This window comes from Tatumella sp. JGM94 (assembly GCF_018257595.1).
Classification (GTDB): Bacteria; Pseudomonadota; Gammaproteobacteria; order Enterobacterales; family Enterobacteriaceae; genus Tatumella; species Tatumella punctata.
Genome location: NZ_JAERJN010000020.1, coordinates 1 through 57,671, shown reverse-complemented (window position 1 = coordinate 57,671; position 57,671 = coordinate 1). Strand labels below are relative to the sequence as shown.

51 protein-coding genes, 1 tRNA gene, 2 rRNA genes and 1 pseudogene (1 of these 55 running past the window's edge) are annotated in these 57,671 nt (G+C 50.8%); 27 read left to right on the top strand and 28 right to left on the bottom strand.

The features are described from left to right. The 6 genes from tyrA to proB form a co-directional block, all read right to left on the bottom strand. A protein-coding gene (tyrA, locus tag JK216_RS13960) for a bifunctional chorismate mutase/prephenate dehydrogenase (RefSeq protein WP_212708770.1) crosses the window boundary here: on the bottom strand, positions 1 to 20 show its start. Its footprint begins 1,102 nt before the window's first position; 20 of the gene's 1,122 nt are visible here — the first part of the coding sequence; its start codon is at positions 18 to 20; its stop codon lies off the left edge, out of view. A gap of 3 nt (positions 21 to 23) precedes the next feature. Next, complete coding sequence (locus tag JK216_RS13955; protein WP_212711998.1) at positions 24 to 1,100, bottom strand: 3-deoxy-7-phosphoheptulonate synthase; 1,077 nt, start codon at positions 1,098 to 1,100, stop codon at positions 24 to 26. Positions 1,101 to 1,773: 673 nt separating this feature from the next. Beyond that, positions 1,774 to 2,205, bottom strand: a complete 432-nt coding sequence (locus tag JK216_RS13950; RefSeq protein ID WP_212708772.1) for an RcnB family protein — start codon at positions 2,203 to 2,205, stop codon at positions 1,774 to 1,776. A 38-nt stretch (positions 2,206 to 2,243) separates the two neighbouring features. Next, positions 2,244 to 2,738 carry an RcnB family protein gene (locus JK216_RS13945; RefSeq protein ID WP_212708773.1) on the bottom strand — a complete coding sequence of 165 codons (495 nt, stop codon included), beginning with the start codon at positions 2,736 to 2,738 and terminating at the stop codon, positions 2,244 to 2,246. Between the two features lie 288 nt (positions 2,739 to 3,026). After that, entirely contained in the window at positions 3,027 to 4,280 is a 1,254-nt protein-coding gene (gene proA, locus JK216_RS13940) for a glutamate-5-semialdehyde dehydrogenase (RefSeq protein ID WP_212708774.1), read from the bottom strand. Between the two features lie 9 nt (positions 4,281 to 4,289). Further along, entirely contained in the window at positions 4,290 to 5,393 is a 1,104-nt protein-coding gene (gene proB / locus JK216_RS13935; protein WP_212708775.1) for a glutamate 5-kinase, read from the bottom strand. 240 nt (positions 5,394 to 5,633) lie between these two features. On the opposite strand from proB, the gene JK216_RS13930 reads away from it, so the two are divergent. Further along, positions 5,634 to 6,740, top strand: a complete 1,107-nt coding sequence (locus JK216_RS13930) for a porin (RefSeq protein ID WP_212708776.1) — start codon at positions 5,634 to 5,636, stop codon at positions 6,738 to 6,740. A 49-nt stretch (positions 6,741 to 6,789) separates the two neighbouring features. Here the strand turns inward: JK216_RS13930 and crl are convergent, their stop codons facing one another. The 3 genes from crl to gpt all read right to left on the bottom strand — a co-directional run bounded on the left by crl (position 6,790) and on the right by gpt (position 9,081). Next, entirely contained in the window at positions 6,790 to 7,188 is a 399-nt protein-coding gene (crl, locus tag JK216_RS13925) for a sigma factor-binding protein Crl (protein WP_212708818.1), read from the bottom strand. A 66-nt stretch (positions 7,189 to 7,254) separates the two neighbouring features. Then, on the bottom strand, positions 7,255 to 8,505 hold the full coding sequence (frsA, locus tag JK216_RS13920) for an esterase FrsA (protein ID WP_212708777.1): 1,251 nt from the start codon (positions 8,503 to 8,505) through the stop codon (positions 7,255 to 7,257). Positions 8,506 to 8,622: 117 nt separating this feature from the next. Next, the gene (gene gpt, locus JK216_RS13915) at positions 8,623 to 9,081 is read right to left on the bottom strand and encodes a xanthine phosphoribosyltransferase (protein WP_212708778.1); all 459 of its coding nucleotides are present in this window, start codon (positions 9,079 to 9,081) and stop codon (positions 8,623 to 8,625) included. 253 nt (positions 9,082 to 9,334) lie between these two features. Between gpt and pepD the strand changes: the two genes are divergently transcribed. From pepD to JK216_RS13900, 3 genes are all read left to right on the top strand, one after another. Further along, entirely contained in the window at positions 9,335 to 10,792 is a 1,458-nt protein-coding gene (gene pepD / locus JK216_RS13910) for a beta-Ala-His dipeptidase (RefSeq protein WP_212708779.1), read from the top strand. Positions 10,793 to 11,174: 382 nt separating this feature from the next. Continuing rightward, a complete protein-coding gene (locus JK216_RS13905; protein WP_212711999.1) occupies positions 11,175 to 12,680 on the top strand; it encodes a sugar ABC transporter ATP-binding protein in 1,506 nt (501 codons plus the stop codon). Then, positions 12,677 to 13,681 (top strand): ABC transporter permease, encoded by a 1,005-nt coding sequence (locus JK216_RS13900; protein WP_343876860.1) that lies wholly within the window; start codon positions 12,677 to 12,679, stop codon positions 13,679 to 13,681. Before JK216_RS13905 ends, JK216_RS13900 begins: the two co-directional genes overlap by 4 nt. Before the next feature lie 42 nt (positions 13,682 to 13,723). On the opposite strand, the gene dinB is transcribed toward JK216_RS13900, so the two are convergent. Next, a complete protein-coding gene (gene dinB, locus JK216_RS13895; RefSeq protein ID WP_212710738.1) occupies positions 13,724 to 14,779 on the bottom strand; it encodes a DNA polymerase IV in 1,056 nt (351 codons plus the stop codon). 273 nt (positions 14,780 to 15,052) lie between these two features. On the opposite strand from dinB, the gene dpaA reads away from it, so the two are divergent. Next, entirely contained in the window at positions 15,053 to 15,793 is a 741-nt protein-coding gene (dpaA, locus tag JK216_RS13890) for a peptidoglycan meso-diaminopimelic acid protein amidase (protein ID WP_212708782.1), read from the top strand. Here the strand turns inward: dpaA and JK216_RS13885 are convergent. From JK216_RS13885 to mtnK, 3 genes are all read right to left on the bottom strand, one after another. Beyond that, positions 15,758 to 16,531: a class II glutamine amidotransferase gene (locus JK216_RS13885; protein WP_212708783.1), complete on the bottom strand. Its 774-nt coding sequence runs from the start codon at positions 16,529 to 16,531 to the stop codon at positions 15,758 to 15,760. The two genes, dpaA and JK216_RS13885, sit on opposite strands and share 36 nt — an antisense overlap. A 136-nt stretch (positions 16,532 to 16,667) precedes the next feature. Continuing rightward, on the bottom strand, positions 16,668 to 17,246 hold the full coding sequence (gene lpcA / locus JK216_RS13880; RefSeq protein ID WP_212708784.1) for a D-sedoheptulose 7-phosphate isomerase: 579 nt from the start codon (positions 17,244 to 17,246) through the stop codon (positions 16,668 to 16,670). A 157-nt stretch (positions 17,247 to 17,403) separates the two neighbouring features. Continuing rightward, positions 17,404 to 18,603 (bottom strand): S-methyl-5-thioribose kinase, encoded by a 1,200-nt coding sequence (gene mtnK / locus JK216_RS13875; RefSeq protein ID WP_212708785.1) that lies wholly within the window; start codon positions 18,601 to 18,603, stop codon positions 17,404 to 17,406. A gap of 113 nt (positions 18,604 to 18,716) precedes the next feature. On the opposite strand from mtnK, the gene mtnA reads away from it, so the two are divergent. Continuing rightward, positions 18,717 to 19,748 (top strand): S-methyl-5-thioribose-1-phosphate isomerase, encoded by a 1,032-nt coding sequence (mtnA, locus tag JK216_RS13870; protein ID WP_212708786.1) that lies wholly within the window; start codon positions 18,717 to 18,719, stop codon positions 19,746 to 19,748. Between the two features lie 21 nt (positions 19,749 to 19,769). Here the strand turns inward: mtnA and JK216_RS13865 are convergent, their stop codons facing one another. Together JK216_RS13865 and mtnC are read right to left on the bottom strand one after the other, a co-directional pair. Continuing rightward, positions 19,770 to 20,312 (bottom strand): acireductone dioxygenase, encoded by a 543-nt coding sequence (locus JK216_RS13865; protein WP_212712000.1) that lies wholly within the window; start codon positions 20,310 to 20,312, stop codon positions 19,770 to 19,772. 1 nt (position 20,313) lies between these two features. After that, a complete protein-coding gene (gene mtnC, locus JK216_RS13860) occupies positions 20,314 to 20,997 on the bottom strand; it encodes an acireductone synthase (RefSeq protein WP_212712001.1) in 684 nt (227 codons plus the stop codon). A gap of 200 nt (positions 20,998 to 21,197) precedes the next feature. Here mtnC and JK216_RS13855 point away from each other — a divergent pair, with 200 nt between their 5' ends. Next, positions 21,198 to 22,358, top strand: a complete 1,161-nt coding sequence (locus JK216_RS13855) for a pyridoxal phosphate-dependent aminotransferase (RefSeq protein ID WP_212712002.1) — start codon at positions 21,198 to 21,200, stop codon at positions 22,356 to 22,358. Further along, positions 22,346 to 23,122, top strand: a complete 777-nt coding sequence (locus JK216_RS13850; RefSeq protein WP_212708790.1) for an amidohydrolase — start codon at positions 22,346 to 22,348, stop codon at positions 23,120 to 23,122. The genes JK216_RS13855 and JK216_RS13850 overlap by 13 nt, the downstream gene beginning before the upstream one ends. Before the next feature lie 11 nt (positions 23,123 to 23,133). Here JK216_RS13850 and uraH read toward each other — a convergent pair whose 3' ends face one another. From uraH to JK216_RS13820, 6 genes and pseudogenes are all read right to left on the bottom strand, one after another. Then, positions 23,134 to 23,469: a hydroxyisourate hydrolase gene (uraH, locus tag JK216_RS13845; protein WP_212708791.1), complete on the bottom strand. Its 336-nt coding sequence runs from the start codon at positions 23,467 to 23,469 to the stop codon at positions 23,134 to 23,136. Continuing rightward, on the bottom strand, positions 23,466 to 23,960 hold the full coding sequence (uraD, locus tag JK216_RS13840; protein WP_212708792.1) for a 2-oxo-4-hydroxy-4-carboxy-5-ureidoimidazoline decarboxylase: 495 nt from the start codon (positions 23,958 to 23,960) through the stop codon (positions 23,466 to 23,468). The genes uraH and uraD overlap by 4 nt, the downstream gene beginning before the upstream one ends. 29 nt (positions 23,961 to 23,989) lie before the next feature. Next, positions 23,990 to 25,258: an allantoate amidohydrolase gene (hpxK, locus tag JK216_RS13835; protein WP_212710741.1), complete on the bottom strand. Its 1,269-nt coding sequence runs from the start codon at positions 25,256 to 25,258 to the stop codon at positions 23,990 to 23,992. Continuing rightward, the gene (locus tag JK216_RS13830; RefSeq protein WP_212712003.1) at positions 25,251 to 26,495 is read right to left on the bottom strand and encodes an alanine--glyoxylate aminotransferase family protein; all 1,245 of its coding nucleotides are present in this window, start codon (positions 26,493 to 26,495) and stop codon (positions 25,251 to 25,253) included. The genes hpxK and JK216_RS13830 overlap by 8 nt, the downstream gene beginning before the upstream one ends. A gap of 23 nt (positions 26,496 to 26,518) precedes the next feature. Further along, a pseudogene (locus JK216_RS13825) lies at positions 26,519 to 26,728 on the bottom strand (amino acid ABC transporter ATP-binding protein); the annotation flags it as partial. A 193-nt stretch (positions 26,729 to 26,921) separates the two neighbouring features. Then, complete coding sequence (locus tag JK216_RS13820; protein ID WP_212708820.1) at positions 26,922 to 27,761, bottom strand: MurR/RpiR family transcriptional regulator; 840 nt, start codon at positions 27,759 to 27,761, stop codon at positions 26,922 to 26,924. Between the two features lie 138 nt (positions 27,762 to 27,899). On the opposite strand from JK216_RS13820, the gene JK216_RS13815 reads away from it, so the two are divergent. Genes JK216_RS13815 through hpxZ form a run of 4 tightly spaced genes read left to right on the top strand, consistent with a single transcriptional unit; the run spans position 27,900 to position 31,465 of the window. Further along, a complete protein-coding gene (locus tag JK216_RS13815; protein ID WP_212710742.1) occupies positions 27,900 to 29,486 on the top strand; it encodes a gamma-glutamyltransferase family protein in 1,587 nt (528 codons plus the stop codon). 13 nt (positions 29,487 to 29,499) lie between these two features. Then, positions 29,500 to 29,685, top strand: coding sequence for an oxalurate catabolism protein HpxX (gene hpxX / locus JK216_RS13810; RefSeq protein WP_212708796.1), 186 nt, complete (start codon positions 29,500 to 29,502; stop codon positions 29,683 to 29,685). Continuing rightward, the gene (locus JK216_RS13805; RefSeq protein WP_212712004.1) at positions 29,682 to 31,085 is read left to right on the top strand and encodes an AtzE family amidohydrolase; all 1,404 of its coding nucleotides are present in this window, start codon (positions 29,682 to 29,684) and stop codon (positions 31,083 to 31,085) included. Before hpxX ends, JK216_RS13805 begins: the two co-directional genes overlap by 4 nt. After that, positions 31,082 to 31,465, top strand: a complete 384-nt coding sequence (gene hpxZ, locus JK216_RS13800; protein ID WP_212712005.1) for an oxalurate catabolism protein HpxZ — start codon at positions 31,082 to 31,084, stop codon at positions 31,463 to 31,465. The genes JK216_RS13805 and hpxZ overlap by 4 nt, the downstream gene beginning before the upstream one ends. Before the next feature lie 34 nt (positions 31,466 to 31,499). Here the strand turns inward: hpxZ and puuE are convergent, their stop codons facing one another. Beyond that, positions 31,500 to 32,450 (bottom strand): allantoinase PuuE, encoded by a 951-nt coding sequence (gene puuE / locus JK216_RS13795; protein ID WP_212708799.1) that lies wholly within the window; start codon positions 32,448 to 32,450, stop codon positions 31,500 to 31,502. A 175-nt stretch (positions 32,451 to 32,625) separates the two neighbouring features. Here puuE and speG point away from each other — a divergent pair, with 175 nt between their 5' ends. Continuing rightward, on the top strand, positions 32,626 to 33,174 hold the full coding sequence (gene speG / locus JK216_RS13790) for a spermidine N1-acetyltransferase (RefSeq protein ID WP_212708800.1): 549 nt from the start codon (positions 32,626 to 32,628) through the stop codon (positions 33,172 to 33,174). Between the two features lie 50 nt (positions 33,175 to 33,224). On the opposite strand, the gene JK216_RS13785 is transcribed toward speG, so the two are convergent. After that, positions 33,225 to 33,560 carry a DUF2002 family protein gene (locus JK216_RS13785; protein ID WP_212708801.1) on the bottom strand — a complete coding sequence of 112 codons (336 nt, stop codon included), beginning with the start codon at positions 33,558 to 33,560 and terminating at the stop codon, positions 33,225 to 33,227. Between the two features lie 150 nt (positions 33,561 to 33,710). On the opposite strand from JK216_RS13785, the gene JK216_RS13780 reads away from it, so the two are divergent. The 10 genes from JK216_RS13780 (at position 33,711) to emrB (ending at position 45,552) form a co-directional block, all read left to right on the top strand. After that, complete coding sequence (locus JK216_RS13780) at positions 33,711 to 34,025, top strand: DUF883 family protein (protein ID WP_212708802.1); 315 nt, start codon at positions 33,711 to 33,713, stop codon at positions 34,023 to 34,025. 484 nt (positions 34,026 to 34,509) lie between these two features. Next, on the top strand, positions 34,510 to 34,917 hold the full coding sequence (nrdI, locus tag JK216_RS13775; protein ID WP_212708803.1) for a class Ib ribonucleoside-diphosphate reductase assembly flavoprotein NrdI: 408 nt from the start codon (positions 34,510 to 34,512) through the stop codon (positions 34,915 to 34,917). Next, positions 34,893 to 37,031: a class 1b ribonucleoside-diphosphate reductase subunit alpha gene (gene nrdE, locus JK216_RS13770; RefSeq protein WP_212708804.1), complete on the top strand. Its 2,139-nt coding sequence runs from the start codon at positions 34,893 to 34,895 to the stop codon at positions 37,029 to 37,031. The genes nrdI and nrdE overlap by 25 nt, the downstream gene beginning before the upstream one ends. Positions 37,032 to 37,050: 19 nt before the next feature. Beyond that, positions 37,051 to 38,013 carry a class 1b ribonucleoside-diphosphate reductase subunit beta gene (gene nrdF / locus JK216_RS13765; RefSeq protein WP_212710745.1) on the top strand — a complete coding sequence of 321 codons (963 nt, stop codon included), beginning with the start codon at positions 37,051 to 37,053 and terminating at the stop codon, positions 38,011 to 38,013. Between the two features lie 381 nt (positions 38,014 to 38,394). Beyond that, positions 38,395 to 39,588: a glycine betaine/L-proline ABC transporter ATP-binding protein ProV gene (gene proV, locus JK216_RS13760; protein ID WP_212712006.1), complete on the top strand. Its 1,194-nt coding sequence runs from the start codon at positions 38,395 to 38,397 to the stop codon at positions 39,586 to 39,588. Continuing rightward, entirely contained in the window at positions 39,588 to 40,751 is a 1,164-nt protein-coding gene (gene proW / locus JK216_RS13755) for a glycine betaine/L-proline ABC transporter permease ProW (protein WP_212708807.1), read from the top strand. Before proV ends, proW begins: the two co-directional genes overlap by 1 nt. Before the next feature lie 51 nt (positions 40,752 to 40,802). Further along, positions 40,803 to 41,801, top strand: coding sequence for a glycine betaine/L-proline ABC transporter substrate-binding protein ProX (gene proX, locus JK216_RS13750; RefSeq protein WP_212708808.1), 999 nt, complete (start codon positions 40,803 to 40,805; stop codon positions 41,799 to 41,801). A 351-nt stretch (positions 41,802 to 42,152) separates the two neighbouring features. Further along, positions 42,153 to 42,662 carry a transcriptional repressor MprA gene (mprA, locus tag JK216_RS13745; protein ID WP_212708809.1) on the top strand — a complete coding sequence of 170 codons (510 nt, stop codon included), beginning with the start codon at positions 42,153 to 42,155 and terminating at the stop codon, positions 42,660 to 42,662. 146 nt (positions 42,663 to 42,808) lie between these two features. Then, positions 42,809 to 43,987 (top strand): multidrug efflux MFS transporter periplasmic adaptor subunit EmrA, encoded by a 1,179-nt coding sequence (gene emrA, locus JK216_RS13740; protein WP_212708810.1) that lies wholly within the window; start codon positions 42,809 to 42,811, stop codon positions 43,985 to 43,987. After that, positions 43,987 to 45,552: a multidrug efflux MFS transporter permease subunit EmrB gene (emrB, locus tag JK216_RS13735; protein ID WP_249213154.1), complete on the top strand. Its 1,566-nt coding sequence runs from the start codon at positions 43,987 to 43,989 to the stop codon at positions 45,550 to 45,552. Before emrA ends, emrB begins: the two co-directional genes overlap by 1 nt. Positions 45,553 to 45,656: 104 nt before the next feature. On the opposite strand, the gene JK216_RS13730 is transcribed toward emrB, so the two are convergent. Beyond that, positions 45,657 to 46,649 (bottom strand): tRNA/rRNA methyltransferase, encoded by a 993-nt coding sequence (locus tag JK216_RS13730; protein WP_212710747.1) that lies wholly within the window; start codon positions 46,647 to 46,649, stop codon positions 45,657 to 45,659. Between the two features lie 175 nt (positions 46,650 to 46,824). Here JK216_RS13730 and trxC point away from each other — a divergent pair, with 175 nt between their 5' ends. The 4 genes from trxC to pssA all read left to right on the top strand — a co-directional run bounded on the left by trxC (position 46,825) and on the right by pssA (position 52,186). Continuing rightward, on the top strand, positions 46,825 to 47,244 hold the full coding sequence (trxC, locus tag JK216_RS13725; protein ID WP_212708821.1) for a thioredoxin TrxC: 420 nt from the start codon (positions 46,825 to 46,827) through the stop codon (positions 47,242 to 47,244). An 82-nt stretch (positions 47,245 to 47,326) separates the two neighbouring features. Beyond that, positions 47,327 to 48,028 (top strand): tRNA-uridine aminocarboxypropyltransferase, encoded by a 702-nt coding sequence (locus JK216_RS13720; RefSeq protein WP_212708813.1) that lies wholly within the window; start codon positions 47,327 to 47,329, stop codon positions 48,026 to 48,028. A 30-nt stretch (positions 48,029 to 48,058) separates the two neighbouring features. Continuing rightward, positions 48,059 to 50,716 carry a bifunctional acetate--CoA ligase family protein/GNAT family N-acetyltransferase gene (locus tag JK216_RS13715; protein ID WP_212712007.1) on the top strand — a complete coding sequence of 886 codons (2,658 nt, stop codon included), beginning with the start codon at positions 48,059 to 48,061 and terminating at the stop codon, positions 50,714 to 50,716. A 114-nt stretch (positions 50,717 to 50,830) separates the two neighbouring features. After that, positions 50,831 to 52,186 (top strand): CDP-diacylglycerol--serine O-phosphatidyltransferase, encoded by a 1,356-nt coding sequence (gene pssA / locus JK216_RS13710; RefSeq protein ID WP_212708822.1) that lies wholly within the window; start codon positions 50,831 to 50,833, stop codon positions 52,184 to 52,186. Positions 52,187 to 52,332: 146 nt separating this feature from the next. Here pssA and JK216_RS13705 read toward each other — a convergent pair whose 3' ends face one another. The 4 genes from JK216_RS13705 to JK216_RS13690 form a co-directional block, all read right to left on the bottom strand. Then, a complete protein-coding gene (locus JK216_RS13705) occupies positions 52,333 to 53,646 on the bottom strand; it encodes an MFS family transporter (RefSeq protein WP_212712008.1) in 1,314 nt (437 codons plus the stop codon). A gap of 428 nt (positions 53,647 to 54,074) precedes the next feature. Beyond that, positions 54,075 to 54,175: ribosomal RNA gene (rrf, locus tag JK216_RS13700) — 5S ribosomal RNA — on the bottom strand. A 212-nt stretch (positions 54,176 to 54,387) separates the two neighbouring features. Then, a 23S ribosomal RNA gene (locus tag JK216_RS13695) occupies positions 54,388 to 57,290 on the bottom strand. 192 nt (positions 57,291 to 57,482) lie between these two features. Further along, positions 57,483 to 57,558 (bottom strand) — tRNA-Glu (locus JK216_RS13690). Positions 57,559 to 57,671 lie beyond the last annotated feature (113 nt).

Genomic DNA, 57,671 nt, shown 5'->3' with positions numbered 1-57,671 from the left:
GCGGTCAGCTCTGCCACCATGACTTATAACACCTCTGTTGAGGTCTGCCGCGCAAAGCACATATCCTGATGGATATCGCGTAGCAGATTCTCTGTCGTTTCCCAGCTAATACAGGCATCGGTCACCGAGACGCCGTAACGCATTTCAGAACGTGGCTGTTCGGATGACTGATTCCCTTCATAAATATTACTTTCCAGCATTAATCCAATAACAGAACGGTTGCCGTCTTTGATTTGTGCCATCGCTGACTCTGCTACCGCTGCCTGACGGCGGAAATCTTTACTGGAATTGCCATGACTGCAATCTATCATCAATGAAGGTTTCAATCCTGCCTTCTGCATTTCTTTTTCACAGGCAGCAACGTCTGTCGGGCTGTAATTCGGGGTTTTTCCGCCACGCAAAATCACATGACCATCCGGGTTACCACGGGTCTGTAGTAAACTGACCTGCCCCGCCTGATTGATCCCCATAAAGCGATGGGGCATAGCTGCGGCACGTAATGCATTAATCGCAGTACTCAGGCTGCCATCGGTACCGTTTTTAAAGCCAACGGGTAAGGATAAGCCGGATGCCATTTCACGGTGAGTCTGGGATTCTGTGGTGCGGGCTCCGATAGCTGCCCAGCTGAAAAGATCCCCCAGATATTGTGGCGAATTAGGATCCAGCGCTTCAGTGGCCAGAGGCAGCCCCATCGCTACTAATTTCACCAGCAGTTCGCGGGCAATATGTAACCCCTGTTCAACATCAAAAGATCCGTCCATATGCGGATCATTAATCAGACCCTTCCAGCCGACTGTCGTACGTGGTTTTTCAAAATAAACACGCATCACCAGGCAAAGACTGTCGCTGTATTTATCCGCCAGCACTTTATAACGACGGGCATATTCGAGAGCTGCCTCAGGATCATGAATCGAGCATGGTCCGCACACCACCAGCAAACGACGATCTTTTCCCGAAATAATGTCAGAGATAACCCGGCGGGATTCAGCAACCTGTAATGCCTGCTGTTCTGTGAGCGGAAAGCGGACTTTCAGCTGTTGCGGGGTAATCATTATCTGTTCATCAGTAATATGTACGTTATTCAGTGCATCTTTGTGCATGGTTAGGATCCTGTTGATATGGCCGCTGACAGTCTGATTATATTTACTGCTCGACAGACTATCACAATAAGTAAAGTATTCAATCCATACTGTGTACACTTATGTTTACAAACATCAATTTAAAGCCTTATCCTCACTCTTAATGTAAACATTTTATTACACCAATCCTGGATAAACTACTGAAGTTATTAGTGTTCGATAAATAAGAGTAAAAAGCCTGGCGGTGTTGTTTTCTGCTAACGGGAATGACAATAGGCCGGGGTTCCGGGCGCAAGAAAACTATACATAGAAATAAACAGCCCCAGGCTATCCGCAGACTTTCCTGACGGGGATATCGGGAAATGAATAGCTGCGAACTTTTTGTTATGTCTCTATTTCTGAACCTTGCTGATGGCCGAACCCGGCCTTTTTAGTACAGGTTCCGCGTGGCTGATGTCTCTCTGATCGTAGCGGGAATTACCGAAGGATGACAGACAGCACCTTTCCCCGCGCAGCAAAAACGGGACAGGTTAGCGAAGATTAAACGTACTGATGACAGGAACAAAGGGCGTTGCAGACACCGGACAGCTGGCTGAGCAGTACTGAACCTGTTCTTGTTCTGCAACGATCAAAGTATGCGCGGGCAGGTCTCTGGCAACTTTAGCGCCGGAGACCTGCCTGCGTACCCTGTGTTCTAAGGATGAAAAGCATTATTTAAAATAATTGAGGTAATCACCCCGGTCGCGACCGCCACCAGCACATAATTACCATCAATATAGGACCAGCGGTGACCATGGGGTGGTTCCGGTAACCCGCGCCGTTGCCAGTCATCTACACGGTAGTCTGGCCCGCGGAAATCATGGGGAACATAGCCTCCCCGCTCAAAATGATGTCCCTGCCAGGCAAAAGAGTCTCTTTCATCAGGGCCTGGTCCATGCCGGTGTGGTCCGCCATGAGGGCCCGCTGGCCCGTAGTCACCGCCTCTCCATCCGCGGCCATCATGATCATGATATCCGTCGCCGGGTGGTCCGCGGTGATCATAGTCATCCGCACTGGCAGATACAGAAGATATTGCCGCAAAAAGTAGCAGTGCTGAGGTCACTAAGACCTTCCGTGATTTAGCCATCTTTTCCTCCGGAAATTGATATTGCCTGTGCTCATCCGTTAGTGCGACAAAGCACCATTGAGAATGATTGAAGTAATTATTCCGGTCGCTGCGGCCATCAATACATAATTACCGTTGATATTGGCCCAGTAATGACCCTGTGGCGGCTGATTTAATCCGCGGGCACGCCAGTCATTCACACGGTATTGCGGTCCGCGGTAATTTTGCGGCATCTCATGGCCTCTGCGGAAATCGTTACCATGAAAAGCAAAACGCTCAGCCTGCCGGTGACGGGGCGATCCGCCGCCGTGTTCCCCTGCCTGCTGAGACCGGTACTGACCATTATCCGGACGCTGTCCCGGCCCGTTCCCCTGCTGTTGTCTGTTATCCGGACGCTGTTGAGACATATTGCCCTGATGCTGTGGCCCGTTCTCCTGCTGTCGGGGGACAAACTGACCTCCCTGCTGATCGCCGGGAGCTGCCATTGCGGATGAAATCATAACCCCATCGGTGAGCAGTACTGTGGTTAATAAAGCAATAGTGATACGTTTCATTGTTATGTTCCTCACAGGAAATATGCCGGTAATTATGCTGAAGCCCTGTGAGCATGTTATGGGGATTATTCCTGGTTTAATTTTCAGGAGTGTGAACAGGCATTACATCGATGAGTTTTCTTAACGTAATCTTTACTCTGCCGCCATTAACTGACCAGCCACAGACGACAGCGTAAGAATAAAACAACATCGTAAGGAGAAGTGGTGAATAACCGGGGGATAGTAATTTCTGCCAGAAATCGCCGGCAGCCCTCTCCCTGCCCCTGAGGACAGGGAGAGCTGTGCAGATTATTTACGCAATGTATCCTCTCCCCAGGCAACCCATTTATAGGTTGTCAGGGCTTCCAGGCCCATCGGGCCACGGGCATGGAGTTTCTGGGTACTTACCGCCACTTCGGCCCCCAGACCAAACTGACCTCCGTCAGTAAACCTTGTACTGGCATTGACATATACCGCTGAAGAATCGACCTTATTGACAAACTGATTGGCATTTTTCAGGCTGCGGCTGAGAATACCGTCTGAATGCTGGGTCCCGTGCTCACGGATATGGCTGACGGCCTGGTCGAGTGAAGAAACCTGTTTGACATTCAGATCCAGGGACAACCATTCATCATCATATTCTGCAGCTCTGACCCGCTGTACGTCCGGCTGAAACTTGCGGATTTCCGGCAAAATATTTTCGTCAGCATGCAGAGTGATCTGCTCAGCAGCCATACGCTGGCAGAAACGCGGTAAAAATTCGGTAACAATATCCTGGTGGATAAGCAGGGTTTCCAGTGAGTTACAGGCACTTGGTCGCTGTTTTTTAGCATTAACAATAATCTCCAGCGCTGCGTCAGTCTCCATTGTTTCATCAACATACAGATGACAAACCCCGATGCCGCCGGTGATCACCGGGATCGTCGACTGTTCACGACAGAGTTTATGTAACCCGGCACCGCCCCGCGGGATCAGCATATCAATATAACGATCCATCTTCAGCATTTCGCTGACCAACTGACGATCCGGATTCTCGATCGCCTGGATAGCAGCTTCAGGGATATCATGGGCCGCCAGTGCTTTCTGAATCACTTTTACGGTCATGGCATTGGTCCGGAAGGTTTCTTTTCCTCCGCGTAAAATAACCGCATTCCCCGTTTTCAGACACAGAGAAGCAACGTCTACCGTTACATTCGGCCGGGCCTCATAAATTACTCCGATCACCCCTAAAGGTACCCGCCGGCGCTCAATGCGCAGACCACTGTCCAGTAAACCACCATCGATTAACTGACCCACCGGATCCTTCAAATGACATACCTGGCGGACATCATCAGCAATCCCTTTTAGCCGTTCAGAGGTAAGGGTCAGACGATCCAGTAAGGCTTCCCCCATACCATTTTCTCTTGCCCGCGCAACATCTTCGCCATTCGCCGCCAAAATAGCAGAAGACTCATGTTCCAGCATACTGGCTATTGTCAGCAGTACCTGATTTTTTTGTTCTGTTGTTAAAACAGATAGCTGATAAGAGGCTGCCCGCGCGGCTTTACCCATAGTTTCCAGCATAACAACTCCTTAACTGACAATCATATCGTCGCGGTGAACCGCAACCGGACCGTATTCATACCCCAGTATTTCACTGATTTGCTGGCTATGATGACCAGCAATCATCCGCAACGCATCACTGTTATAGCGTGAAACACCGTGAGCGATATCCCGCCCCTGCAGGCTGCGGATAGAAATAACTTCCCCCCGGGAAAAATCGCCCTGAATCTGGCAAATACCTTTTGGCAGCAGTGAACTGCCGCGCTCCAGTAATGCATTCAGTGCACCGTCATCAATGGTAATAGTACCGGCAGGAGGTGCGCCGAAGATCCAGTGCTTACGGTTTTCAAGCCGGTTTTTCTGAGCGTGGAACAGGGTGCCGGCAGGCTGACCGTTAAGAATATTGTTGATTAATACCGGCTGGCTGCCACTGGCAATAATCACATCAATCCCGGCGCGACAGGCTACATCAGCCGCCTGCAGCTTGGTTGCCATTCCTCCGGTCCCCAGGCCGGAAACACTTCCGCCGGCGATCATTCTTAATTCATCATCAATAACATGCACATCGCTAATCAGCTGTGCCTCAGGGTTATTTCTTGGATCAGCTGTGAACAATCCCTGCTGATCTGTCAGCAACAGTAATTTATCTGCGCCGGAGAGTATGGCCGCCAGCGCCGATAAATTATCATTATCACCGACTTTAATTTCTGCCGTTGCAACGGCATCATTTTCGTTGATCACCGGAATAATGCGGTTATCCAGTAATGCATGCAGCATATCTCTGGCATTCAGGAAACGCTCCCGGTCTTCCATATCGGCACGGGTAAGCAGCATCTGACCGACATGTAAGCCGTAAATAGCAAATAACTGTTCCCATACCTGAATCAGCTGACTCTGTCCGACGGAAGCCAGCAGCTGTTTAGAGGCGATAGTGGGGGGCAGTTCGGGGTAATCCAGATGCTCACGTCCTGCCGCAATAGCGCCGGACGTCACAATCACTATCCGGTGTCCGGCATCAATAGCCTGCGCGCATTGCCGTACCAGCTCCAAGATATGTGCACGATCTAACCGGCGTGAACCGCCGGTTAGTACACTGGTTCCCAACTTGACCACCAGGGTCTGACTGCCACTCATAAGTCCTGCCACCTAACCAATAAACAAACCTTCCTTTTAGCAGGTGTCGCACAGGAATCCAACCTTTTATCCATAGGGATCAGCAGATAAAAAATTTTCCTGCCCGCCACAGGGGGGATTTTTATTTTTTTTACCAAAAATACCGGTGTGTCATAAATCTTTAATGGTTGTTAAGTAAAAAGTTGCTGCGCTTTCAGAATTTTTCGATAACAAACATTTAAATAACCGGGATACCACCTTATGAAAAAGACCACTGTGGCACTTTTATTATGCAGCCTGACCTCTGCTGCTCATGCTGCTCAGGTATATAATAAAGACGGCAATACCCTCGATTTTTACGGTAAAGTAAAAGCCGAGCACTACATGAGCGATAATAAAAAAGCTAACGGCGATACTTCATACGCCCGTATCGGCTTTAAAGGTGTCACCCGAATCAATGACCAGTTGTCCGGCTACGGCCAGTGGGAATATCAGTATAACCTGAATAACTCTGAAGGCTCCGATGCCAACTCCGGTAATAAAACCCGCCTTGGCTTTGCCGGTTTGCGTAATCCGACCTTAGGTTCTATCGACTACGGCCGTAACTACGGTGTTCTGTATGACGTTGAAGCCTGGACCGATATGTTCCCTGAGTTTGGCGGAGACGGTACTGCGCGCGCAGATAACTTTATGACCCAGCGTGCAACAGGCTTACTGACCTGGCGTAACAATGATTTCTTCGGCCTGGTTGATGGTTTACGTTTTGCCGTACAGTATCAGGGCAAAAATGATGATAACACCACTAATGCCCGTACAGATATTACCCGTCAGAACGGCGACGGTTTTGGTGCGTCTTTAGGTTATACCCTGGGTGACAGCGGTGTCAGCCTGATGAGTGCCATTACCAGTTCTAACCGTACCAAAAGCCAGCAGGCTGCAACCTATGGTCACGGTGATAAGGCTAACTCCTGGGGCGCAGGCATAAAATATGATGCGAACCAGATTTACCTGGCCGCTATCTTTACCCAGACAACCAATATGACGCCTATCAGTGGTACTAACCGTATTACCGGAACCTCTGTGACCGGCGCAGCCAATAAAGCGCAGGACGTCGAATTGGTGGCACAGTATCAGTTTGACAATGGTCTGCGTCCGTCACTGGGCTATGTACAGACGAAAGGCAAAGATATTGAAAATGGTATTGGCGATGCTGACCTGGTGAAATATATCGATGTCGGCGCTACATATTACTTCAACAAAAATATGTCTACTTTCGTTGATTACAAAATTAACCAGCTGAAAAATGATAACCGTCTGTCACTGAATACCGATAACGTTGTTGCCGTCGGTCTGACCTATCAGTTCTGATATTAATCAGCCAGTTTCTCGGGGGCAGATAATTATCTGCCCCCGAGAGTTATTCGCTTTTCGCCACCAGAGACTCAGCCCCGGCAGCCGGCGTTAATACAACATCCATTTTCTGTAATAACGCATCCAGCCGCGGAAAAAACTTTTGCAATGTCTGTTCAACACTCTGTTGATCTTCCCCGGCCTTAATATCCCGGACTTGCCAGTTGCCTTCTTTATCAAATAATCCGTAATGGTAGTGGTAAGTAAAATGATTTTCTTCTGCTTCCAGTGTCAGCCACCAGCCGAGAAATTCGCGTTTTTCCGGAGCCGGTTTAACGTTGACACAGACGGCCAGACAATCGAAAAAGAAACTCTTATCTCCGCATTTATCTTCTCTGAGATAAGGGCCAAGCTCATTAAAACGTCGTAAAAGACGCCCTCTCAGTTGTCCGCCAGGTAAGGCCATCACGTCATCTCCATTATGTGTTTGGTCAGTTTTTAATAAGCCTGTCAATAATATCAGCGCTTACGTTTAATTACTGCTCAACTGCTGAGCCATCCAGTCACTGATCTGAACCATCCCGTTTTCAAAAGAGGCCATCACCGGAGAATCTGCAATACAGAGTAATTTACCCTGCGCCGATGAATTACAGATCAGGGAGGAGTCTTCCACCGGGCTGTAAATATCATTTTTCCAGTAGGCTGATAATACAGGCACCGGAGTCCTTCGGCCGAGTAATCCCTGAACTTTCAGAGAATAAGCATTCATTTCTGCCGCCAGAGTCGTATCACTGCGGGTGGTTTTTCCCAGCCTGCTGGCCAGAATATCCAGAAACATATCTGGCACAGCCTGTTGCAGTGCTTCGTCGGTCAGCAGACTATGGACGATCGGCGCCTGACAGGCAACAGCGCGTATACGCGGAATTTCAAGATAGGCCAGCCGGACCGCGACATTCGCCCCGAAGCGTTGTCCCCAGACGCCGACCCGGTGATGATCAATCCACGGAATATCAGCCAGTTGTCGTAATACCTGCTGATGCAGCATACTGGTATCCTGAGTTAATCGCCAGCGGGAACTGTACCCCACCGAGGGCATATCGATGGTTAACATAGCCATCCCCCGGGGAGCAAGGTAGTCGTGAAACAGGCGGAAGTGATCGAGTTGCAGGGTATCCAGACCACCACATAACATTACCGTCGGATAAGGGGGCTTTACCTGCTCCGGCATATGCAGGAAGGCGTTAATCGTCTTACCATCGTCCAGTCTGAAACTGAGTGCTTTCAGCTCTCCGGATAAGAAGCGGGTGGCCTGTTCATAGGCACGGTATCCGAGTAACTGGGCCTGATCCGCCAATTCATCACCACTCAGATGTGGATAGGCACCGACACTGAATAAATTAGCCGCATGCAGCCAATACTGACCGGCGAGAGCGCTGTCCTGTTGCTGCTGCGCCAGTTGCTGCCAGTGTGCTGCCTGCACAGACCATTCATAAATCCAGTTACCGTTACGGTATCCCTTTATCGTGTCCAGCTGTTGCTCATTAGTTCTGGCCAGCGGGCTGGCGGCAATTCGTGATAAGACTTCATTGATTTCGACCAGAGGTAATCCACGCCAGTGCCAGACCAGTGGCATCAGCGTCCGATACCAGCACCGGGGCGATCTGGCGGCCATAGAAGAAGAGGCCCCTGCCGTGCTGCACTGAAGATGGCGTACTAACGATGAGGTTTCAGGGTGTTCAAATCTGGGTTTAAATAATTCTTCACTAAGATTCTTTTCCTGCATGATCACAACTCCGCTACCGGATGATGATTAAGCAGTGTACCTGAGGGAAGACGCGGAGGCGATGGCAGGAAATAAAAAGTAGCATCCTGAATTTTCAGAATGCTACAACAGAAACAGTTAATCTTTTACGATAGGTTCCACATAAGACACACCCATATCCCAGGGTTGTTCAATCCAGGTGTTCTGTGGAATATCGATCACATAATCATCGACTAACGGGCGCCCTGCCGGTTTCGCGAAAATAGTGACAAAATGCGCTTTCGGATACATATCACGGATAGCTTTAGCGGTGCCACCGGTATCCACCAGATCATCAATCACGATAAACCCTTCGCCGTCACCTTCAGCACGTTTAACCACTTTCATCTCACGCTGATGGTCATGATCGTAACTGGAGATACAGACCGTATCTACGTGGCGGATCCCTAATTCGCGGGCCAGCAGTGCCGCAGGAACCAGACCACCACGGCTGACAGCAATAATACCTGTCCACTGTTCAACTGGCAGCAGACGACGGGCGAGGTTACGGGCATGGATTTGTAACATATCCCAGGTAACTACGTATTTTTCGCTCATTTAAAGGAGTCCCCGGCCAATACAGATGACCTGAATTAAGTGCAATAAAAAAGTTTGCGCGGGATTATAAGGATATGCCGCACTAAAAACCAGCATCCGCTGCCGTCAGGGGCTTTTTTTCCCCGACAACACCCCCGCCAGCCGCTAATCAATGGTATTCTCAGGAAATACTGACAGAGAGTCGTTTACTTCCTCTGTCCCCCTATTGATACTGCCGGGTCACGCTGATCCGGAATGTTACAGGAGAGTTATTGTGTCTGAACTTTCTCAACTTTCTCCACAGCCTTTGTGGGATATTTTTGCAACCATCTGTTCAATCCCCCACCCTTCTTACCATGAAGAAGCGCTGGCAACACATATTGTGGCTGTGGCCAGACAGCAGGGTTTATGGTGTGAACGTGATCAGGCAGGCAATATCCTGATCCGTAAACCGGCAACCCCCGGCATGGAGAATCGTACGCCGGTAGCATTGCAGGCACATCTGGATATGGTGCCGCAAAAAAATAACGACACGGTGCATGATTTTACCACTGACCCTATCCGCCCTTATATCGATGGTGAATGGCTGAAAGCCCGCGGGACAACGCTCGGTGCGGATAATGGTATTGGTATGGCCTCTGCACTGGCCGTTCTGGCCGATGACAGCGTCGAACATGGCCCTCTGGAAGTACTGCTGACCATGACCGAAGAAGCCGGCATGGAAGGTGCTTTCGGTTTACAGCCCGGCTGGTTACAGGCCGATATTCTGATCAATACGGATTCAGAAGAAGAAGGCGAAATCTATATGGGATGCGCCGGCGGTATTGATTGTGTCACCGAACTTCCGCTACAGCGTGAACCGATTGCTGCAGATGCTGAACAGGTCAGACTGACCTTAAAAGGCCTGCGAGGCGGACATTCCGGGGCCAATATCCATATGGGGCTGGGGAATGCTAATAAATTACTGGCCCGTTTACTGGTCAGCCTGAGCAAAACGATCAGTCTGCAATTAACCGGTTTTTCCGGCGGTACACTGCGTAATGCTATACCGCGAGAAGCCTTTGCAACTCTGGCATTCCATCCCCGCGACCGTGCTGCGTTTGAACAGGCAATCAGTGAATATCAGCAGTTACTGAAAACTGAAGCCGGCCCTAAAGATCAGAATGTGGTACTGCTGACAGAAGCCGATGACAGTACTCAGCAGGCTCTGACTTCCGCCAGCCGCGATAGCTTCCTGAATTTACTCAATGCGACGCCGAATGGCGTGGTGCGCTTTTCCGATGTTGCGCCAGGTGTGGTGGAAACGTCCCTGAATGTCGGCATCGTTACCCTGAGCGATGATAAAGCAGAAATATTCAGCCTGATCCGTTCATTAATTGATAGTGGTAAAGATTACGTCGTGGATACTCTGAGCTCTCTGGGTGAACTGGCCGGGGCAACGACTATCGCGTCAGGCAGCTACCCGGGCTGGGAGCCGGATGAGAAATCACCAATAATGGCTAAAACACGGGAAATCTATCAGTCGCTGTTTGGCAAAATGCCGGATATTCAGGTTATCCATGCCGGTCTGGAATGCGGCCTATTTAAAAAACCTTATCCTCATTTAGATATGGTGTCTATCGGCCCGACAATTACCGGTCCTCATTCACCGGATGAACAGGTGCATATCGGCAGTGTCGGCTTATACTGGCAGCTACTGACCGGGCTGTTAAAAGCAATACCGGTAAAATAACCCCCCGTCCGGATCACTGAAACAACACATCAAGCCAGAGTTCGCTCTGGCTTTTTATCCGCCGGACATTTTTGCCTCCCCCCGCATATCCCTTGCTGCACCGCGTTCTGAATAAACCCGTTTTCTGTCATCAGTCAGCGAATTAACAATAAATACTTATCCCACCATCATAAACCGATGATTACGCCACTCAGTTAATAGAAGCTGAATTATTACACCAGAATAATAACTGACTGCAGATGATATCGCTTTTATTTGCGGACTTCTGGATGGCTAAACGTCTTTATGGTAGTTTATGCCTCCTGTCAGCCCTCATCAGAGGACGCAGAAACCGGTTACCGATCATCTCCGTAACTATGACTAACCAGGTAGTGAATTAATTATGGCTGAGACTCACCGCCTCGAGATGCGCAATATCTCGATCAATTTTGCCGGGTTCAGCGCGCTGGATAAAGTTGATTTTATTCTTGAAGGTCACTCTGTTCATGCCCTTACCGGGGCTAACGGGGCCGGAAAATCAACCCTGATGGCCGTATTATCCGGTGCTCATCATCATTATCAGGGCGAAATATTACTGGATGGCAAACCACTGTCTATTCGTACCCCGCTACAGGCAAAACAAGCCGGTATTCACCTGGTGCAGCAGGAAGTCGATAATGGCCTGATCCCCGCCCTCAGTGTGGCCGAAAATATTATGCTCGATAATCTGGCCGGTGGCGGGCAGTTTTATCACTGGGGTGAAATTTATCGCCGCGCGGGTGCCCTGTTAACGCAGCTGAATGTCACCCTCGATCTCCGTCAGCCGGTCGAACGTTGCTCGCTGGCAGAAAAACAGCAGATTCTGCTAGCCCGCGCATTGTCTCATGAATGCCGGTTTTTAATTCTTGATGAGCCGACAGCGCCTCTGGATCAGCACGAAAGTGAACAGCTGTTTAAGGTGGTTCGTCATCTGCAACAGCAGGGGATCGGGATTGCCTTTATCTCTCACCGTATCCACGAATTAAAGACTGTCTGTGATCAGCTGACAGTACTGCGTGACGGCAGATTAATCGAAACTACGGCCATGAATGCCCTGAGCGGCGAGCAGATCGTCGAAAAAATGATTGGTCATACACTGACTGACTTATACCCTCCCCGTCGTCCGCCACATTCCGCCGACGAACTGCTGAGTGTCGAGGGTCTGCATGACCATAAACTGTTGCGGGAGATTAATCTCACCCTGCGTAAAGGCGAGATTCTCGGTATTGCCGGCCTGGCAGGCGCGGGAAAAACGGAGCTTTGTAAAGCCTTATTCGGTGCCAGCAAAAGCCGGTTAACTCGCGGACGCCTGCTGGGTAATGACTGGTCCCCCCGCTCGCCGTCACATTCCGTGGCGGCAGGTATCGCCCTTGTTCCGGAAGAACGGCGCAAAGAGGGCATTTTTATTGATGAATCCGTGGCGATGAATCTGTCAGTCAGCGCCGATAATCGTTTTTCTTCACAGGGATTTTTCAACGTCCGTCAGTCTGTGCAATGGGCGCAGGAGATTATCCGTAAACTGTCGGTAAAAAGCCGCGGACCACACCAGACTCTGCGACGCTTATCCGGCGGTAACCAGCAAAAGGTGGCTATCGGTAAATGGCTGGCCACCCGCTCAGATATCCTGATTTTCGACGAACCGACCAAAGGTGTCGATGTTAAAGCAAAGTCCGATCTGTTCCTGTTAATCGATCAGCTCGCCAGAGAAGGTAAAGGCATTATCTATGCTTCCGGCGAATTTGCGGAGCTGACCGGACTCTGTGATCGTATTTGTGTCCTCTGGGACGGGCGGATCGTCGCCGAACTGGAGGGAAAACATTCCACTGAAGAAACTCTTTTGCTTTATTCAACCGGAGGAACCCCTGCGTGAGCAGCAACCCTGAATCTACCCCGTTATCCCCTGTATGGCATCACCGGTTGTTTGATTTCCTGTATAAATGGGGCATGTTACTGACTGTCGCTATTCTGTTGATCGGTTTTGGTCTGACCGCTGACGGTTTTCTGGCACCGGACAATTTACTCAATATTCTGAGATCGATTGCCATTGTGACGGTTATTGCCATGGCCGTTGCTATTTCGCTGACCGTCGGTGGCTTTGACCTGTCGGTAGGCTCCACCGCCTCGCTGGCAAATGCGCTGGTGATTTCGATGTTCGTCTGGCACGGCTACGGCATGACCGCGGCCATTCTGATCACCCTTGCCCTGTGTTTACTGGTCGGCCTGTTTAACAGTTTTTTAATCGTTATTCTGCGGATTCCGGATATGCTGGCCACGCTTGCCACCCTGTTCGTGGTACAGGGTGTGGCGATGACCTACAGCTACGGGGGATCCATCACCCAGAATATGGTTATGCCTGACGGTGATATGGCGGAAGGTGTTATTCCGGCAGGTTTCAGCTGGCTGGGAGAGATCCCCGGCATTGTCATCATTATGCTGGTGGTGACGGTGGTCACTCAGATCGGACTTTCCCTGACCAAACATGGACGCCGGATGTATGCGTTAGGCGGAAATCCTGAGGCGGCCCGTCTTTCGGGGATTAAAACCACCCGCTACCGGGTCATCGCTTATTTGCTGGCATCACTGCTGGCCGGGCTGGGTGGCATATTATTAGCCTCACGTATCGGTTCATCTCAGGTCAGCGCGGGCAGTGGTTATCTGATGGATGCTGTTGCCGCGGCATGGATCGGGTTGTCCCTGGCAGGCTCAGGGAAACCCAATGCGCTGGGCACACTGATTGGGGCCATTATTCTCGGGGTACTGCAAAACGGACTGGTCATGCTGTCGGTCCCCTATTATGCAATGGATATCATTAAGGGGCTGGTACTGGCGCTGGCGCTGGCGCTGACCTATTTCCGCGGACGACAGGCATAATACTGCCTGCCGGCCCACAGGGTATCCGCTCAGTGGGCCGGCTTATAATCCCAGCGGCAGCTGCTGTTCTGAGCAGGGGTCTGGCAGGGTGATATGTAATCCCACCAGTCTGACGCCCCGGCCAGCCCGTCGCTCATTCCAGCTTTCCCGAGCAATGGTCAGCAGATCCTGCTTATTCAGTACCGGCCAGATATGCTCACGGGTCGTTTGCTGAAAATCGGAAAACTTAAATTTCACCCCCTGCCGTGAAATCCGTAAATCAGGGCGTACTTTTTCCAGCCGCCGCTCCAGTTCCGGATACAACTGTTCCATAACCGCAGCACATTGTTCCCACTGATCAATATCCTTTTCCAGAGTCGTTTCCACCCCTACAGATTTGCGCTGGCGGTCGGCAATAATTTTGCGTTCATCAATACCATGACTGCGTTCCCACAGAATATGCCCGAACTTCCCGAAACGCTTCAGTAACAGCGACAGATCCGCCTGCCGTACATCCGCACAGGTTTGCAGCCCCATACCGGCCAGTTTTGCGGCTGATACTTTTCCCACCCCGGGGATTTTCTCCAGCGGTAAGCGGCAAATAAAGTCGTCCATAACCGCAGGGGTGATCACATACTGCCCATCCGGCTTATTTAAATCTGAGGCAATTTTGGCAAGGAATTTCACCGGGGCAATACCTGCGGAAGCCGTCAGTTGCAATTCCTGCCATATAGCCTGACGAATCTCCTGAGCTATCAGTGTTGCGGACCCGCGGGCATGTAAGCAGTTACTGACATCCAGATAGGCTTCATCCAGGGAAAGCGGTTCAATCAGCGGGGTATAACGCAGAAAAATCTGGCGGATATGCTCTGACACCTGCTTATACACCGCAAAGCGTCCGGGCAGCAGAGTGAGCTGCGGACAAAGCCTGAAGGCCGTGGCTGTCGGCATCGCGCTTCTCACACCATATTTTCTCGCCGGATAGTTGGCTGTACTGATAACCCCCCGTCGTTCCCGGCTGCCGCCTATCGCCAGCGGCACCTCACGCAACTCAGGATTATCACGCATTTCGACGGCTGCATAAAAACAGTCCATATCAACATGAATGATCTTACGCATTCGCCGCAGCCCTCTGAAAATCAACCAATGTACTGTATAAATATTCAGTGTAAAAATCAACCACTGACCATCAGCGCGATGGTTTGGTGGTTAAACATTTATCCCTTCGCCCGCTGCAGCTACTGACATAAATTTATCCATCTGCTGCTTGCTAAAACTGAGAACAATGCTAATGTGGCGCTTATCCGGCCTGAAGCCGGGTGACTCTGCCCACACGGCGAAAAGAAAAATAGCTCTCTATATCTCCCACTCTTTGTTCAAGGTAGCAGTAGCATGCGTAAAATCGCACTCCTTCTTGCGATGTTTTTAATCCCGGCCTGTTGCCTGGCAATAAGCGAAAATCCGGTAACCCCGCAGCTGCCCGTCAGCAAACAATTAAAACAACAATTACTGGGTACTCAGGTATTTATTCAGATATTTAAAGAAGAACGTACTCTGGATTTATACGGTAAGATTGGTAATGAATACCGGCTGCTGGATAGCTTCCGTATCTGTGACTTTTCCGGCGGACTGGGACCCAAACGGACAGAAGGTGATTTTAAAAGTCCTGAAGGGTTTTATTCAGTACATTTTAATCAGTTAAAACCCGACAGCCATTTCTACCGTGCGATTAATCTCGGTTTCCCGAATCAGTTTGACCGTGAGAATGGCTACAGCGGCAATTACCTGATGATCCATGGAAACTGCGTATCGATCGGCTGCTATGCAATGACTAATGCCTATATGGATCAGATTTATACCTACGTAAATGCGGCTCTGCGCAATGGCCAGTCAGAAGTCGAAGTGAATATTTTTCCGTTCCGTATGACAGAAAACAATATGCAGCGCCATCGTGACTCGGCGTATATCAGTTTCTGGAAACAGCTCAAACCCGGTTATGACTATTTCCTGAAATATAAACGACCGCCGACAATGACGGTCAGTAACGGGCAGTATGTACTCAGCCAGACACCGTTCAGCGCGCCCCCTGAGGCCGCTTCAAAACATTTCCTGGCGCTCACCCAGACAAAATAACTGCCATTCGCCTGGTGCAATTCTGTGCCAGGTTTCATTACCTGTCAGCGGCTGTGTCGCGACTACACTGACCACATCCCGCGGGGTGGTTTGCTGCTGAAAATCAATTTCAACATCCTGATCAATCAGGGTCGCCTTGCCAAAAGGTGCCCGGCGGGTGATCCAATGCAGGTGGGTGGAACAATAGGCCATCAGATAACGTCCGTCCGAGAGCAACATATTAAACACCCCCATTTCCCGTAATTCGTCAGCCAGACTGGCAATATAATCAAAGACAACCGGCCAGTCATCGGGAGTATCGGGAAAGCGCCCCGCCAGTTTATGCAGTATCCAGCAAAATGCTTTCTCACTGTCCGTTTCGCCCACCGGCCGAAAATGGCCACTGTCCAGTTCCTGATAACCGGTTAACTGGCCATTATGTGCATAAGTCCAGTGTCTGCCCCATAACTCACGGGTAAAAGGGTGGGTATTTTCCAGCGAGACATTTCCCCGGTTTGCCTGGCGAATATGGGCAACGACGGAATGTGATTTAATCGGATAATCGCGAACCAGGCAGGCTATCGGCGAATGAATACTCGGCAACGGATCTTTAAATGTCCGGCAGCCCTTCCCTTCATAGAAAGTAATTCCCCAGCCGTCTTTATGCGGCCCGGTACCGCCGCCGCGCTGTACCAGCCCGGTAAAACTGAAACAGATATCCGTCGGTACATTAGCGCTCATCCCGAGCAATTCACACATCAGTTAAACCTCTTACATTCAGGCAGTCAGGTATTTTATTTTGGTCTCTGAATAAAAGGAATAACACGCGGGCCACACTCTGGCAAGTCGTCACAAACTGTCAGCCTGCGTATTTTTAGTGAGGGCGCGAGCCTGATTATTTTGCCATCTCTTTTTCGATCAGCAGAATCAAAATATGGATAACTTTAATATGAATTTCCTGAATACGATCAGCAAAACCAAAATGCGGGACGCGAATTTCAATATCCGCACTGCCAGCCATTTTACCGCCGTCTTTCCCGGTCAGGGTAATCACTTTCATACCACGCGCACGCGCAGCGTCAATGGCTTTAATAATGTTCGCTGAGTTACCGGATGTCGAAATACCTAACAACACATCACCTTCACGGCCGACTGCGTCGGTATAACGGGAGAAAACATGATCATAACCAAAGTCATTGCTGACACAGGATATATGACTGACATCCGAAATCGCAATTGCCGGGTAGCCACGACGGTTTTCACGGTAACGGCCGGTCAGTTCTTCAGCAAAATGCATCGCGTCACAATGAGAACCGCCATTTCCGCAAGAAAGTACTTTCCCGCCGGATTTAAAGCTGTCGGCCAGCAAAATAGCAGCCTGCTGAATTGCCTGAATATTGTTTTCATCTTTCAGGAAGTTGTTAAGCGTTTCTGCGGCTTCATTCAGTTCTGAACGAATAATATCCTGGTACATAGGGAATGTCCTTCATCGGAAAATTAACGCCGCCAGTGTAGCCCAACTACCGGACAGTGCAAGCCTGTGCAGGGGGATTCCTGCACAGATTGTTATCCCTGTCGTGATCCACAGAGAATCCGGCAGAAGATATTCTCTGGTGAATAAAGGATCTGTATCAGGCAGTCTGACGAATACGCGCCACTAATGCTTCGGCATTATGAATATGATCGGCGGCCAGAATCAGTGTTTGTCCCAAAGTAATCCCATGGCGCAGACAATCCGTCCGCATCATTTCATCAGTAATATTATTGATATCAGCCACATGAGACATACCGACGGTACGGCGTATCAATTCGGTTCCGCAAAAACCAATCGCATCACACCATACTTTTTGCAGAAATGCTTCCGCGTATCCGGCTACGGATAATGCCGGATCACTGGTTTGCTGCCGGCTGCGGGCTAAAAATTCTTCAGAAAAGGTCTGCCACAAGGTAATCACATCTGACAGACGCTGCTCACGGGCTTCCGCTGCTTCCCGCGGCGGCAGTAGCCCCGGTAGCCCGCAATAATTCAGCAGCAGATTACCTAATGCGGTACCAATATCAAAGCCCATCGGGCCATAGTAACCAAACTCAGCATCAATCGCTTTTAATCCGTCATCAGAAATAAATACAGACCCGGTATGAATATCACCGTGCAGTAATGCTTCACTGTGGGTCAGGAAGGTATATTTCAGAGCCGCAACCCTGACCCGTAACTCTGTATCTTCGCGTAATGAAGCGACCAGCGGTTCCAGAGCGACCGGGTAGTTATTACGCGGATGCTTAATATAGGGATCGTTAAAAAACAGGTCTTCGGTAATTTCACACATTTCAGGATTAATAAATTGCGCCACCTGTGCTTTCTTTTTATGGGCATGCAGTGCGAAATCAGAAGAGGCAAACAGAACACTGGCCAGATAGTGCCCCAGCCGGGCAGCCGCCTGTGGACAGGCGCGGCCACTGACCAGCTCGCTGCGCCAGATACGGTAATCAGACAGATCTTCCATCACCATGACCGCCAGTCCGGCATCGTAGTGCGTCACTTTTACCGTATGTTCCGGGCAATACTGGTAGTGTTCAATCAGGGTTTCAGCTTCCAGTCTGGCACGATCCAGGGTCAGTGGCCAGGATTCACCCACGCAGCGCACATAGGGTAATGCCTGCTTCACAATCACACGGCTGATACCTTGCTGATCAAGGATTTTGAATACCAGATTCAGATTTCCGTCTCCCACCTCCAGCGCATCCGCCAGTGTTTCCGGATGCTCCAGCCCGGAAAATTTTCTGGCATATTCCACGGCGTCTGTGGCGGTGAAGGTACGGTATTGCGACATTGCCTGTTCCTCTCTGACGGGTAGCTTATAACATTAAGACGTTCAGACGTCTACACATCTATAGCGCATATTGGCATACTATCTGCCAGTGAAGCAACACGGAAATGATATTGATGCAAACTCTGCAAACCACCAGCCTGAAGATTATTGATAACCAGTTATGGATCCTTGACCAGCAGGCGCTACCTCAGCAAAAGAACTGGTTAATTGCTGCCACCACCGAACAACTGGTGGACCACATCCATGCTTTACGCGTCAGAGGCGCTCCGCTTATTGGCCTGTCAGCTTCTCTGTTACTGGCCATTCAGGCCCGGCAGGGAATGTCGCGCCAGGCGCTGACAGAGTCACTGAAAACACTGCGAGCATCACGTCCGACTGCAGTCAACCTGATGAATAACCTGGACCGGATGCTGCAGGCCTTGTCTGCTGAAGACTATGTCACGGCAATGGTGACTGAAGCCTTACGTCTGACCGGGGAAGATCGCCAGTTGTGCGAGCATATTGCCGACGCCGGTACGCCGCAAATCCCTGCCGGCAGCCGGATACTGACACACTGTAATACGGGCGGACTGGCAACAGCAGGCATTGGAACGGCACTGGGGGTGATCTTAAGGGCCTGGCAACAGGGGAATGTCGCTCAGGTGTGGGTCGGTGAAACTCGCCCGTTACTACAGGGAGGGCGGCTGACGGCCTGGGAGTTATCAGAAGCCGGTGTCCCTTGCCAGCTGATTACAGACAGCATGGCGGCCGCACTGATGGCCGAAGGAAAAGTCGATGCGGTATGGGTCGGGGCCGACCGGATTGCCGCAAATGGTGACGTCGCCAATAAGATTGGTACTTACAGTCTGGCGGTACTGGCCCACTATCACCGGATTCCGTTCTATGTTGCCGCACCGCATACCACTCTGGACCGCCAGTGCCCTTCCGGCAGCCATATTCCGATTGAGCAACGTGCGGCCAGTGAAGTGACCGGGGTATCCGGCAGTTTCGGCACCGTCAGCTGGGCTCCGGAAAATATCCGAGTGCATAACCCGGCCTTTGATGTGACCCCGGCGGCCTTGATCAGCGGCTGGGTACTGGATACAGGTATGGTCACACCTCAGCAAGTGGCCGGGGGGATTTTCCGGCCGGCAGTGGCAGACTAATCCGCCAATAATTACTCCCGGCTACGCCAGCCGGGGATAATTGTCAGCAATGCTGTCACCGGTAAACCGGGCAATCCAGCCTTCCGGATTATCAAAAATACGGATAGCGGTGAAATCAGGTGCCGGCCCCATATCAAACCAGTGGGCTGTCCCCGCCGGGACCGAGATCAGATCATTCTTAACACACAGGATCTGGTATACATGACCGTCGAGGTGCAGACAAAATAAACCCGCCCCTTCCACAAAAAAACGCACCTCATCTTCTGCATGGGTATGTTCAGACAAAAACTTCGCCCGCAGGGTCTGCTTGTCAGGATGATCAGCCCGCATGCTGATGACATCCCAGCTCTGGTAGCCCTTTTCTGCCACCAGCTTCTCTATCTCATGCTGATAGGCATGCAGAACCGTTTCCGCTGCAGGGTTATCACCCAACTCCCTATCCGCAGCCCAGCGCTCAAAACGTATCTGTTTTTCCGCCAGCTTATCGCGGATTTGTGCCGCATCTTCGCTGTGCCAGACCGGCTGGCTGGCATCACTGTCAGTAAAAATCGTCAACGCGCTCATCTCAGACCTTCTCCGGGTTAATTTGCTCAAAGCTGCTGACCTGAGGATGCACGCTGACACTGTCAGCCTCTCCCCGGATTAACTGCAGCGTATGCCAGCCCGCCTGCTTAGCCGCATCCAGTTCCTGATGAATATCGGATAAGAACAGTAACTGTTGCCCTTCCAGCCCGAGCTGGCTGGCTATCTGCTGATAAGAACCTGTCTCACGTTTTGCCCCTGTCCGGGTGTCAAAATACCCGCTAAATAATCCGGTAATATCACCGGCATCGCTGTAGCCGAATAATAATTTTTGTGCCGGCACCGAACCCGAAGAATAGACATATAACGCCAGCCCCTGTTGCTGCCAGCGTTTCAGAGCCGGCACAACGTCCGGATACAGATGACCGGTAAAACTGCCGTTCAGATAGCCTTCGCGCCAGATCATTCCCTGTAATGCTTTCAGGGCGGTTGATTTCCGGTCTTCATCCATAAACCGGTGTAATGCGCTAATCAGTGATGCGGTATCTGCTTCCGGCTGACCACGTTCCGATTTCAGGTTATCAAGTGCCTGAACAACTTCCGGTTGTTCAATATTACGCAGGATCCAGCTGTCCAGATGCTGACGTGCATAAGGAAACAGCACCTGATGGACAAAACGAATGTCGCTGGTTGTCCCTTCAATATCCGTCACAATTGCTCGAATCATTTACCCTCCGCAGCATGGCTGCATATGGTCTGCTGAACAGACCGTCTTTTTCGGGCTCCGCCCGGGAAAATGGCATTTAGCCATCTAAGTGTCTTGATTGCCAAATATTAGCATCCTGTTTATAGTGGCTTCAATAAAGCGATGACAGACAAATGCTAATCACCGTTGACCCGGATAGCCGCAAATAAGGCAGAGTAATCATGACGCAGCAGACTTTAACCCCCGAAAGTAAACTCCCTGCACTGGGAACCACCATCTTCAGCCAAATGAGTGCTCTTGCACAACAACACAATGCGATCAACCTGTCTCAGGGATTCCCTGACTTTGACGGTCCGGAATATTTGCAACAACGTCTGGCCTGGCATGTCAGCCAGGGGGCGAATCAGTACGCCCCGATGACCGGCGTGCAGCCGTTACGCGAAGCGATTGCCGAAAAGACTCAGTGTTGTTACGGCTATACGCCGGATATCACGACAGATATCACCGTCACCTCCGGGGCGACAGAGGCCCTGTTTGCTTCAATAACCGCGCTGGTCAGACCCGGGGACGAGGTCATTTGCTTCGACCCAAGCTACGACAGTTATGCCCCTGCAGTCGAATTATGCGGGGGGATATTAAAACGAATTGCCCTGCAACCACCGGGATTCCGCCCAGACTGGCAGGCGTTTCATCAGTTACTCAGTGATAAAACCCGGTTAGTGATTCTGAATACGCCCCATAACCCTACGGCAACAGTCTGGCAGGAGAGTGACTTCCATAGCCTGTGGCAGGCTATTCAGTCACAGGAAATCTATGTCCTGAGTGATGAAGTCTACGAGCATATCTGTTTTGCCCCGGAAGGCCACAGCAGTCTGCTGCAACACCCTCAGTTGCGTGAACGCGGTATCGCCGTGTCGTCATTCGGCAAAACCTTCCATATGACAGGCTGGAAAGTGGGTTACTGTATCGCGCCTGCTGCCATTTCTGCCGAAATACGTAAAGTACACCAGTACCTGACCTTCGCTGTGAATACACCGGCACAGCTGGCGCTGGCAGATATGCTGCGTGAAACACCTGAGCATTATCTGGAATTACCGGCGTTTTATCAGAGCCGTCGTGATTTTCTGACCAATGCCTTAAAAGAGAGTCGCTTTAAAGTTCTGCCCTGTGAAGGCACCTACTTTTTACTGCTGGATTATAGCGCCATTTCCGGGCTGGATGATGTCAGCTTCTGTCAGTGGCTGACCAGTGAAGTCGGAGTTGCCGCTATCCCGTTATCAGTATTTTGTGCCGGAGAGTTTCCGCATAAACTGATCCGTCTGTGTTTTGCCAAACAGGAACCGACCCTTCAGGCCGCTGCGGAGCGCTTATGTCAGATTTAAAGGTCGTATTATTACAGCAGCCCCTGGTGTGGATGGATGGCGAAGCTAATTTCCGTCATTTTGAACAGGCACTGGCTGAGATAGCGACAGCCGACCTGATCCTGTTACCGGAAATGTTCACCACCGGCTTTGCAATGGAGGCCGCTGCCAGTTCACTTCCCGAGCCGGTGGTGATTCAGTGGTTACAATGCCAGGCTATCCGGTTTGATGCCATGATTGGCGGTAGCGTGGCATTACACACCGAAACCGGTGCAGTGAATCGTTTTCTGCTGGTCACTCCGCAGGGCGTGGTACACCGCTACGATAAACGCCATCTGTTCCGCATGGGAGATGAGCACCAGTATTATCAGGCTGGCCAGCAACGAGTGACCGTCGAGTGGCGGGGATGGCGTATTCTGCCGCAAATCTGTTATGACCTGCGTTTCCCGGTATTTTCCCGTAACCGTAATGACTATGATTTGGCCCTGTATGTCGCCAGCTGGCCGGCGCCACGCAGCCAGCACTGGCAGGCGTTATTACTGGCCAGAGCTATCGAGAATCAGGCCTATGTGATGGGATGTAATCGTGTCGGGGAAGATATCCACCGGCAGAGCTACAGCGGTGACAGCCGGATTATCAGCCCGACCGGCGAACTGCTGGCTGCCCCGCCGGCACATCAGCCGGCAGTGCTGCAACAGGTGCTCTCACTGGATGAACTGCGGGCCTTCCGCGACCGCTTTCCGGCCTGGCGCGATGCGGATAATTTTAGTCTCAGTGATCAATAATCCGCTTCTGGTCAGCTGCCACGATAGGTTGACCATGACCAGGGGGTAACCAGAAACGGCAGATGGTAATGGCTGCCGGCTTCCGGAATCAGGAAATCGATTTGTGCGGTCAGATACAGCGACTGGCGGCCAGTGACGGCAAAATAGTCACCGGTCTCCGCCGTCAGACGATAATGGCCCGGTGTGACTGGCTCTGAGGTAAGATTTTTTAGTCGCCCGTCACTGTCTGTTTTCCCCTGTCCGATCACCGACCACCCCTCCGGAGATTGCTGTTCGAGGGTGATACTGACATCCGTGGCCGGTTTACCCAGCGCAGTGTCCAGTATATGTGTCGTAATAGTGCTCATAACAGTATCTCCTGCAAACGCAATAACGTAATCTCTCGCAACTGCCGGAGACTTTCCTGCCGTTCTGCCACTTCATTATTGCCTAAGCGGCGCTGTAACTGGGTCAGGATCTCCTGCGGGCTGCGCCCTTTCGCCCGGATCAAAAAAATACGACCAAACCGCTGTTCATAAGCACGGTTCCCCGCTGTCATCAACTGTTTTATCTGGCTGCCGGCCGACAGTACCGCTGACTGCTCAGCCCGTGATGCAGTGTGATGGGACATACTGCCTGCCGCCGTTTCACCAATCCGCGGGTGAGCACTAAGCGCCAGACATAATTCAGACTCCCCCCAGCCTTCGGTTAACCGCCTGGCCGTCGCCATCGCCTGTTGCAGGGAAAGAAACGGCCTCGCCGCCACCAGTTGCTGCTGCCACCCGGCTATTGCAACACAGCCCTCAATCACTGATTTAGCTTCTGATGGCGAAAGCTGATTAAACTGTTCAATGTTCATCAGCAAACAACCTCCCCAATCACAATAACTTATCCCGGATAATGCCCGGCAGCCACCTGCATAATCGCCTGCAGGTAAGCACGGATAGCCAGCGCCACATCATCACTAGTGACAGATTCGTCCGGATGATGGCTAATCCCCCCCGCACAGCGTACAAACAGCATCGCCACCGGCCAGCATTCGGCAATCGCAATCGCATCATGCCCGGCACCGCTGGGCAGTAACACGGACTGTCCCTGTACTTCGGCCACCGCATCACTGAATGCATCCCGCAGGCGGGGATCGCAGGCAGTGGCCGGGATCCCATAGTATTCTTCGGCGGTAAACCGCAGACCCCGCCGTTCAGCAATACGCTGACCCTCTTCAAGTAAGCACGCCTGTAATGATGCCAGCGGGCCATCTTCAGGTCCGCGGATATCCAGAGATAACCGGGCTTCTCCGGCGATAACATTGACTGCGCCGGGCTCACAGGCAATGGTCCCGACGGTTGCCACCAGCGGTGCCCCCCGCTGCTGTGTACAATTCTCGACAAATACCATCCATTCGGCCGCTGCTGCCAGAGCATCTTTGCGGTGGGTCATCGGTACCGTGCCCGCATGGCCGGCCTGACCAGTGAACTGGCAATTCAGACGCCGCGCACCATTAATCGCGGTGACAACGCCCAGAGCCAGCCCCGCCTGTTCCAGACAAGGCCCCTGTTCAATATGCAACTCAAGATAAGCGATAATCGCGTCCCGGTGACGGGCCGCAGTGGCAATCTTCGTGGCATCCAGTCCTGAGGCCTGCATAGCCTGTGCAACAGTCACTCCCTGATGATCAGGGTGATCCACCCATGCCGCAGGCCAGCGACCGGTAATGCCTTTACTTCCCAGTAAAGTGATCCCAAACCTTGTCCCTTCTTCATCAGCGAAACCAATGACCTCGATCGCGACCGGTAAGCGAATTTGCTGTTCATTCAGCCAGCTGACCGTTTCTATTGCGCTCAGTACGCCCAGGGGACCGTCATAACGACCGGCATTTCTTACACTGTCCAGATGCGATCCCAGTAAAATAGCCGGGGCATTGGCCGTTTGCCCTTCATAACGGCCACAAATATTCCCCACCGCATCCTGCCAGGTCTCCATTCCGGCTTGACGCATCCATTCAGCCACCTGCCGGTTAGCCCGAAAATGTTCGGCTGAAAGATATACCCGTGTTAACTGACCGTCATCCTCGCTGATAGCCGCCAAATCATCACTGCGGGCCATCACCCGTAATGCGGCCTGCCTGGCCTGAGAAGGATCTATCCGGTTATGCATGGTTGTCATCCGCCAGATAATGATCGAGGACAGTCTGTATGGCAGCTCCCCGCGGGGTGCTGAACCTGAGACTGTTCAGTACCGCTTCGAGGGCGGTCAGGGTCTGCAACACAGATTGTTTACGTGCATTATAGCCCATGGTTCCGATACGCCAGACTTTGCCATGTAACGGACCAAAGGATGTACCGATCTCGATCCCGAAATCATTCAGCATCCTAGCGCGTACTTGATCACCGTTGATCTGATCAGGGATCATCACACCCAGAACATTATTCATTTTATGTCTGATATCGCCGAATACCTGTAATCCCATGGCCTGAATACCTTTCAGCATGGCATCACCGTGCAGCCGGTGGCGGGCAATACCGGCTTCCAGCCCTTCCTGCAGAATGATTTGTGCACTTTCACGTGCACCAAACAAGGCACTGGTGGCTTCTGTATGGTGATTCAGACGTTCCGGCCCCCAGTAATCCATCACCATCCCCAGATCAAAATAATTGGAGTAGATCATCTCATCGTCACCTTCCGCATGATCGACAGTACGGATCCCCTGTTCGACACGTTTGCGCCGGCGGATCACGGCTTCCATTTCAGGACTGAGGGTGACCGGCGAGGTGCCGGAAGGACCTCCCAGGCATTTTTGCATCCCCGCAGAGACGGCATCCAGCCCCCATGCATCGACTTCCAGAGGATTTCCGCCCAGAGATGCGGTGGCATCCGTATAAAAAAGCACCCCGTATCTGCGGCAAATATCACCCAGTTCATGCAGCGGCTGCAGCATAGTGGTCGAGGTATCACCCTGCACTGTGAGTAATAACCGTGGTTTTATACGGCGAATAGCATCTTCGATTTGGTCTGCAGAAAATACCTCGCCCCACGGCACCTCTATCGTATGGACTTCGGCACGACAGCGATGGGCTATTTCACAGAGTAAATGGCCGAAGCGCCCAAAGACCGGCACCAGAACTTTATCACCCGGCTTTATTGCCGACACTAGTATCGCTTCGATACCGGCACGTGAAGTTCCGTTAACCAACATGGTCCACTGATTTTTGGTACAAAACACCTGCCGGTACAGGGCCATCACTTCATTCATATAACCGGTCATTGCCGGGTCATACTGTCCCAATAACTGGCTGGACATCGCACGTAATACCCGCGGGTAAGCATTGATCGGACCAGGGCCCATCAGTAAACGTTGTGGCGGATTGATTTGTGAAAACGGGCTGAGCTCCATAACGGGTTCCTTAACGATTGAGGTTACATATGCACCGACGAAATAAACTGTTTTAATTCTGCGGTTTCCGGATTAGCAAACAGGGTTTTACTGTCCCCCTGCTCCCGGACTTTCCCCTGATGCATAAACACCACACGGTTACCGACATTTCTGGCAAAATTCATTTCATGAGTCACCAGAATGAGTGTCATACCCTCCGCGGCTAATTGCTCCAGTACACGCAATATTTCACCGGCACATATTTTCCTCTGGCTATCATTGAAACAAAAGATTCTTATAAATCCATGTTTGCAACTAATGTGCCAAAGTCTTTACTCAAAAAAACCGGTGCCTGGCGGTTAATTATCGGTAATCCCTGCTGTACGCCCCTTTTTTCGCCCAGTGAAGACGCACAAAAACAATGCAATGCACCACAATGACGCCCCGTTATCGTCTTTCAAGCTCATCCAGTTGCTGATAGAGACCGGCTATCTTATGGATACGCTGTCTTCCGTCGGCCAGCATTTCATGAAGCAGCGCATTGGAAACTAAATTCACCAGACTCATTGCGGCACTGTAACTGTCAAATGCAGATACACTTTCCAGCGGAGCAACCAGCTGCCAGCGGGAAAGATCCTGTAATCCCGCGCCCCGTGGCTCAGTGATCAGTACCACCGGGACTGACTGGCGCTGTAGCTGTTCCAGCAACGGACGGATAATTGCCGGCCTGCGGCGAAAAGCCACCACAACGGCAACATCATGACTGCTTAAGTCGGCCAGCTCTTCAGATAACGTCTGGCCCGGTAAAGGCAGTAATACGACCTGGCTGCGTACCTGCATCAGTTGCAGGCGCAGGTGCATTGCTACCGGATATGAATTACGTAACCCGATAATAACCACCCGACGGGAATCAGCCAGCGACTGAATAACCTCACTAAATTGCAGGGGATCGATGGCGGTTGTCCAGTGGGTCAGATTGGCTATTTCCTGCTTATAATGACGGGATAACAGAGTGTTACCCTGCACTGCATCACGGTTATCCGTTAACGGCATCCCGGACTGCCGCAGAGTCCGCATTTCATCATGCATATCTTTGTATTTTTCATAACCCAGCCGTTTAAATAAACGGCTAACGGTCGCCTTGGACACACCGCTCAGTCTGGCTAGTTCTGCACTGTTGTAACTGATCACATCATCAAAATGATCAAATACAAAATCGGCCACCCGCTTCTCTTGCGGCGACAGCCGGGGGTAATGGCTTTCCAGCCGTTGATCCAGTTGTTTCATCATCACTCCTGCTGCATTTGTTAGCGCAAAACTAGCACAATTTGATCCATTGTTATTCTCCGCGAACCAAAAAGCCCGGAAACGGAACAAAAATTGCTTACCACTGACTCTCTCTGCAAGATTTGAACTGAGGAACCAATGATCCAAAGCAATATTGCCCCTAATGGCATGGCAGTGACTCCCCATCATCTGGCCAGCGAAAGCGCCCTGGCCGTATTACGTGCCGGAGGAAATGCGATAGAAGCCATGGTCGCGGCAGCGGCAACTATTGCCGTTGTGTACCCGCATATGAATGGCCTCGGAGGTGACAGTTTCTGGCTGATTGTTCCGCCTGAAGGTGATCCGATCGCTATTGATGCCAGCGGTGCTGCCGGCAGCCAGGCAACTCCCGATTTTTATGCGGGGATGACAGCGATTCCGTACCGCGGCCCGCACGCCGCCCTGACCGTCGCTGGCACCGTTAGCGGCTGGCAGGAAGCACTGGCTTTTTCTCAGGAGTCCGGATTTTCCCCGTCACCGGTCGCTGAGTTACTGAGAGATGCTATCCATTATGCCCGCCACGGGATCCCGGTAACAGAATCACAGTCTGCTGCCAGCGCCGGTAAGTTAAGTGAGCTGCAACATCAGCCCGGCTTCGCTGATATCTATTTACCACAAGGCAGGGTACCCACCCCCGGAAGCAGGTTTACACAGGAAGCACTGGCGGACACCCTGCAGGCACTGGCAGAGGATGGTCTGGACAGTTTTTACCGCGGCCCCTTATCAGAAAAAATAGCCGCAGGTATGGCTGATCTGGGCATGCCGGTGACCTTAAGGGATCTGCAACAGCATCGGGCGCAGCGTAAAAAACCGCTGCAACTGGCCCACAGTGAAGGCACACTGTATAACCTCACTCCGCCAACCCAGGGCCTTGTTTCTCTGGCCATCGCCGGGATTACTGACCGTCTGAATATGCCAGAAGCAGATGAAACCGGCAGTATTCACCGGATCGTCGAAGCAACCAAACAGGCATTCAGGTTGCGGGATCGCTATCTGACCGATCCCCGCGAAATGCGTATTGATCCACAAATGCTGCTGGAAGACAGTTATCTGGATCAGCTGGCCGGCGGGATTAACCTCAGCCATGCAACACCAGATACAGGCTGCCGTGCGCCGGGCGATACGGTCTGGATGGGAATAATCGATAACCGGGGAATGGCCGTTTCGTTTATTCAGAGTATTTACCATGAATTCGGCAGTGGTGTGGTGATCCCTGAGACCGGCATTTTATGGCAGAACCGCGGTGCCTCTTTCACCCTGCAACCGGAACAGCTACTGACACTGGCCCCGGGTAAACGTCCTTTTCATACCTTAAACCCGGCTGCTGCACGTCTGCGTGACGGCCGGGTAATGGTTTATGGATCGATGGGAGGCGACGGGCAACCCCAGACTCAGGCCACCGTATTTACCCGCTATGTCCAGCAGAAAATTCCGTTACAACAGGCGATTACTGCCCCGCGCTGGCTGCTTGGCCGGACCTGGGGGCAAACATCGGAGTCGCTGAAAATGGAGGGGCGTTTTAGTCGCGAGACCCTGCAGACCCTGAAACAGATGGGTCATGATATTGAAGTAATTGCTGACTTCAGTGAAGCCGTGGGACATGCCGGTGCCATTGTCCGGCACTGTAACGGCATGCTGGAAGGGGCATCCGATCCACGCAGTAACGGCAGTGCCGCCGGTTTTTAAGGAGAACCTGACAATGACACATCCCATTGAATGGTCAGCATATCTGACCCAAATGGAACATATCTCGGATATTGAACTGACAGAAGATCGTCGTGCAGAAGTACTGGTACAACTTACCCGTATCGCCAGGATGGCTCAGCCTCTGATGGATTACCCGCTGGATGACCGTATTGAAGTCGCAGGGGTATACCGGTTATGAATCTCAGCGAAATGACTATTAGCGCACTGCAACAGGCCAGATTACGCGGTGAAATCAGTGCCAGTGAAATCGCCAGCCACACTCTGCAGTCAATTGCGCAGCATAATCCGCAACTCAATGCCTGGACCGAAGTGACCCGTCAGCGCATGTTGCAGGAGGCCGCCGTCGTTGACCGGAACTTCCGTCAGGGAGATCACGGCAGCCCCCTGAGTGGCATACCTTACGGGGTCAAAAATCTGTTCGACGTTCAGGGATATACCACTGTCGCCGGGGCTAAGTTATTTGCTGCCCGTCCGGCCGCCCGCCAGGATGCCCATGCCGTATCACGCCTCCGTCAGTCAGGCGCTCTGTTGTCCGGCATGCTGAATATGGATGCTTATGCCTACGGCTTCACCACCGAAAACAGCCACTACGGCCCCAGCCATAACCCGCGAGATTTACAGCGTATTGCCGGCGGTTCTTCGGGCGGATCGGCGGCGGCAGTGGCTGCAGGACTGATACCGTTTTCTCTGGGGACAGATACCAATGGATCAATACGCGTTCCTGCCGCATTATGTGGTGTTTTTGGTCTTAAACCGACCTACGGACGATTATCCCGCCAGGGTTCGCATCCGTTTGTCGCCAGCCTCGATCATATCGGCCCTTTTGCCCGTAACGTCACTGACCTGAGTCTGGTTTATGATTGCCTGCAGGGCAACGATCCTGATGATGCCTTTCAGTCGCCGCGTCCTGCGGAACCTTCATTTACACAACTTGATCACCCCGCCAGCGGCCTGAGGGTCGGTGTACTGGGGGGGTACTTTTCCCAGTGGTGTGATGAAGAATCCCGCCAGGCCGTAGCAACAGCAGCACGCGCCCTGAATGCCTCAGAAGACGTTGAGTGGGCTGATGCAGAGCTGGCCCGTTCAGCGGCATTTATTATCAGTGCCAGCGAAGGAGGGAATCATTATCTGCCGGCATTACGCCAGTTCCCTGAATTGTTCGAAATTCATTCCCGTGAACGGTTGCTGGCAGGAGCCATGCTACCCGGCAGCTGGTATGTGCAGGCACAGCGTTTCCGGCGTCATTTCTGCCAGCAGATCCTGCCATTGTTCGATAATATCGATATTCTGCTGGCCCCGGCGACGCCATGCAGTGCGACACTGATTAATCAGCAGACAATGCGTATTAATCAGCAGGACCTGCCGGTGCGCGCCAGTATGGGGATGCTGACACAGCCGGTCTCTTTCATCGGGTTACCTGTTTGCACTGTGCCCCTGCCGGCTGCCAATGGCCTGTCCGTCGGCGTCCAGATCATCGCCGCTCCTTTTAAAGAAGCCCATGCATTACAGGCCGCCAGAGCACTTGAACAGCAGAAGATCACCCTGCCTCCTTTCAGCTTCAGGAATATAACAGAATGACAGCACCCATCATTAATTCCCCGCGGGTATTACAGCAAGTCACCGCCCAGTTTTATCGCTATGAAGCAGCCCTGACCGGTAATGATATTGAAGTACTTGATGAATTATTCTGGCACAGCGTTTGTACCGTTCGGCTGGGGGCCGGAGAAAACCTGTACGGTATTGAGCAAATTCAGGCATTCCGTGCTTCACGCCCCTCCGCGAATCTTGACCGTACACTGCATAATACCGTGATCACTACCTACGGCGACGACTTTGCCGTATGCAGTACCGAATTTACCCGCATTGGCAGCGATAAAATCGGCCGGCAACAACAAAGCTGGGTGCGTTTTCCTGAAGGCTGGCGAATCGTCGCCGCCCAGGTCAGCCTGATGACATAATCTGCCGCCCCCCGCCACCACGGGGGGCGAAGCCCTAAGGTGCAGGGTGGTGTCTGGTCCAGTGCTCTGCTATTTGCTGGCGGGTACATACCCAGACATCGGGATACTGACTGATATGGTCAAGGAAACGTTGCAATGCACGAAAACGACCCGGACGACCGAGGATCCGGCAATGCATACCAATGGACATCATTTTCGCTGCACTTTCACCTTCGGCATACAGCACGTCAAAACTGTCCCTCAGGTAAGTAAAGAAGTGATCTGCCGTATTAAATCCCTGCGGAGTCGCAAACCGCATATCATTACATTCCAGAGTATAAGGGATCACCAGGTGCTGACGGGTCTCACCTGATGTACATTGTACCGGTGTCCAGAAAGGCAGGTCATCGCCATAATTGTCACTGTCATACAAAAAGCCCCCTTCCTCGACCAGCAGCCTCCGGGTATTGGGACTGTCACGCCCGGTATACCAGCCCGAGGGTGCTTTACCGAATAATGCCGTCAGTACCTCAACTGCCTGTTGCATGTGCTGGCGTTCTGCCTCCGGCGGCATATCCTGATAATGGATCCAGCGCCAGCCATGACTGACCACATCGTAATCAGCCGCTTTAATCGCCGCAACAATCTGCGGATGTCTTGCCAGCGCCATCGCAACCCCGAAGACGGTCAGGGGTAAACCGCGCTTTACAAATTCGCCATGGATCCGCCAGAACCCGGCCCGCGAACCGTACTCATACATTGAATCCATTGACATATGCCGGTCAGGAAAACTGGCAGCACCGACAATATCGGACAGAAATTGTTCAGAACCTGCATCACCATGCCAGATATGATTTTCAGCACCTTCTTCATAATTAAGGACAAACTGTACCGCTACTCGTGCCCCGCCCGGCCATTTCACTGCCGGAGGCTGCCCCGCATAACCGATTAAATCCCGCGGATAATCATCCGTCAGACCAAATTGCTGTAGACTGTTTTTTGACATTACTGCTTTCTCCCGGCTCAGAAGAGAACCACCCTCCTCTGAAATATGTAGCAGAACAATGCAAGCTCTGTGCCAGAGAGATCTTTCTCTGGCAGAGCAGATTCAGGCAGTTACAGGTCTGCGGAAAACAGCCCGTGACAGAAGCTCTTCAGGAAGATTAAATAAGGAACAGATAATGACAATTAAACTTCGTCCGCTGGAACGGGAAGATCTGCATTTTGTCCACCAGCTGGACAATAATGCCAGTGTAATGCGTTACTGGTTTGAAGAGCCCTATGAAGCCTTTGTCGAGCTCTCAGATCTGTATAATAAACATATCCATGACCAGACCGAACGACGTTTTGTCGTCGAGCATAACAGCGAGAATGCCGGATTAGTCGAACTGGTGGAAATAAATCATGTCCACCGCAGGGCTGAATTTCAGATAATTATCGATCCGCTGCATCAGGGAAAAGGGCTGGCAAGTCAGGCGGCTAAACTGGCGATGGAGTATGGATTTTCGGTACTGAATTTGTACAAGCTTTATCTGATTGTTGATCAGGAAAACGAAAAAGCTATCCACATTTACACTAAACTCGGTTTTGAAACCGAAGGGGTGCTGAAACACGAGTTTTTCATTAACGGCGAATACCGGAATACTATCCGGATGTGTATTTTTCAGCACCAGTTTCTGGAAAAATATAAGGCCGGACGGGAACCGATGGTTATGCCTGCCGCCCGGTAATCCCTGTACCGTCAACAGCAGACGTACTCTGCTGTTGATCTTGTCAGTGCTCAGCCAAATACTCCGCTGAGATAACGCTCTAACGCCATCCGTGAGCTGAACCCATGAGGAATGCCATAATGCTGCTGGTTTTCGGCGGCCAGATATAAAGGAAATTCTTTATAGTGTTCGCAGGTTTTCATCTCTGAAGCAGGTTCAGCAAACGTCTGACTTTTTTCTTTTAAGGTCGGATGAATAACCAGTGCCGTTCTGCCGAGCCGCGCTTCCCGGTTAACATAGACATAGTTTTCACCGCGACGATATCCGTAAGCTTTAGGTGTGACCAGATCCATTTCAAATCCGGCATTTTCCAATACCCGGGCGACTTCATCCGGACGTAAATACATAGTTAATCCCCTTATATTTTTTTACCGGCTCACTGTAGCCCGGCAAGAAAAACTTGTAGCTCAGACCATTCGGAATTTTCTCGGTCTGCCTGCAAAATGCCAATAGCTGGCTATAATTATTAACCGGAACCGGAAATAACGGAGATAAAAATGGCAACTGAAGCAGAGAAATCACAGATTAATAAAAGTGAACTGGAAATTGGTGAACTGGCGGACAGTCTTGAAGCACTGCTGAATTCGTACAGCGATGACGCAAAAGACGGTTTAGAAGACGCCCGTAAAAATGCTGAACGATTACTGAAAAAAGCCCGGACCTCTCTGGATGACGGTCAGGAAAAGTTAAAAGATAAGTTTTGCCAGTCCGGATGCAGCGTTGATAGCTGGGTACGCGAGAACCCGCTGCCGGCAACCGGCATAGGTGCTGCGCTGGGGGTTGTATTCGGCTTTCTGCTGGCAAAACGCTGAGCGCTCAGGATTTAGCCTGACCGGCCCGTCACTCTGCCGGTCACGTCACCTGCTCTGATAAACGACAGGGCATGATATTAGCGCCCTGTCGTCTAATCTTTGCCTGTATATTTGCGATACTGACCCTCTGTCATCGGCTCCGCACGGTCTGACTGCCGTCCTGCATCATTGCTGTTATTCAGGCTGCCATCACCCCCTATGCTGACCACCCAGGCCCCCTGTGATCATTTTATTTTTCTGTCCGTCCTGTGAGCAAGTGCGGGAACCCCCCCTCGAAATACCATATATTGTGTGTGTTGATATATTTAAAATCCAGATATAGTATCTTCAGCAGGGATGGTGATGCAAACCCTGCTATCTCTCAGGTGCGTTCTCTCCGGTGCTTTTTTTAACCCACAGATGAGAATGAGAATCACAATAATACTGATTGATAGTAAACCAAGAGCACCAGGCCATAGCGCCAGCATAAAGGAGATCATAACCAGTGTTTCCGTTGATTTACTTTTCCAGTCGTTCTGAAAATACCCATCGTTTCGTACAGCGGCTGGGGCTCGAGGCATACCGCATCCCGCTGGACAACCCCGTCAGCTTTGCGGTAACACGCCCTTTCCTGCTGGTTGTACCAAGCTATGGGGGCGGAGAGATACGGGGCAGTGTGCCTCGACAGGTTATTCACTTTTTAAATAATCCGGATTACCGGAAATATCTGTGCGGGGTTATCGGGACCGGAAATCGTAACTTTGGCGCCGGTTACTGTCTGGCGGCAAAGATTATCGCAAGAAAATGTGCTGTTCCCTGTATCAGCAATACAGAGCTGCTGGGCACAGCCGAAGATTTAATTAACGTTCGTCGCGGAGTCGAGAAATTATGGCAACAATATACCCAACCCTAACCCCGGCAGAAGATTTTCACGCGCTGAATGCGATGCTGAACCTCTACGATGCACAGGGAAATATCCCTTTTGAAAAAGATCAGCAGGCTGCTGATCTTTATACCCGTGAACATATTGCTGCACAGACCCGCCATTTTTCAGGTATTGCTGAACGGCTGCGTTATCTGGCGGATGAGGGTTATTACGATGCCGGTGTTTTTAATCAGTATCCGTTGCGTTTCATTACCGATCTCCACCAGCAGGCGGAACAGGCAGGCCACCGGTTTACCACCTTCCTCGGCGCACTGAAATTTTATCAGAGCTATGCTCTGAAAACCTTCGATGGCAGCCAGTATCTTGAGAACTTCCCCCAGCGTTGTTGTATGGTGGCATTAACCCTTGCCCGCGGAAATCAGCAACTGGCGACCGATATACTGCATGATATTTTGCAGGGGCGCTTTCAGCCGGCGACACCGACCTTTCTGAATTGCGGTAAACAACAACGGGGAGAGTTTGTCTCCTGTTTTCTGTTACGCATTGAAGACAATATGGAATCGATTGGCCGGGCGGTGAACTCTGCACTGCAACTTTCACGACGCGGCGGCGGTGTCGCATTTTGTCTGAGTAATTTAAGAGAACAGGGCGCGCCGATCAAAAAAATAGCCCGTCAGTCTTCCGGGGTGATTCCGGTGATGAAGATACTGGAAGATGCCTTCTCATATGCTAATCAGCTGGGTGCTCGCCAGGGCGCGGGGGCCGTATGGCTGCATGCTCATCATCCGGATATTTTACCTTTCCTCGACACTAAGCGGGAAAATGCAGACGAAAAAACGCGGATCAAAAGCCTGTCTCTGGGCGTTGTATTACCGGATATAACCTTCCGTCTCGCCAGAGAAAACCAGTCTATGGCTTTATTTTCGCCTTATGATATCCAGCGGGTGTATGGCAAAGCCTTCGCCGATATCAGTATCAATGAACAGTATCATCAATTGGTCGCCGACCATCGGATCCGTAAAACCTATATTTCTGCCCGTGGATTATTCCAGACTCTGGCCGCTATCCAGTGTGAGTCTGGTTATCCGTACCTGATGTTTGAAGATACGGTTAACCGGCACAATCCCCTGCCCGGACGGATCAATATGAGTAATCTGTGCTCGGAAATCCTGCAGGTGAATCAGGCCAGTGAATACCATGAAGATGGAAGTTATCGTGAAACAGGGAAAGATATTTCCTGTAATCTCGGATCCCTGAATATCGCCAACGTGATGGATGCCGGCAGGTTAGAACAAACAGTTAACGTGGCTGTCAGGGCATTAACTGCCGTCTCGGACATGAGTGAGATCAATGCAGTCCCTTCGGTGGCAGCCGGTAACCGGGCTTCCCATGCGATCGGTCTGGGTCAAATGAACCTGCATGGGTATCTGGCACGTGAGGGGATCCTCTACGGCTCACCAGAGGCTCTCGATTTCACTAACCTCTACTTTTATTGCATTGCCTATTATGCCATCAAAACCTCCTGCGAAATTGCCTGCCAGCGTCAGCAGCGTTTCAGTGGTTTTGAACAGTCAGCCTATGCCAGTGGCCATTTTTTTGACAAATATACCGAACGTCGCTGGCTGCCACGTACCGAAACAGCCGCGGCACTGTTTCGTAAGGCAGGTATAACCCTGCCTGATTGTGATGACTGGCTGCGTCTGAAACAGCAAGTGATGGCCTGCGGCCTGTATCACAGTAATTTACAGGCCGTCCCGCCAACCGGATCAATCTCTTACATAAACCACGCAACGTCGAGTATCCACCCGATTGCCGCCAGGATAGAGATTCGTAAAGAAGGAAAACTCGGGCGGGTGTACTACCCGGCGCCTTATCTGACAAACGAAAATCAGGCTTACTATGCCGATGCGTATCAGATTGGCCCGCAGGCGATTATCGATACTTATGCCGAAGCAACACAACATGTCGACCAGGGGCTGTCACTGACACTCTTTTTCAATGCCGATGTCACGACCCGTGATATTAACAAAGCGCAGATTTACGCCTGGAAAAAAGGGATCAAGACCCTGTATTACATCAGACTCCGTCAGACAGCACTAAAAGGGACTGAACTGCAAGGTTGTGTCGCCTGTGCACTGTAACCAGAAAAGAGAATATATTATGCGAAATATGACACAGGTTCAGGCAATTAACTGGAACCGTCTTGAAGATGACAAAGATCTGGAAGTCTGGAACCGGCTAACCAGTAATTTCTGGCTGCCGGAAAAAATTCCCCTGTCCAATGATAAGACCAGCTGGCAAACCCTGAGTCCTGCCATCCAGACGCTGACCCTGCGGGTCTTTACCGGTCTGACACTACTGGATACGCTGCAAAATACTATCGGTGCCGTGGCAATGATGGCTGATGCTGTGACGCCTCACGAAGAAGCTGTTTTTTCCAACATCTGCTTTATGGAAGCCGTCCATGCCCGCTCATACAGTTCTGTATTTTCCACACTTTGTCACTCTGCGGATGTCGATAACGCTTATCTCTGGAGTGAGAGTAACCCGGCGTTGCAGGACAAAGCAGCAATAATTCTGCAGAATTATTGTGCAGATAACCCGCTGAAAAAGAAAATTGCCAGTGTTTTCCTCGAGTCTTTTTTATTCTACTCTGGATTCTGGTTACCGATGCATCTGTCCAGCCGCGGGCAGCTGACCAACACAGCAGATCTTATCCGTTTAATTATCCGCGATGAGGCGGTCCACGGCTATTATATTGGTTATAAATATCAGCAACAATTGCAACAATTGTCCACACAACAACAGGATGAATTACAACAGTATGCACGGGAATTATTACAGCAGTTATATCATAATGAACTGGAATATACAGACCAGCTGTATGGGGAAACTTGCTGGTGTGATGAAGTAAAGATGTTCCTGCGCTATAACGCTAACAAAGCACTAATGAACCTTGGCTATGAGGCATTATTTTCTGCCAACGAAAGCCATGTCAGTCCGGAGATTCTTACCGCATTATCTCCAAATGCAGATGAAAATCATGATTTTTTCTCCGGATCTGGTTCATCTTACGTCATAGGAAATATGACAGTTACCGAAGATGACGACTGGAATTTCTGATCAAAAATAACGGGGATATCTTCCCCGTTATTTCCTGAAAAAACGTATCCGCCCCTCTGAAATAACAGGGAAATGAAAAAATAATAATAGCGAAAATCCTGTGCCCGCAGCACTTTATTTCCCCTCCGCCAGAGAAGAAGTACCGTACTTTATTATTAACAATGAATTAACCACAACAGTCAAATAATTATCACTCATGGTATTTCTTCTTATCCCTTGATATCACTGGCATCAGCCGGAATATCAGTCACTTTCAGAGTCAAAATATTTAAATCAAGGGTTGTCAGATAATCTCAGTATGGTACGGTTAAATACGTATATCACCCTCCGGACACCATAACCCCATGAAAAAATAAATATAACTCAGGATAATACGACTGAATGGCAATTAAACTCGAAGTAAAAAATCTTTATAAAATTTTCGGTGACCACCCGGGCAAAGCGTTTAAATATCTTGAACGGGGACTCAACAAAGAACATATTCTGGAAAAAACAGGGCTGTCTGTTGGCGTCAACAATGCCAGTCTGGCCATTGAAGAAGGCGAGATATTTGTGATCATGGGATTATCCGGTTCGGGTAAATCCACTATGGTTCGCCTTCTCAATCGTCTGATCGAGCCCACTCGCGGTCAGGTTCTTATCGACGGACTGGATATCGCTAAAATTCCGGAATCCCAGCTAAGAGATATTCGTCGCAGTAAAATCAGTATGGTCTTCCAGTCTTTCGCATTAATGCCACATATGACGGTACTTAATAATGCCGCATTTGGTATGGAACTGGCGGGTATTCCGTTACAGGAACGCGAAGAAAAGGCACTGGAAGCTCTGAAACAGGTCGGGCTGGAAAAATACGCTCACTCCTGGCCGGACGAATTATCCGGAGGTATGCGTCAGCGCGTCGGGCTGGCTCGTGCACTGGCAATAAACCCGGATATCTTATTAATGGATGAGGCATTCTCAGCCCTCGACCCGTTAATCAGAACCGAAATGCAGGACGAATTAATCAAATTACAAACCCGTCAGCAACGTACCATTGTTTTTATTTCTCATGACCTTGATGAAGCAATGCGTATCGGTGACCGGATTGCAATTATGCAAAATGGTGAAGTTGTTCAGGTAGGTACTCCGGATGAGATCCTGAATAACCCGGCCAATGATTATGTGAAAACATTTTTCCGTGGTGTCGATATTAGCCAGGTATTCAGTGCGAAAGATATCGCCCGCCGCGGAGCAAATACGCTAATGCGTAAAGCTCCCGGTTTTGGTCCGCGTACTGCATTACAATTATTACGTGATCAGGATCGGGAATATGGTTATGTACTGGATAAGCAAAAATTTGCCGGTATTGTCTCGGGTGATTCGTTACAACAAGCCCTGGATTCCGGATCTCCGCTGGAAAGTGCTTTTCTTAATTCCCCGGATCCTATTCCTGCTGCAACACCGCTGAATGAAATATTCTCCCATGTGGCCGCCGCACCCTGTGCTGTTCCGGTCACCGACGAAGATAACCAATATATCGGCATAATTTCAAAAAGCAGTCTGTTACGGGCTCTGGATCGCGAGGGAAATGAGTAATGAGTAAACCAGATAATAATCCATGGGGTGACAGCGCATCATCCGGCAGCACTTCTGCCGCACCGGCGACAACCGGCAGCAGTGACCCCTGGTCATCCTCTCCTCCGGCTTCCGGGTCCGGCGGCACTGGTTCTGCAGATGCCTGGGGCTCTGCGGGTAACAGCGGCGGTCATGATGCCGCAACATCCGCTAATGACTGGCTGAATACGCCGCCACCGGTTACCCATGAACATTTTAATATTATGGATCCCTTCCATAAAACGTTAATCCCGCTGGATAGCTGGGTTACCCATGCGATTGACTGGGTGGTCGGTAATTTCCGTCCTGTATTCCAGGGCATTCGTGTGCCGGTGGACTTTATCCTCAGCACCTTCCAGCACTTGCTGACAGCAATGCCATCTCCGGTCGCGATACTTATTTTTACCCTTATCGCCTGGCAGATGACCAACCCCGGTATGGGCATTGCCACCCTGGCATCACTGGTGATTATCGGTGCTATCGGTGCCTGGAGTGATGCGATGGTGACTTTGTCACTGGTATTAACCTCATTACTGTTCTGTGTGGTTATCGGTTTACCGGTGGGAATATGGCTGGCGCGTAGTGATCGGGCGGCAAAAATTATCCGTCCGTTCCTTGATGCGATGCAGACAACTCCGGCCTTCGTTTACCTGGTCCCGATTGTGATGCTGTTTGGTATCGGTAATGTTCCCGGAGTGGTTGTCACCATTATTTTTGCACTGCCGCCAATTATCAGGCTGACTATTCTGGGGATTAAACAGGTTCCTGCCGATCTGATTGAAGCGAGTGAATCTTTTGGTGCCAGCCCGCGACAGATGCTATTCAAGGTACAGCTGCCGCTGGCGATGCCCACCATTATGGCCGGTGTTAACCAGACACTGATGCTTTCTTTGTCGATGGTTGTTATTGCATCAATGATTGCCGTCGGGGGCCTGGGCCAGATGGTACTGCGCGGCATTGGTCGCCTGGACATGGGACTGGCAACAGTCGGCGGTGTCGGTATTGTTATCCTGGCGATTATTCTTGACCGCCTGACACAGTCTGTCGGTAAAGATAAACGTACCCGTCCCCAACGCCACTGGTATCTGACCGGCCCTGTTGGTCTGCTGCTGCGTCCTTTTGTAAAAAGTTCACCCGCTAAATAACCGACGGATGCCCGCGCAGTGCGGGCATCCATCGCACAATGAGGAATGACTATGCGTAAGTTAATTATGACAGCAACCACTCTGACCCTGCTGATGGCTGGTCAGAGTTATGCCGCCAGCCTGCCGGGCGAAGGGATCACCGTTAAACCGGTACAGAGCACTATCAGCGGCGAAACCTTTCAGACGCTGCTGGTCAGCCGTGCGCTGGAAAAACTGGGCTATAAAGTTGATGCGCCCGATGAAGTTGATTATAACGTCGGCTATACCTCAATTGCCTCCGGTGATGCGACCTTTACCGCCGTCAACTGGCAACCACTGCATGATGATATGTATCTTGCTGCGGGCGGCGATAAGGTCTTTTATCGGGAAGGTACCTACGTTACCGGCGCGGCTCAGGGTTATCTGATTGATAAAAAAACCGCTGAGAAATATCACATCACGAATATTGAACAACTGAAAGATCCGAAAATCGCCAGACTGTTTGATGCCAACGGTGACGGTAAAGCTGATCTGACGGGTTGTACCCCGGGCTGGGGTTGTGAAGCAGTCATTAACCATCAGGTAAAAGCATACCAGCTGGAAAATACGGTCCAGGCAAATATGGGTAACTATTCGGCGATGATGGCGGATACGATTGCCCGTTATAAACAGGGTAAACCTATCCTTTATTATACCTGGACACCTTACTGGGTGAGTGACGTTCTGAAACCGGGCCGTGATGTGGTCTGGCTGCAGGTGCCATTCTCCTCACTGCCTGGCGCCCAGAAAAATGTCGATACCAAACTGCCTAACGGTGCCAACTACGGTTTCCCTGTAAATACCATGCATATTGTTGCCAACAAAGCATGGGCAGAGAAAAACCCGGCAGCAGCCAGACTGTTCGCTGAAATGAAGCTGCCGCTGGCGGATATTAATGCCCAGAATGCCCGAATGAATGCTGGCGAAAGCAGCGATGCTGATGTTAATCGTCAGGTTGATGGCTGGATCCACGCCCATCAGGCAGTATTTAACCAATGGATTAATGATGCTTTAGCCGCCGCTAAATCCTGATCCACGGGTCATCATTTCCAGGGGCAGCTTCGGCTGTCCTTTTTATATCTCCTCTCCTGTTGCTGTTATCCGTTTTCCTTTATCGCAGCCTTCACCAGTCCGCGCCGGATCACACATTCCTGCCACCAGACCCGACAAAAAAGCCCTCATAGTCTATTAACCTGACCGGGGGTCTGATATCGTTAGCGACATATAGTTTTAGTCAGGTGACTTTCCCATCAGTAATAATTACATGATGATAATATCCCTGTTTTCCCGGGGGTAATTAAGTGACGGTCGCTATCAACACAGAGCGGTCACAGTGATCTGTCTGAAATAACATCCTGAAAAATTTTGCAATGAGGTATTTGCGTGGAAAGTTCATTTACTCCGATTGAAGAAATGCTGCATGTTCTGGTCCAGCGCCATAACAATTATCCGTTAAGAGAGATGCTGCTGACCCGGTTATGTATGCATATTCAGGGAAAACTGCTCGATAATCGCAATAAAATACTGAAAGAACGCGGAATTAACGACACTCTGTTCACTGCACTGGTCACACTGGATGCACGTAAAAATCAGAGTATCCAGCCTTCCGAACTCAGTTCAGCATTAGGTTCTTCCAGAACCAACGCCACCAGGATTGCCGATGAGCTGGAAAAACGTGGCTGGATTGAACGTCAGGAAAGCAGCGATGATCGTCGCTGCCTGCATTTACACCTGACGGAACAGGGATATGAATTTCTGTGTGAAGTCATGCCCCCCCAACACCAAAGCCTGAAGCATCTCTGGGCGGTACTGTCGGATGAAGAACAGCAACAATTAGAGAGTATTACCCGTAAGTTACTTGGCCGTCTTGATCAGATGGATCGTAAAGCATAACTATTCAGTAACCTGATAGTAATAAGTCACCAAGTGCTAAAGACAGGCGCTCCGTTTTCGTTATGCTTGCGCGCCTTTACCAGCAAAAAAATGCTGGTATCGCGGGATGTTAGGCTGTTGAAAATTTATGACGGGTGGGAAATTCTATGAGTGCAGGTGAAGAAACTCTGCAATCCGGGGCAGCACGTCCCCACAGTAAAAAGAAAAAACGTAAAACCCTGCTGATTCTGTTAGCCGTGGTTTGTTGTATCGTTGCTATCGGCTATCTGGCCTATTGGTTTTTAGTCCTTAGCCATTATCAGGATACAGATGATGCTTATGTGGCCGGTAATCAGGTCATTATTATGCCTCAGGTTTCCGGTAGCGTGACAAAAGTATGGTTTGAAGATACAGACTATGTGAAAAAAGGCGATACCCTGGTGACGCTGGATAAAACCGATGCACAGCAGGCATTTGAAAAAGCCACGACGGCGCTTGCATCCAGCGTCCGTCAGACCCGCCAGCAGATGGTTAACAGTAAACAGTATCTTGCCAATATAACCCTGAAGAAAGTCGCGCTGTCTCAGGCTGAAGCTGATTTACAAAGACGTATCCCGCTGGGTAAGGCTGAGTTAATTGGCCGTGAAGATTTACAACACGCCCGTGATGCAGTGACCAGTGCTCAGGCAGCTCTGGATGTCGCGACACAGCAATACAATGCTAACCAGGCAATTCTGCTGAATACCTCACTGGAAAACCAGCCAGCGGTACAACAAAGTGCCGCTGCATTGCGTGATGCATGGCTGACCTTACAACGTACCGATATCCGCAGCCCGGTTGACGGTTATGTTTCCAGACGCAGTGTTCAGGTCGGATCACAAATTTCCCCTTCCAGCTCACTGATGGCGGTAGTGCCTGACAAACAATTATGGGTTGATGCCAACTTTAAAGAAACCCAGCTGGCAGATGTCAGGATCGGTCAGCCGGCGACAATTGTTTCCGATATCTATGGCGACGATGTGGTATACCACGGCAAAGTTGTCGGCCTGGATATGGGAACCGGCAGTGCCTTTTCTCTGTTACCGGCCCAGAATGCTACCGGTAACTGGATCAAGGTTGTCCAGCGTCTGCCGGTCAGGGTCGATATCGATGCTCAGGATTTGGCCAGACATCCGCTGCGAATTGGTTTATCAACACTGGTGACCGTCGATACTTCCGATAAAAACGGAGCAGTACTGGCCAGCGTCGTCCGTAAAACACCGGCCTATGAAAGTAATGCCCTGGAATTACCGCTTGATAAGGTTAATCAGATGATCTCTGCCATTATCAAGGCCAATGCCGGCTGATGGCCGGGGAGAAAGTCATGGCGCAAAAACCGCTTGAAGGTGCTCAGCTGGTTCTGATGACGATTGCCTTATCTCTGGCAACCTTTATGCAGGTACTGGACTCCACCATTGCCAACGTCGCGATCCCCACCATTGCCGGTAACCTGGGAGCCTCAAACTCCCAGGGCACCTGGGTGATCACTTCCTTCGGGGTAGCCAATGCTATCTCGATCCCACTGACTGGCTGGCTGGCAAAACGCTTCGGTGAAGTGAAACTGTTTATGCTATCGACCGTCGCATTTGCTATTGCCTCCTGGGCATGCGGAATGTCGAGCAGCCTGACTATGCTGATCTTTTTCCGTGTTATTCAGGGGGTAGTCGCAGGCCCGCTGATCCCTCTTTCCCAAAGCTTACTGCTGAATAACTATCCGCCGGCCAAACGCAGTATCGCCCTGTCATTATGGGCGATGACGGTGATTGTTGCGCCGATTTGTGGCCCGATACTGGGTGGCTGGATCAGTGATAACTACCACTGGGGCTGGATATTCTTTATTAACGTCCCTATTGGTGTTGTGGTTATTTTCTTAAGTCTGCAAACCATCCGCGGCAGAGAAACCAAAATCACCCGTCAGCCCATCGATATGGTCGGATTAATCAGCCTGATCATTGGTATTGGCTGCCTGCAGGTTATGCTGGATCGCGGCAAAGAACTCGACTGGTTTAATTCAGACGAAATTATCACGCTGACGGTGTTTGCGGTAGTGGCACTATTGGTCCTGCTGATTTGGGAACTGACAGATGACCATCCGATCGTCGATTTATCGTTATTTAAATCGAGAAACTTCACCATCGGCTGTGTCTCTATCAGTCTTGCTTACATGCTCTATTTCGGCACCATTGTCCTGCTGCCACAACTATTGCAGGAGGTCTTTGGTTATACCGCCACCTGGGCAGGTCTGGCTTCGGCACCTGTAGGGATATTACCGGTGATCCTTTCACCTGTTATCGGTCGTTTCGCCCATAAAATAGATATGCGCTGGCTGGTCACGTTCAGCTTTATTATGTATGCCGTCTGTTTTTACTGGCGGGCCTATACTTTCGAGCCGGCGATGAATTTTGCGGCCTCAGCCTGGCCTCAGTTTATACAGGGGTTTGCAGTGGCCTGCTTCTTTATGCCATTAACCACCATCACGTTGTCCGGACTGCCTCCGGAGCGAATGGCTGCAGCATCCAGTCTGTCTAATTTTTTAAGGACGTTAGCCGGATCGATCGGAACCTCGATCACGACAACTCTGTGGAGTAACAGGGAATCCCTGCACCACAGTCAGCTGACTGAGTCGGTGAATCCGTTTAATCCTAATTCACAGCAGATGTATCAGCAGCTGGAATCTCTGGGGATGAGCCACCAGCAAGCCTCCGGTTATCTGGCACAGCAAATCACTAACCAGGGACTGATTATTTCAGCCAATGAAATTTTCTGGGTCGCAGGAGGGATCTTTATTTTACTGCTGGTCACCATCTGGTTTGCCAGACCGCCATTCGGCAGCGGTGGTGGCGGGAAAAGCGAGGCTGAAGGGGCTCACTGATGCCCTGAGTTATCACGATATTCTGCTAGTCAGTCGCCGCAGGTAACGGGCAACAGTACAATTCGCCGACCAAAAAAAAGCGCCGCGAGGCGCTTTTTTACTGATTAATGATTCTGCCGCCACCATTCGGCCAGCAGAATGCCGGTTGCCACCGAAACATTCAGGCTTTCAACACTGCCTGTACCATCAATCGACAAACTGATATCACCCTGTTTCAGGGTCGACTCTTTCAGACCATCACTTTCCTGGCCCAGCACCAGTACCATTTTTTCCGGCAGTTCAGTGGCCGATAATGGTTTTCCTGCATGACTGGAGGTGGTCACTATGGTGTAACCTGCCTGACGGAATGCATCCAGCCCTTCGGCGAAACTGCCGGCGGTAATGGCCTGCACATGCTCTGCCCCGCCTTCTGCCGTACGAACAGCAGCACCGGACTCCAGCAAAGAAGCATCATCGACCAGAATACCTTTGGCACCGAAGTGAGCACAGCTACGCATGATGGCACCCAGGTTATGTGGATTACCTACGTTTTCCAGCGCCAGCACACATTCTTTCTCCGCCGCCTGTTCCAGCCATTCACTGACGGACTGCCCCATGTGCTTTTTAATGATAAAACAGACGCCGCCGTGATGATCAGTCCCTGACGCTTTAACCAGTTCAGCATCTTCGACCACATGATAGGCTTTGCGGTTAGCCGCCAGCCAGCGCAGCGTTTCACGAAAACGCGGTGTCACACTCTGAATAAACCAGGCGCGGACAATGGATTCCGGACGACTCTGGAACAATGCCTGGCAGGCATTCTCACCGTAAACCCGGGTTTCTTCCTGACGCTGTTTACGGATAACTTCCGGGTCAACAATATTTCTGACGCCGGTATCCGGTTGTGGTTTCAGGGGCGCTTCCGACGGAGCACGGGATACGGTACGCCACGGGGAACGGGATTTCTCTTCCTGACGACGACCTGGCTCCTGCTGACGTGACGGAGAGTGACCTCCTTTGCCTGTCCGCGGGTTACCGGTACGTTGACGGGTATTATCCTCGTTGCGAACATACATCACTTTTACTTTACTGCTTTTGCCTTTTAAATCGTCGCTCATTCTTTCCTCCTGTTCCTCGAGCGCGAAGATTACCTGATGTCAGGCTTCTAATCTATCAACTTTGTTTTTAATGCCGTCATCTATTATAGCTATCGACAGATCCTGCTGGCTCCGTCTGTCATGATCTCTGATAATAATAGGTAGTTTTACCGGATAATCCCAACCCGAGGTGATGATGAATACTGTATGCAGCCACTGTCTTGCCACCAACAGACTCGCAGAAGAACAGATCAGCGAAGCTGCAAAATGTGGTCGCTGTAAAGCTCAGCTGTTTGACGGCGAGGTTATTAATGCCACCAGCGCTACGCTGGACAAACTGTTACAGGATGACCTGCCGGTAGTGATCGATTTCTGGGCGCCCTGGTGTGGCCCCTGTGTCGGTTTCGCCCCGGTTTTTGAAGAGGTTGCAGAACAGCGCGCCCGACAAATCCGTTTTATTAAAGTAAACACAGAACAGGAAACTGCGCTCAGTAGCCGTTTTCGTATCCGCAGCATACCGACACTGATGATATTCCGTAAAGGTCAGCATCTGGATACCCTGGCCGGAGCACTGCCGAAAGCGTCGTTTGAACAATGGCTGGACGAATCATTATGATTTGTCATTAAACAACCGGGCCGGACTACGCAGGAATGCGCTTTTCTATTACACTGCGCTTTTTCCCTGTTAGTGAAAAGTTATGTTGGAAAATGCCGTCCTGACACTCAGGGCACAACGTCTGGCAAGAGCTACACGTCCGTTTCTGGCCCGCGGAAACCGGGTAGTCCGTTGTCAGCGCTGCCTGTTACCGGTTCCCCGCTGCCTGTGCCAAACTATTACGCCGGTACCTGCCCGCAGCCAGTTTTGTCTGGTGATGTTTGATACCGAGCCGATGAAACCCAGCAATACCGGCCGGTTAATTGCAGATATTTTACCCGGTACAACTGCTTTTGAATGGTCACGTACCGCCCCGCCACAGCCATTACTGGATGCAGTGAACGATCCCCGGGTCAGCCCTTTAGTGGTATTTCCCGGTCATTATGCCGCTCCGGGCAGAGAGGTGATGACCACCCCGCCTCGCAGTGGAAAACCGCCGCTATTTATTATGCTGGATGGTACCTGGACTGAAGCGGCGAAAATGTTTCGCAAAAGCCCCTGGCTGGATAAATTTCCGGTAATGTCATTAAATGTTACCCGTCCCTCTGATTACAGCCTGCGTGAATCCCCCTCTGCCGGACAGCACTGTACCGCCGAAATTGCGATAGCACTGCTGGAGCAATCGGGAGACAGCGCCGCTGCCAGCGGACTGCTTACTCATTTTGAAAATTTCCGGCAGCGTTATCTGGCAGGGAAACCTTCACATCAGGCCTCCCTCACGAAACAACAGCCACAAACCGGTTAAACTCAAATAGTTGATGTCCGGAGGATAACGATGAGCCAGAAAGGCCTGGAAGCATTACTAAAACCCAAATCCATTGCAGTTATTGGCGCATCAGATAAACCTGGCAGTGCCGGTCATCTGATGATGCGTAACTTACTGGCAGGGGGATTCAGCGGTCCGATACTTCCGGTAACCCCTGGCTGGCAGGCTGTGTGTGGCGTACTGGCCTTTCCTGATATCGCACAACTTCCGCTGGTGCCGGATCTGGCCGTTATTTGTACCCATTCAAAGCGTAATATTGACATACTGCAACAGCTGGCAGAAAAAGGCTGTAAAGCCTGTATTATTCTTTCCGCATCGCGTGACCAGTTCCGTGAGCTGAAAGCCTGTGCCGGACGCTGGAGTATCCGGATCCTCGGCCCCAACAGCCTGGGACTGTTATCGCCCTGGCAGGGGGTGAACGCCAGTTTCTCTCCGGTGCCTATCCGGTGCGGTAAGCTGGCCTTTATTTCACAGTCTGCCGCCGTCTCTAATACCCTGCTGGACTGGGCGCAGCAAAGAAATCTCGGGTTTTCGTGGTTTATCGCCCTCGGAGACAGTATCAATATACATGCGGACGATTTACTCGACTTTCTTGCCAGGGACAGTAAAACCAGTGCCATTCTGCTTTCTCTGGAACATTCAGACGATGCCAGGCGGTTTGTTTCTGCCGCGCGCAGTGCTGCACGTAACAAGCCTATCCTGGTGATAAAAAGCGGCAGATGCCCGCAGGCAAGGCAATTACTCGGTACCCCGGACAGTCTTGATGCTGCCTGGGATGCAGCCATTCAGCGGGCAGGTATGCTGCGGGTCAAAGATACCCATGAGCTGTTTTCAGCGGTGGAAACACTGAGTCATATGCGCCCTCTGCGCGGGGAACGCTTATTCATTATCAGTAACGGTGCGGCACCTGCCGCGCTGGCGCTGGATGAACTGGCCGACAGAAACGGCACCCTGTCAGTATTGGACCACCACACCCTGCAGGCACTTCGCCGGGTGTTACCAGCGTCGATACCTGTGGCTAATCCGCTGAACCTGAAAGATGATGCGACCACAGAACGCTATTTATCTGCAATCAGCCTGCTGCTGGAGAGCCATGAAATAGATGCACTAATGATTATTCATGCCCCGAGTGCCGTGTCTTCTGCCAGCGAGAGCGCTGAAAAAATTATCCGTTTAGTCAGACAACACCCGCGTGGCGGGCGAGTCACCTTACTGACCAACTGGTGCGGAGAATACTCTTCCCGCGATGCCAGGGCAGCCTTTACACAGGCAGGCATTCCAACCTGGAGAACACCAGAAGGCACGGTAACGGCATTTATGCATATGGTCGGATACCGCAGGAATCAGCAACAGCTGCGTGAGACGCCGGCATTTCCTGCCCGTTTACCCGAAAATCGCCTCACTGTACGCCAGCAGTTACAACAGCGACTGACCGCAGGTGATACACGGCTGGATACCCATGAAGTCCAGGCTATTTTTCAGGGGTATGGTATACAAACTCTGCCAACCTGGGCCGCCGCCGATAGCCAGCAGGCCGTTGCGATTGCCGAAAATATCGGTTACCCGGTGGCCGTGAAACTGCGCGCGCCAGACATTCCCCATAAGTCCGGGATCCAGGGGGTGATGCTCTATTTACAGACTGCGGCGGATGTTGCGAATGCCGCCGATGCCATCCTGACCCGAGCCCATAGCGCCTGGCCAGAAGCCAGGGTTCAGGGATTAAGCGTCCAGAGTATGGCTCGCCGCGCCGGGGCAGAAGAACTGCGTATTTCTGTGCAGCCCGACCCGCTGTTCGGCCCGGTGATTATTCTCGGGGAAGGTCACGGTGAATGGCAAAACGCTCAGCACCCTGTGGTCGCCCTGCCGCCCCTGAATATGACACTGGCAAAAATTTTAGTAACTCAGGCAATCTCCCGGGGTGCGATTCGGGGCAGAAATGCCCTGCAGGCCTTAGATATTAATGCTGTCAGTCAGTGCCTGGTGCAGATTTCCAATCTGATTATCGATTGCCCGGAAATTGAACGGCTGGATATTCACCCGTTACTGGCGGACGGAAATAATCTGACCTTACTCGATGCAACCCTGATACTGACGGCATTTTCCGGAGAGAGTGAGGCTCGCCTCGCTATTCGCCCTTATCCCCAAAGGCTCGAAGAGAATGTCACACTTAAAGATGGCCGTCAGTGCCTGTTCAGACCGATACTTCCTGAAGATGAACCGGGATTAAAAACCTTTATCTCGCGGGTGACGAAAGAAGATCTTTATTACCGGTATTTTAGTGAAATCAATGAGTTTACTCATGAAGATTTAGCCAATATGACACAAATCGATTATGATCGGGAAATGGCTATTGTTGCCGTTCAGCCCGCCGCTAACGGTGAAGAGATTATCGGGGTAACCCGTGCAATTTCAGATCCTGATAATATTGATGCTGAATTTTCGATACTGGTCCGCTCAGACCTGAAAAATATCGGGCTCGGCCGCCGGCTACTGGAAAAAATGATCCTCTATACACGTCAGCATGGCTTACAGCAACTAAACGGGATTACCATGCCTGATAATCAGGGGATGATTGCACTGGCACATAAGCTTAATTTCAGGGTGGAAAGACAACCGGAGGACGGGATTGTCACTCTGCAATTGATACTTTATTCTCCTGAAAAGTAGCGTACAGAAAAGTAAAATTATCACGGCAAGACATGGTTAATGTTACACTTCACGATCGAGACCATGCCGTTGTCGGTTATGACGATACATTGAACAGAGAAGAAGCGCCTAGTGATGTTGTCAAAATTCAAACTCAATAATCACCAACAATACCTCGCGCAACTGCCCGGCCTTTCACAATCAGCCGCCGATTTTACAACCCTTTATTCGCCGGCCGAATTTCACCGAACCCTGCTGGAAAAAATTGCCACGGCCACCTCACGTATTTGTCTTGTCGCCCTTTATCTGGAAAATGACGAAGCCGGACGCAGCGTGATGGATGCACTTTATGCCGCCAGGCGGATAAATCCCCGGCTGGATATTGCGATTTATGTCGACTGGCATCGCGCCCAGCGCGGCCGTATCGGTGCAGCCAGGGGAGTCACCAATGCTGACTGGTATTGTGAGATGGCAAGTGCTAACCCGGAGATTGCAATACCGGTGTATGGTATCCCGGTCAATACCCGTGAAGCACTTGGCGTGCTTCATCTGAAAGGCTTTATCATAGATGACTGTGTCATCTATAGCGGGGCAAGCATTAATAATGTCTATCTGCATCAGCAGGAACGTTACCGCTACGATCGCTATCAGATCATACGTAATCCGGCGCTGGCAGATACCATGTTTGAGTGGGTCGATATTAACCTGAAACAGGCAGAAGCCGTTCATCGCCTCGACCAGGCCGGGCGACCTTCCAGCCCCGAAATTAAAAATGAAACCCGTTTATTTCGTCAGGAACTCCGTACCTTCAACTATCAGTTTGAAGATCAGGCTGTCTGTGATCAGCTGAGTGTGACTCCGCTCGTCGGGCTGGGGAAGAAAAACCTGTTAAATCAGACCATTTTTCATCTGATGCCTTGCGCAGAACATAAACTGACTATTTGTACACCTTATTTTAACCTGCCGGCTATCCTGGTCAGGAATATCATCCGGCTATTACGTCAGGGTAAACAGGTCGAAATTATCATCGGCGATAAGACCGCAAATGATTTTTATATCCCTCCCCGGGAGCCGTTTAAAATCATCGGCGCTTTGCCATATTTATATGAAATAAACCTGCGTCGCTTTGTCAGCCGTCTGCAATATTACATTGATAATCAGCAACTGACCGTACGTCTGTGGAAAGACGGAGAGAACAGCTATCACCTGAAGGGTATCTGGGTCGATGATGAATGGATGTTGTTAACCGGTAATAACCTGAATCCCCGCGCCTGGCGACTGGATCTGGAAAATGCCATTCTGGTACACGACCCGCAGCATGAATTACTGGAACAAAAAGTCAAAGAACTGGCACTGATCCGCGAGCATACCTCGGTGATTGACCACTATAACGATCTGGAAAGTATTGCCGAGTATCCGGCACGGATAAAAAAACTGATCCGTCGCCTGAGACGTATCAGGATAGATCGGCTGATCAGCCGTATCTTATAATTTTCCGGCCCTGCCATCGCAGGGCCTTATTCTCCGGTTCCGTCAGTATTTATCTGACATCCCCTAAGATATAAAAATCCGGAAACCCTGACAGGTTTCCGGACACCGGTATCACTACAGACTTGCCAGCAGAGGAGCAAGAACGACTACAACGCCATTCCTTTGCCCTTCTTATGCAGCCCCAGCGCTATCAGGAAAGAAATTGCCCCCATCACTGACACATACCAGAAAAAAGTACTCTCAGTGCCGACATCCTTCAGTAGCAAAGCAACGTATTCCGCAGAGCCACCAAAAATAGCATTGGCTAATGCATAAGGCAGACCGACCCCCAGAGCCCTGACTTGCGGCGGGAACATTTCGGCTTTAAGTACGCCGCTGATAGCCGTATAAAAACTGGTGATCAGTAATGCAACCGTAATTAATAACAAGGTCAGAGCACCACTGTTGCCCGGAGTCTTTAATAAGGTGAGTAACGGTACCGTGCAGATGGCGACACCGGCACCGAAAATCAGCATTGATGCACGGCGGCCTATTTTATCGGACAACGCACCAATCAATGGTTGTATCACCATAAAAATCAATAAAGCGCAGGTCATGATCAGGCTGGCTGACTTCACATTAAAGCCGGCAGTATTGACCAGGTACTTTTGCATGTAGGTTGTAAAAGTATAGAAGCTTAATGATCCTCCGGCAGTAAACCCGATAACCATCAAAAAAGCGCGCCAGTGATTTTTCAGTAAGCTGGTAATACTTCCTGCATCTTTATCATTACGGGTTGTGGTATCAGAAGTTTCATGCAGTGAGCGTCTTAACCAGACAGCAACGACAGCCAGTACCGCGCCGAGAATAAACGGTATTCTCCAGCCCCAGGTCCGTAATTCCTGATCAGACAATATTTGCTGCAGTATAACAACCGTCAGTACAGCCAGTAATTGCCCGCCAATCAGCGTGACATACTGAAAAGAGGCATAGAAGCCTTTACGCCCCTGTACTGCGACTTCACTCATATAGGTAGCACTGGTGCCGTATTCCCCGCCTACCGACAGTCCCTGTAACATACGGGCCAGCAGTAGCAGCGCCGGAGCCCATACCCCGACGACAGTGTAAGAAGGTAAGCAGGCGATAACCAGTGAACCAAAACACATCATGCATACGGAGATCAGCATTGAGTTTTTACGACCATAACGGTCCGCAATATAACCAAACAGCCAGCCACCAATCGGACGCATTAAGAATCCGGCAGCGAATATACCTGCGGTTTTTAACAGTTGCGAGGTTGTATCGCCTTCCGGAAAGAAGATATGCGCAAAATATAATGAGAAGAAGGAATAGACATAAAAGTCAAACCACTCAACCAGATTCCCTGAGGAAGCACCGACAATCGCTTTGATACGATCGGCGTTGGTCATTGGTGTTTGTGTTTCTGCGGAAGCTGCCGCAGAAAGGGGGCTCTTTATCATAGATGGCCTTATGTTTTATTAGACATTTATTGGTCACTCAAGCATAAGTATCACAGAATTAAAGTAAAGCTTATTTATCATTTTTTGTTATATCAATAAACCAAAAGTGCTGGCAGAAGTATAAGATAAGAGAAAACCGCAGATATTTAGTATTAATTGCGAAGATCAGCTGATTTAAAATATTAACTGGTGTTTTTCCGTCAAAGAAAAAGCTGATTTGTCTGTAATAACTGACAGACTGGCGGCTGATGCCCTTCTGTACAGAAAGTTAAGAACAATTTATGAACCTTTTATTCCGCCGGGTATGCCATAAGAAGGCAGTCATACGGGAAATACATCACAGAGATGCCGTTTTTCTGTACAGAAGGATTTTAAAAAACCAGTGCAAAAAGGCCATCCGTCAGGATGGCCTTTTTGTCTTATTGGATGCCTGGCAGTTCCCTACTCTCGCATGGGGAGANGCGCTACGGCGTTTCACTTCTGAGTTCGGCATGGGGTCAGGTGGGACCACCGCGCTCTAGCCGCCAGGCAAATTCTTTGTGCGGAAACGAATCTTTTACCTTCATACTGTGTTGGCTTCACTCGCGCTGTTCAGTCACATACCAATGTATGCTCCTTCTCATCACTTGCTTGCCGCCTTGTCTGAAGGAAAAATCTTTCGTTCCCACTAATTTTTTACAATAACAATTCAGGAACTCGCTGAAAATTCTTTGCGTCTCTGCAAAACGCCTCTGGCGTTGTAAGGTTAAGCCTCACGGGTCATTAGTACCGGTTAGCTCAATGCATCGCTGCACTTACACATCCGGCCTATCAACGTCGTAGTCTTCAACGTCCCTTCAGGACTCTCAAGGAGTCAGGGAGAACTCATCTCGGGGCAAGTTTCGTGCTTAGATGCTTTCAGCACTTATCTTTTCCGCACTTAGCTACCGGGCAATGCCATTGGCATGACAACCCGAACACCAGTGGTGCGTTCACTCCGGTCCTCTCGTACTAGGAGCAACCCCCCTCAATTCTCCAGCGCCCACGGCAGATAGGGACCGAACTGTCTCACGACGTTCTAAACCCAGCTCGCGTACCACTTTAAACGGCGAACAGCCGTACCCTTGGGACCTACTTCAGCCCCAGGATGTGATGAGCCGACATCGAGGTGCCAAACACCGCCGTCGATATGAACTCTTGGGCGGTATCAGCCTGTTATCCCCGGAGTACCTTTTATCCGTTGAGCGATGGCCCTTCCATTCAGAACCACCGGATCACTAAGACCTGCTTTCGCACCTGCTCGAACCGTCACTCTCGCAGTCAAGCTAGCTTATGCCTTTGCACTAACCTCACGATGTCCGACCGTGATTAGCTAACCTTCGTGCTCCTCCGTTACTCTTTGGGAGGAGACCGCCCCAGTCAAACTACCCACCAGACACTGTCCGCAACCCGGATTACGGGTCTACGTTAGACTATCAAACATTAAAGGGTGGTATTTCAAGGTTGGCTCCGTACGAACTGGCGTCNGTACTTCAAAGCCTCCCACCTATCCTGCACATCAAGGCTCAATAGTCAGTGTCAAGCTATAGTAAAGGTTCACGGGGTCTTTCCGTCTTGCCGCGGGTACACTGCATCTTCACAGCGATTTCAATTTCACTGAGTCTCGGGTGGAGACAGCCTGGCCATCATTACGCCATTCGTGCAGGTCGGAACTTACCCGACAAGGAATTTCGCTACCTTAGGACCGTTATAGTTACGGCCGCCGTTTACCGGGGCTTCGATCAAGAGCTTCTCCTTGCGGATAACCCCATCAATTAACCTTCCGGCACCGGGCAGGCGTCACACCGTATACGTCCACTTTCGTGTTTGCACAGTGCTGTGTTTTTAATAAACAGTTGCAGCCAGCTGGTATCTTCGACTGGCTTCAGCTCCGGGAGCAAGTCCCTTCACCTACGCGCCAGCGTGCCTTCTCCCGAAGTTACGGCACCATTTTGCCTAGTTCCTTCACCCGAGTTCTCTCAAGCGCCTTGGTATTCTCTACCTGACCACCTGTGTCGGTTTGGGGTACGATTTCGTGTTACCTGGAGCTTAGAGGCTTTTCCCGGAAGCAGGGCATTTGTCACTTCAGTACCGTAGTACCTCGTCATCACGTCTCAGCCGTATGAAATTCCGGATTTGCCTGGAATCTCAGCCTACACGCTTAAACCGGGACAACCGTCGCCCGGATGACATAGCCTTCTCCGTCCCCCCTTCGCAGTAACACCAAGTACAGGAATATTAACCTGTTTCCCATCGACTACGCTTTTCAGCCTCGCCTTAGGGGTCGACTCACCCTGCCCCGATTAACGTTGGACAGGAACCCTTGGTCTTCCGGCGAGCGGGCTTTTCACCCGCTTTATCGTTACTCATGTCAGCATTCGCACTTCTGATACCTCCAGCAGCCCTCACAGACCACCTTCAACGGCTTACAGAACGCTCCCCTACCCAACAACACATAGTGTCGCTGCCGCAGCTTCGGTGCACAGTTTAGCCCCGTTACATCTTCCGCGCAGGCCGACTCGACCAGTGAGCTATTACGCTTTCTTTAAATGATGGCTGCTTCTAAGCCAACATCCTGGCTGTCTGAGCCTTCCCACATCGTTTCCCACTTAACTGTGACTTTGGGACCTTAGCTGGCGGTCTGGGTTGTTTCCCTCTTCACGACGGACGTTAGCACCCGCCGTGTGTCTCCCGTGATAACATTCTCCGGTATTCGCAGTTTGCATCGGGTTGGTAAGCCGGGATGGCCCCCTAGCCGAAACAGTGCTCTACCCCCGGAGATGAATTCACGAGGCGCTACCTAAATAGCTTTCGGGGAGAACCAGCTATCTCCCGGTTTGATTGGCCTTTCACCCCCAGCCACAGGTCATCCGCTAATTTTTCAACATTAGTCGGTTCGGTCCTCCAGTTAGTGTTACCCAACCTTCAACCTGCCCATGGCTAGATCACCGGGTTTCGGGTCTATACCCTGCAACTTAACGCCCAGTTAAGACTCGGTTTCCCTTCGGCTCCCCTATTCGGTTAACCTTGCTACAGAATATAAGTCGCTGACCCATTATACAAAAGGTACGCAGTCACACCNAAAGGTGCTCCCACTGCTTGTACGTACACGGTTTCAGGTTCTTTTCACTCCCCTCGCCGGGGTTCTTTTCGCCTTTCCCTCACGGTACTGGTTCACTATCGGTCAGTCAGGAGTATTTAGCCTTGGAGGATGGTCCCCCCATATTCAGACAGGATACCACGTGTCCCGCCCTACTCTTCGAACTCACAATGTGTGTATTTTCATGTACGGGACTTTCACCCTGTATCGTGCGACATTCCGGACGCTTCCATTAATACACACACTGATGATGGTTCCGGGCTCCTCCCCGTTCGCTCGCCGCTACTGGGGGAATCTCGGTTGATTTCTTTTCCTCGGGGTACTTAGATGTTTCAGTTCCCCCGGTTCGCTTCGCAACACTATGTATTCATGTTGCGATGATGCACTGAGTGCACCGGGTTTCCCCATTCGGAAATCGTCGGTTATAACGGTTCATATCACCTTACCGACGCTTATCGCAGATTAGCACGTCCTTCATCGCCTCTGACTGCCAGGGCATCCACCGTGTACGCTTATTCGCTTAACCTCACAACCCACAGACGTCTTGCAACGACTTATGAATCGTAAAAGTTTTTGAGAGACTCTGAATAACTCTCGTTATTCATTGTTTTCAAATTTTCAGCTTGTTCCGGATTGTTAAAGAGCAATATCTTAAACATGACTCGTAAGTCATCTTTAAGATATATCGGTCGGTGACTTTCACTCACATACCAGCAAGTGGCGTCCCCTAGGGGATTCGAACCCCTGTTACCGCCGTGAAAGGGCGGTGTCCTGGGCCTCTAGACGAAGGGGACACTGAAGTCTGCTTCGGCAAGACGCCTTGCTCATACTTTCTATCAGACAATCTGTGTGGACACTGCGCAGAAGTGTATCTTCAGGTAAGGAGGTGATCCAACCGCAGGTTCCC

Excerpts from the sequence above, each read along its gene's own strand:
- JK216_RS13955 (WP_212711998.1), bottom strand. The coding sequence starts at position 1,100 with ATGCACAAAGATGCACTGAATAACGTACATATTACTGATGAACAGATA.
- JK216_RS13950 (WP_212708772.1), bottom strand. The coding sequence starts at position 2,205 with ATGGCTAAATCACGGAAGGTCTTAGTGACCTCAGCACTGCTACTTTTT.
- JK216_RS13945 (WP_212708773.1), bottom strand. The coding sequence starts at position 2,738 with ATGAAACGTATCACTATTGCTTTATTAACCACAGTACTGCTCACCGAT.
- proA (WP_212708774.1), bottom strand. The coding sequence starts at position 4,280 with ATGCTGGAAACTATGGGTAAAGCCGCGCGGGCAGCCTCTTATCAGCTA.
- proB (WP_212708775.1), bottom strand. The coding sequence starts at position 5,393 with ATGAGTGGCAGTCAGACCCTGGTGGTCAAGTTGGGAACCAGTGTACTA.
- JK216_RS13930 (WP_212708776.1), top strand. The coding sequence starts at position 5,634 with ATGAAAAAGACCACTGTGGCACTTTTATTATGCAGCCTGACCTCTGCT.
- crl (WP_212708818.1), bottom strand. The coding sequence starts at position 7,188 with ATGGCCTTACCTGGCGGACAACTGAGAGGGCGTCTTTTACGACGTTTT.
- frsA (WP_212708777.1), bottom strand. The coding sequence starts at position 8,505 with ATGCAGGAAAAGAATCTTAGTGAAGAATTATTTAAACCCAGATTTGAA.
- gpt (WP_212708778.1), bottom strand. The coding sequence starts at position 9,081 with ATGAGCGAAAAATACGTAGTTACCTGGGATATGTTACAAATCCATGCC.
- JK216_RS13905 (WP_212711999.1), top strand. The coding sequence starts at position 11,175 with ATGGCTGAGACTCACCGCCTCGAGATGCGCAATATCTCGATCAATTTT.
- dinB (WP_212710738.1), bottom strand. The coding sequence starts at position 14,779 with ATGCGTAAGATCATTCATGTTGATATGGACTGTTTTTATGCAGCCGTC.
- dpaA (WP_212708782.1), top strand. The coding sequence starts at position 15,053 with ATGCGTAAAATCGCACTCCTTCTTGCGATGTTTTTAATCCCGGCCTGT.
- JK216_RS13885 (WP_212708783.1), bottom strand. The coding sequence starts at position 16,531 with ATGTGTGAATTGCTCGGGATGAGCGCTAATGTACCGACGGATATCTGT.
- lpcA (WP_212708784.1), bottom strand. The coding sequence starts at position 17,246 with ATGTACCAGGATATTATTCGTTCAGAACTGAATGAAGCCGCAGAAACG.
- mtnK (WP_212708785.1), bottom strand. The coding sequence starts at position 18,603 with ATGTCGCAATACCGTACCTTCACCGCCACAGACGCCGTGGAATATGCC.
- mtnA (WP_212708786.1), top strand. The coding sequence starts at position 18,717 with ATGCAAACTCTGCAAACCACCAGCCTGAAGATTATTGATAACCAGTTA.
- JK216_RS13865 (WP_212712000.1), bottom strand. The coding sequence starts at position 20,312 with ATGAGCGCGTTGACGATTTTTACTGACAGTGATGCCAGCCAGCCGGTC.
- mtnC (WP_212712001.1), bottom strand. The coding sequence starts at position 20,997 with ATGATTCGAGCAATTGTGACGGATATTGAAGGGACAACCAGCGACATT.
- JK216_RS13855 (WP_212712002.1), top strand. The coding sequence starts at position 21,198 with ATGACGCAGCAGACTTTAACCCCCGAAAGTAAACTCCCTGCACTGGGA.
- JK216_RS13850 (WP_212708790.1), top strand. The coding sequence starts at position 22,346 with ATGTCAGATTTAAAGGTCGTATTATTACAGCAGCCCCTGGTGTGGATG.
- uraH (WP_212708791.1), bottom strand. The coding sequence starts at position 23,469 with ATGAGCACTATTACGACACATATACTGGACACTGCGCTGGGTAAACCG.
- uraD (WP_212708792.1), bottom strand. The coding sequence starts at position 23,960 with ATGAACATTGAACAGTTTAATCAGCTTTCGCCATCAGAAGCTAAATCA.
- hpxK (WP_212710741.1), bottom strand. The coding sequence starts at position 25,258 with ATGCATAACCGGATAGATCCTTCTCAGGCCAGGCAGGCCGCATTACGG.
- JK216_RS13830 (WP_212712003.1), bottom strand. The coding sequence starts at position 26,495 with ATGGAGCTCAGCCCGTTTTCACAAATCAATCCGCCACAACGTTTACTG.
- JK216_RS13820 (WP_212708820.1), bottom strand. The coding sequence starts at position 27,761 with ATGAAACAACTGGATCAACGGCTGGAAAGCCATTACCCCCGGCTGTCG.
- JK216_RS13815 (WP_212710742.1), top strand. The coding sequence starts at position 27,900 with ATGATCCAAAGCAATATTGCCCCTAATGGCATGGCAGTGACTCCCCAT.
- hpxX (WP_212708796.1), top strand. The coding sequence starts at position 29,500 with ATGACACATCCCATTGAATGGTCAGCATATCTGACCCAAATGGAACAT.
- JK216_RS13805 (WP_212712004.1), top strand. The coding sequence starts at position 29,682 with ATGAATCTCAGCGAAATGACTATTAGCGCACTGCAACAGGCCAGATTA.
- hpxZ (WP_212712005.1), top strand. The coding sequence starts at position 31,082 with ATGACAGCACCCATCATTAATTCCCCGCGGGTATTACAGCAAGTCACC.
- puuE (WP_212708799.1), bottom strand. The coding sequence starts at position 32,450 with ATGTCAAAAAACAGTCTACAGCAATTTGGTCTGACGGATGATTATCCG.
- speG (WP_212708800.1), top strand. The coding sequence starts at position 32,626 with ATGACAATTAAACTTCGTCCGCTGGAACGGGAAGATCTGCATTTTGTC.
- JK216_RS13785 (WP_212708801.1), bottom strand. The coding sequence starts at position 33,560 with ATGTATTTACGTCCGGATGAAGTCGCCCGGGTATTGGAAAATGCCGGA.
- JK216_RS13780 (WP_212708802.1), top strand. The coding sequence starts at position 33,711 with ATGGCAACTGAAGCAGAGAAATCACAGATTAATAAAAGTGAACTGGAA.
- nrdE (WP_212708804.1), top strand. The coding sequence starts at position 34,893 with ATGGCAACAATATACCCAACCCTAACCCCGGCAGAAGATTTTCACGCG.
- nrdF (WP_212710745.1), top strand. The coding sequence starts at position 37,051 with ATGCGAAATATGACACAGGTTCAGGCAATTAACTGGAACCGTCTTGAA.
- proV (WP_212712006.1), top strand. The coding sequence starts at position 38,395 with ATGGCAATTAAACTCGAAGTAAAAAATCTTTATAAAATTTTCGGTGAC.
- proW (WP_212708807.1), top strand. The coding sequence starts at position 39,588 with ATGAGTAAACCAGATAATAATCCATGGGGTGACAGCGCATCATCCGGC.
- proX (WP_212708808.1), top strand. The coding sequence starts at position 40,803 with ATGCGTAAGTTAATTATGACAGCAACCACTCTGACCCTGCTGATGGCT.
- emrA (WP_212708810.1), top strand. The coding sequence starts at position 42,809 with ATGAGTGCAGGTGAAGAAACTCTGCAATCCGGGGCAGCACGTCCCCAC.
- emrB (WP_249213154.1), top strand. The coding sequence starts at position 43,987 with ATGGCCGGGGAGAAAGTCATGGCGCAAAAACCGCTTGAAGGTGCTCAG.
- JK216_RS13730 (WP_212710747.1), bottom strand. The coding sequence starts at position 46,649 with ATGAGCGACGATTTAAAAGGCAAAAGCAGTAAAGTAAAAGTGATGTAT.
- trxC (WP_212708821.1), top strand. The coding sequence starts at position 46,825 with ATGAATACTGTATGCAGCCACTGTCTTGCCACCAACAGACTCGCAGAA.
- JK216_RS13720 (WP_212708813.1), top strand. The coding sequence starts at position 47,327 with ATGTTGGAAAATGCCGTCCTGACACTCAGGGCACAACGTCTGGCAAGA.
- JK216_RS13715 (WP_212712007.1), top strand. The coding sequence starts at position 48,059 with ATGAGCCAGAAAGGCCTGGAAGCATTACTAAAACCCAAATCCATTGCA.
- pssA (WP_212708822.1), top strand. The coding sequence starts at position 50,831 with ATGTTGTCAAAATTCAAACTCAATAATCACCAACAATACCTCGCGCAA.
- JK216_RS13705 (WP_212712008.1), bottom strand. The coding sequence starts at position 53,646 with ATGATAAAGAGCCCCCTTTCTGCGGCAGCTTCCGCAGAAACACAAACA.